Below are 55,435 nucleotides of genomic sequence, written 5' to 3'. Positions count from 1 at the left end.
TCGGCGCGGAGCACCCGGACACCTCGGTGGTCAACGCCTACGGGGACCGCTATCCCTGGGCCCCCTGCATCGCCCGCCCCGCCGTGCGCGCGTACCTCGTGGACCTCGCGGCGGAGGCCGCCGTCCGGCCCGGGGCGCGGGGGACGGAGCTGGAGTCCTGCGGCTGGTACGGCTTCGCCCACCTGCACGCCCACGACAAGGCCGCAGGTGTGGGCTTCGGCGACGCCGCGCAGTACCTGATGTCGCTGTGCTTCTGCGCGGACTGCCGCCAGGGGTACGGAGAGGCGGGCGCCGACCCCGGCGAACTGTCCGCCGCCGTCCGCCGCGCCCTGGAACCGGCGTGGTCGGGAGCCGGCTCCTCCGAGTCCGGCCGGGACGGCATCGAGGAACTGCTCGGGCCCGGAGCCACGGACGTCACGCTGCGCTGGCGCGGCCGGGTCGCCCGCGCCTTCCAGGAAGAGGCCGTCGCCGCCGTACGGGCCGCGGCCCCGCCCGGCTTCCAGGTGCTGCTGCACGCCGACCCCGTCCCGTACCGCACCGGGGCCAACGCCGGCGTCGAGGCGGACCACGTCCTGGCCGTGGCCGACGGTGTGGTGCTGCCCTGCTCCGGCCCGGACACCGCCCGGGAAGCGGTCCTCGGGCCGTTCGCGGGCCGGGGCCGAGTGCGCGCCGCCACCTTCGGGATCGTCACCGGCATGGGGGGCAGCCCCCGCACCCTGGAGCGCGACGCGGCCCACGCCGCCTCGCTCGGCGCGAACCAACTGCGCCTGTACCACGCCGGCCTCGCCTCGAACCCGGACCTGGAGGCGGTCGCCGCGGCGCTCTCACGGCTGGGCTGAGGCGGGCCCCGCCTCACCGCTCCAGCGCCGCCTTCATCATCTTCTGCGCGATCGGCGCGGCCAGGCCGTTGCCGCTGACCTCGGAGCGTGCCGAGCCGGAGTCCTCCACGATCACCGCGACCGCGACCTCCTCGCCGCTGTCGCGGTCCTTCGCGTACGAGGTGAACCAGGCGTACGGGGTGCCGCCGTTGTCCACGCCGTGCTGCGCGGTGCCCGTCTTCCCGCCCACCTCGGCCCCGGGAATCCGGGCGTTGGCGCCCGTGCCCTCCTCGACGACCGTCACCATCGCGCTCCGCAACTGCTCCGCGGTCGACTGCTTCACCACCCGCTCCGTGTCGCCGTCGCCGGTCTCCTCCAGCGCCGTGCCGTCCCCGTCGTTCACCCGGGAGACCATGTGCGGCGCGGCCAGCTCACCGCCGTTGGCGAGCGCCGAGGTGACCATCGCCATCTGGAGCGGGGTCGCGGTGACCTCGAACTGGCCGATCCCCGTCAGCGCCGTCTGCGCCTTGTCCATCCCGGTCGGGTAGACGCTCATCGCCGCCCGCACCGGGACGTCCAGCTTCTCCGTGTCGAACCCGAACGCGTCCGCCATCTCCTTGACCTCGTCCTGGCCGAGGTCGGCGGCGGCCTTCGCGAAGACGTTGTTGCAGGAGTACTGGAGGGCGGTGCGCAGGGTCGCGTTCTCGCAGGGGGCGGACGGGTTCTCGTTGGGGAGCACGGTGCTGGTCCCGGGCAGGGTGTACGGGTCGGGGCTGTCGGTGCGCTCGTCGACCGAGCCGTACAGCCCGCTCTCCAGCGCGGCCGCCGCGACCACCAGCTTGAACGTGGAACCGGGCGGCAGTGGCTGCCGCAGTGCCCGGTTGAGCAGCGGTTTGTCCGGGTCCTCCAGCAGGGCCTGCCAGGCGTCCCCGTCCGATGTCCCGCTGATCTCCGAGGGGTCGTACGAGGGGATGGAGACCATGCCGAGAATCCGACCGGTCCTCGGGTCGACGGCCACCGCGGCGCCCTTGTCGTCGCCCAGCGCCTCGTAGGCCGCCTTCTGGACGTCCGGGTCGATCGTCGTCAGCACGTCGCCCGGCGCGGCCTGTCCGCCGGTGATCAGGTCCTTCGGGTTCTTCAGCCGGTCATCCGTGCCGTCCAGGACGTCGCTGTAGATGCCTTCGAGCTGGGTCGCCCCGTACGCCTGCGAGCTGTAGCCGGTGACGGCCGCGTACAGCTCGCCCCGGGTATACGTCCGTTTGTACCGGAGGTCGCCGCCACTGGTCCCCTTCGATCCGGTGACCGGCGAACCGGCCACGATGATGTCCCCGAGCGGCCGCGCGTACTGCGCGATGGTGTTCCGCCGGTTGTGCTCGTCGTCTGCGAGCGCCTTGGCCTCGTAGCCCTGCACCCACGTCGCCCGCACCAGCAGGGCGAGCACCATGAGCAGACAGAAGACCGAAGCGCGCCTGATGGTCTTGTTCATCCCGCCGGAAGGACGAGCGGGCGCGTTCCCGACGTTCCCGCCCGTGCCCCTTCTCACGGATTTCTCAGGTTTCCGGGCCGGGCCCCGGAAACCGGCCCGGCGGCCTAGCCCGGGGTGATGAAACCGGACTCGTACGCCGCGATGACCGCCTGGGTGCGGTCCCGGGCGCCGGTCTTCGCGAGGACCGCCGCCACATGCGTCTTCGCCGTCGCCGGGCCCACCGCGAGCCGCCCCGCGATCTCCGCGTTGGTCAGCCCCGCCGCCATCAGCCGCAGCACGTCCGCCTCCCGCCCGGTCAGCCTCGCCACCCACGCCGGGGCCCCGGCCGCCCGCCGCCCGGCGTGCTCGGCGGCCAGCGTGCGTACCGCCGCCGGATACAGGAGGGAGTCGCCGCACGCCACCAGGCGTACCGCCTGCACCAGCTCCTCGGCCGCCGACCGCTTCAGCAGGAACCCGGCCGCCCCGGCGTGCAGGGCCTCGTACACGTACGCGTCGTTCTCGAAGGTCGTCACGACGACGATCCTCGGCGGACGGTCCAGCGTGGTGAGGATCTGCTCCGTGGCCCGGATGCCGTCGATCTCCGGCATCCGCACGTCCATCAGCACCACGTCGGGCCGCAGCTCCCGCACCACGGAGACGGCCTCCGCCCCGGTGGCGGCCTCCCCGACGACCTCGATGCCCTCCTCGGCCTCCAGGATCGCGTGCAGCGCCGTACGCACCATCCGCTCGTCGTCCGCCAGCACCACCCGCACCGGGGCCCCGCTCGTCGCCGCTCCGCTCATCGCCGCCCTGCCGCCCGCGGCACCGCGAGCGGCAGCCGGGCGGTCAGCCGCCAGACGCCGTCGTACGGTCCCGCTTCGGTGCGGCCGCCCAGCAGGACGGCCCGCTCGGCGATGCCGCGCAGTCCGTGCCCGCCTCCGGGGCGGGCCACGGCGGGCCGCTCGCCCAGCGGATTCTCCATCACGATCTCCAGCTCCCTCTCCCGTACCGCGATCAGCAACCGCACGGGGGACGCGCCCCCGCCGTGCCGCGACGCGTTGCTCAGCCCCTCCTGGACGATCCGGTACGCCTCCCGCGAGACCACCGCCTCCACGCTCTCCGGATCGCCCTCCCGCTCGTACGCCACCGGCGCCCCGCAGAGCGCCAGCAGCCCACCGAGCGCGTCCAGCCCGGGCCCGTACGCCGTGCCCTCCCCGTCCTGCCGCAGCAGCCCCAGCACCGAGTCCAGCTCCCCGACCGTCCGCCGCGTCGTCTCCTCGATGGCGGTCAGCGCCTCGCGGACGAACTCCGGATCGCGGTCCAGGACCCGGCGTGCCGCCCCCGCCTGAAGGGTCACGGCACTCAGCGCGTGGCCCACCGAGTCGTGCAGCTCCCGGGCGAGGCGGTTGCGTACCGCCAGATCCGCCGCGCGGCGCTCGACGGCGGCCAGCCGGTCCTCGGGCGTCGGCCCCAGCAGCACCGGGGCCCGCCGGGCCAACGACTCCCCGGCCACGGCCGCGACCAGCGCCAGCGCCGCCAGCATCATGAGCCCCGCCAACGGCGCGAGGGGCAGGACCCACGGCTTCTGGAGCACGGCGGGCCCGTTGAGCAGCCAGGTGTCGCGCATCCCCGCGAAGAACGGCATGACGGTCACCGCCACCGCGAACGGCGGCAGGGCCAGGGTGCTTCCACTGACGATCCCGCCGAGCGCCAGATGCAGGGTGTACCAGCCGGCGGTGCGCACCCGGGCCTGCCGGGTCCTGGCCGGCCCGTCGGCCAGCAGGGCGGGCGGGACCCCGCACAGGGCGCGCGCGGCGGCCACGGACAGCGGCCGGACGAGGGGGAAGAAGCCGGTCACCGCAGCCATCGGCAGGGCCAGGGCGAACGCGGCCAACTGGGCGGACAGGGAGGAGAAGAGCTGTTCCCCGCCGCTCGCCATGCCGACCAGGATCGTGCCTACCAGAAAGTACGGCATCAGCAGCGCACCGCCGATGATCAGGTGCAGCCAGCGCAGCCGAGCCCGCCGTCCGAACAGCGCGGCGAGAGCCCTCATGACACCCGGTCGCTGTCGGAGGCCGGTGCGGCGGCCTTGCCGGTCGCGGGCAGCGCGGAGGCCGCGGCGCGCTCCGCGAAGAAGTACGCGCCCAGCGTCACGACGAGCGCCCCGGCCAGCATCTGGACAGCGTAGGTCACCGCCGTCGCCGTCGTCGGCCGGTCGGAGGCATCGCCCGCGCCGATCAGCCCGGCGACGGTCAACCAGCCGCCCCAGCAAGCCGTCTGCGCCGAACCGGCCCACGTGAGGACGAGCGGCAGGCGCAGGGACAGGCGGCCGGTACGCCGGAAGGCGAGCAGCAGCACCCCGAGGGCAGCGTCGCCCCGTTGGTGACGAGCAGCGTGGTGCCGCCCTCCAGCAGCGGGCTGCCGTCCGGGATGCCGAGCCGACTGCCCGCCATCCAGGCTGCCTTGAGGCCGATGTAGGGCAGGCAGGAGGCCATGGCGACCGCCCGGAGCACCGCCGGCGCCCGGCCGGCCCGGGACGCGGACCGCCCGGAGCGGTGCGGGGGAGCCGGCGAGACGGGACGCGGTGCGGGGCAGTCCGGGCCGGTCCGGCGTGGTGCGGGGACGGGGAGGCCGTCCCCGGGCGGGGCGGGGCGGGGGCGGCGGGCCGGTGCGCTGTCATGGCACCCAGACTTCCGTGCCGGGCCCGCCCCGCACGTCCTGCCCGGCGACGATCCGTCTCGGCCGCGCGGGGGAGGTGCGCCGCCCGCGGGGCGCATCCGGCCCGGCCTCGGAGGGCTGTCGGCCGGCCGCATCCCGGTGCGCGCGATCGCGGCGTGGTCATCGGGCGACGACGCTCCGCGCGGCCCCCCGCCGTCGGGGAGGCACACGCCCCGGACCCCCGTCCGCTGCCCGGTCCGGAGCCACCGGTCAGCCTCTCAGGCGCGCAGGGTGGCCAGGACCTCGTCGATCTCCTCGCCCCGGGCCCGGGCGAAACCGCGGTCCGCGCCGGTCACCACGAAGCCGCACTTCTCCAGCACCCGGCGCGAGCCGTGATTGTCCCTCGCCGCGCGCGCGTGCAGCGGGCGCGTGGGGGTCTCGTCGAGGAACGCCCGCAGGGCGGCCGTCGCCAGTCCCCGGCCCCAGTGCTCGCGGCCGATCCAGTAGGTGACCTGGCGGTCGCCGAGGTCTCCGTACTCCCCGACATGGCCCACCGCCGTCCCGTCGGCCACCACCGTGCGCATCACCACGCGGGACCCGCCCCGGATCCGCGCCCAGCGGGCGTCGAACGTGACGCGGTCGGTGGGGTCGTCGGCGGTGAACGCGGCGACGCGCATCGCCTCGGGATCGCTCATCCAGGCGAAGAACAGCGGCAGGTCCCCGTCCCGGACCGCACGCAGGACGATCCGGGCCATCAGAGCCGCCGCGTCGCGAGGGCGAGCCGGTCCCGGGCGTCGAACAGGGCGTCCTTCACCGACTGCTCGTGCCCGGGGGTGAGCCGCGCCACCGGAACCGAGCAGCTGACCGCGTCGCGCGCGGGCGTCCGGTAGGGGATCGCGACGCCGAAGCAGCGCAGGCCGATGGTGTTCTCCTCGCGGTCCACCGCGTAGCCCTGCTCGCGGACCAGCCGCAGTTCCTCGATGAGCTTCTCGCGGTCCGTGATGGTGTGCTCGGTCAGGGCGGGCAGTGACTCGGGCAGCATCTTGCGGACCTGCTCGTCGCTGTGGGTGGCCAGCAGCGCCTTGCCGAGCGAGGTGGAGTGCGCGGGCAGCCGGCGGCCGACCCGGGTGAACGGGCGCAGATAGTGCTGGGACTGCCGGGTGGCGAGGTAGACGACGTTCGTCCCGTCGAGGCGGGCCAGGTGGATGGTCTCCGCGGTGTCGTCGGACAGCCGGTCCAGGGTGGGCCGGGCGGCGGCCACGACCTCGTCGCCGTCGATGTACGAGGTGCCGACCAGCAGGGCGCGGACGCCGATCCCGTACCGGGTGCCCGTCGCGTCCGTCTCCACCCAGCCCAGCTCCACCAGGGTGCGCAGCAGCATGTAGAGGCTGGACTTGGGGTAGCCGACAGCCTCCTGGACGGCGGCCAGCGAGTGCATGCCGGGCCGTCCCGCGAAGTATTCGAGGAGCTCCACGGTCCGCACCGCGGACTTGACCTGTGCCCCACCGGACTCGGCGACCGACATCGCCCACGCCCCCTTCTCCAGCTCTCTTCGGCTTCTCCGGGCCGTCCGCGCGACGCGCCCCCGGTCATGGCCCGAAAGTGCTCGCCGTCACGGATTGCCAACACGGAGCGCCCGGAAATAGAGTCCCATTCACTATCACGAACTCTGTTCAGAATACCGAACGCTGGCCCAGGTGCGGCCACAGGCGGTCGGAGGGCTGTCGGAAGACGGCCGGAGACGGCCGGACGACGGGAGGGAATCACGGTGAGCGCAACACCAGTCTGGAGTGTCGACCCCCGAACCGGGAACCCGCGCGAGCAGGTCGCCGCGGAGGCCACCCCCGAGGAGGTGGACCGCGCGGTCCGGGCGGCCCACGCCGTCCGCGACGCGCTCGCCGATCGGGTGGCGCGCGCCGCGTTCCTGCGTACGGCGGCGGAACTGCTGGAGGAGTCCGGCGGGCACATCGTCGAGGCGGCCGACGCCGAGACCGCCCTCGGGCCGGCCCGGCTCGCCGGTGAACTGGCACGCACCGCAGCTCAGTTGAGGGCCTTCGCCGAGGTCGTCGACGAGGGCGCCTACCTCGACGTCCACATCGACCACGAGGACGGCTCCCGGACCCCGCCCTGGCCCGATCTGCGCCGCTACAAGATCCCGCTCGGAGTCGTCGCCGTCTACGCGGCCAGCAACTTCCCGCTCGCCTTCTCCGTCCCCGGCGGCGACACCGCCAGCGCCCTCGCGGCCGGCTGCCCGGTGGTCGTCAAGGCCCACCCCGACCACCCGGCCACCTCCGAACTCTGCGCCTCGGTTCTGCGCCGCGCCGCCGTCCGAGCCGGGCTGCCCGAGGACGTCCTCACCCTGGTGCACGGCTTCGACGCGGGCGTCGAGCTGATCCGCCACCCGCTGGTGAGCGCCGCGGGCTTCACCGGATCGGTGCGCGGCGGCCGGGCCCTGTTCGACGCCGCCGCCGCCCGGCCCGCCCCCATCCCCTTCCACGGCGAACTCGGCTCCCTCAACCCGGTCGTCGTCACCGAGGCGGCCGCCGCCGAGCGCGCCGGGGAGATCGGCGCCGGGCTCGGGGGCTCGATGACCCTGGGCGTCGGCCAGTTCTGCACCAAGCCGGGCTTCGTCCTGGTACCCGAGGGCACGGCGGGCGACCAGCTCCTCAAGACGCTCACCGAGACGGTCAGCTCCACCGGCTCCGGCGTCCTGCTGGACCACCGCATGCGGGACGCCTTCGTCGCGGGTGTACGGGAGCGGGCCGCGCTGCCGGACGTCGAGGCGCCCGTCACCCCCGGCGCGGGCGGCGAGCACACGGTCTCCGCCGGGTTCCTCACCGTGCCGGCCGCCCGGCTGACCGCCGAGGGCCCGCACGACGCGCTGCTGGAGGAGTGCTTCGGCCCGGTCACCGTGATCGCCCGGTACGCCTCCGCCGACGAGGCCGCCGCCGTCCTCGCCCGCCTGCCCGGCAACCTCACCGCCACCCTCCAGGCCGCCGCCGGGGCCGCCGACCCCGAGGCGGAGCGCCTGCTGGCCGCCCTCGCACCGCTCGCCGGGCGCGTCCTCGTCAACGGCTGGCCGACCGGCGTCGCCGTCGCCCCCGCGCAGCAGCACGGCGGCCCCTACCCGGCCTCCACCTCCACCTCCACCTCGGTGGGAGCCACCGCGATCGAGCGCTGGCTGCGCCCGGTCACCTACCAGTCCACCCCCGAGGCGCTCCTCCCGCCGGAGCTGCGCGAGGACAACCCGCTGGGCCTGCCCCGCCGGGTGGACGGCCGCCCCGTGTGAGCCCGAGTCCGGCGCCCTGCCCCGCGCCCTGGAGGCGGAGGGCCCGCGACGGAGCCGGGACCCACGCCGGCCGTTCGCCGACCGGCCGGACCGGGCGGAACCGCACCGGCGACGGGCGGCGGGCGGCGGCGGGCGGCGGCGACGGTGCGCGCGGGGCCCGTGGGGGTCATGGGGGAGAGCCAGGCGGGGGACGTCCGGGAATCACCCGGTCCGGCTCCGTGTTCGACCCACTGACCTGCGTACGGAGGCCCCCCTGGCGGGGCTCCTCCGTACTCCTCGCGACCCCGGGAGAGAAGAAGAGTCATGCGCGTCGAGATCTGGAGCGACATCGCCTGTCCGTGGTGCTACATCGGCAAGGCCCGTTTCGAGAAGGGGCTCGCGGAGTTCGCCCACCGGGACGAGGTCGAGGTGGTGCACCGCTCCTTCGAGCTCGACCCCTCGCGGGCGAAGGGCGACACCGCGCTCGTCATCGACATGCTGGCCGAGAAGTACGGCCGCAGTCGCGAGGAAGCGGCTTCGATGGAGGCCGACGTCGCGGCCAACGCGCAGGCCGAAGGGCTCGGCTACCGCACCGAGGGCCGTGACCACGGCAGCACCTTCGACCTCCACCGGCTGCTGCACCTGGCCAAGGCCCGTGGCCGCCAGGACGAACTGCTCACCCTGGCCTACCGGGCGAACTTCGCGGAGGAGCGGTCCGTCTTCGACGACGAGGTGCTGGTCGCCCTGGGCGTGGAGGCCGGACTCGACGGCGACGAGGCCCGTGCGGTGCTCGCCGACCCCGAGGCGTACGCGGACGACGTCCGCGACGACGAGCGCGAGGCGGCCGGCCTGGGCGCCAACGCCGTACCGTTCTTCGTCTTCGACCGGCGGTACGGGATCTCCGGCGGCCAGCCCTCGGAGGTGTTCGTGCAGGCGCTGGAGCACGCGTGGAAGGACCGCCCCGCCACCGCCCTCACCCCGGTCGGCGGGGACGCGGCGGCCTGCGGGACGGACGGGGCCTGCGAGGTTCCGCAGAGCTGAGCCGCCCCGTCGCGCCCATAAGTGTTTCTTTGATTTGCCTCTTGAACCCCGGTGTTGACTATGGGCAGCGGGGGCTTCAAGGTGGGCGTATGACGAACCTCGCGCCCGTCCGAGCGGCAGCCGTCGAATTCGCGCCGGAGGTCACCTACCTCAACACCTCCAGCTGGGGCCTGCTGCCCCGCCGGACGATCGCCGCCGTCAAGGCCCTGGCCGACGAGAACGCCGCGGGGCGCCGGGTGGGGGCGGGCAGTTTCGACGCGGTGGAGGCCGCCCGGGCCGGCTTCGCCCGGATCGCCGGCGTCCACCCGGACCGGGTCGCCACCGGCGGTTCCGTCACCGTCCACGTCGGCCTGATCGCCGCTTCGCTGCCGCCGGGCGCCGAAGTCCTCTGCCCCGAGGGGGAGTTCTCCTCCGTGGTCAGCCCGTTCGCCCTCCGCGGCGATCTCCGTATGCGGTACGCGCCGCTCGCGGACCTCGCCGGGGCCGTGCGCCCCTCGACCGCCCTGGTCGCCTTCTCCGCCGTGCAGTCGGCCGACGGCCGGGTGGCCGATCTCGCCGCCGTCCGCGCGGCCGCCGCCGCGCACGGGGCCCGGACGCTGCTCGACGGCACCCAGGCGGCGGGCTGGTTCCCGCTGGACGCCGGGGCGTACGACTACACCGTCACCGGCGGCTTCAAGTTCCTGCTCTGTCCGCGCGGTACGTCGTTCCTCACCGTCACCGAGGAGGCGCAGGACACCCTGCCGCACCTGTTCGCGGGCTGGGTGTCCGCCGGCGCCCCCTGGGCCGGCAACTACGGTCCGCTGGAGCGCGTCGCCCCCACCGCCCGCGGCTTCGACGAGCCGCCGGCCTTCCTCTCGTACCACGGGGCCGAGCACTCGCTGGACCTGCTCGCGGAGGTGGGCGCCGAAGCCCTGTACGCGCACGCCACCGGGCTCGCGGCCCGGCTGCGGGCGGGGCTGGGGGAGCTGGGGCACGAGGCGGTCCCGGGGGAGTCGGCGATCGTCTCCGTGCCGGGCCTGGGGCATCGTCAGCCCGAGCTGGCGAAGGCCGAGATCGCCGTCTCGGCGCCGGTGGGGAAGCTGCGGATCTCCTGCCACCTCTACAACACCGAGGCCGACGTGGACCGGGTGCTGGAGTTCCTGGGCTGACGCCCCTCCCGCCCGGCCGGGGCGGCCCGGGGCGCCGGCCCCTGTCGTCCCCGGCCCGTGCTCCCGCTCTCCCCGGCCCCTGTGACCTGCTCCGCCCGCGGCCGGTCCCGCCCCCGCCCCGAGCCGCTCAGCGGCGGTCGGGGCAGTCCGCGGTCTCCCGGCAGAGGTTCTCCTCGACCTTCGCCAGCAGCCGGACCAGCTCCGCGCGCTCGGCCGGGTCCAGGCCGGCGAGCGTGTGCTCCTCCAGGCCGCCCCAGGCGGTCTCGACCGCGGTGTGCAGCGCGCAGCTCCCGTCCGTCGCCTCGACCAGCACGGCCCGCCGGTCGGCCGGGTCGGGGCGGCGGCGCACATGCCCGGTCTGCTCCAGCCGCTGGAGCATCTTCGTGACCGTGGACGGGTCCAGGTCCAGCGCCCTGATCAGCTCCGTCTGACGGACCGGCCCCCGGTCCCACAGGTGCATCATCAGCAACTCCTGCCCCGGGTAGAGGTCCACCCCCCTGAGCGCCTTGCCCGCCGCGATCCGGTGCAGCCGCGCCACCCGGGAGACGGCGTGGCTGACGGGGCCGCCGAGCGCCGCCGAGGGCGGCGCGTCGCTACAGGCGTCTTCCGCGGGGGAGGTGCGGCCGGTGGTCATGGCGGGGCTCCTGGATCCTCGGGCTGAGAGCAGGCTTCCGATGATGCCCGACGGTTTTCCACAACATTACCTTGGTCGACCAATGAATGGGTTACTGTTGCCGTCGACGCCAAAGCTTGGCCGACCACATACTTTCTCGGGAGCCCCCATGACCACCGTTTTCGACCCGATCGACCTGTCCGGCACCCCGCTGGCCAACCGCATCGCGCTGGCCCCGATGACCCGCAGCCGGGCCGGCGAGGGCGGCACCGCCACCGAACTCACCGCCACCTACTACGCCCAGCGCGCCTCGGCCGGCCTCGTGATCACCGAGGGCATCCAGCCGTCCGTCGTGGGCCAGGGCTACCCCTCCACGCCCGGTCTGCACAGCGCCGAGCAGGTCGCCTCCTGGCGCGTGGTCACCGATGCCGTGCACGCCGAGGGCGGTCGGATCTTCGCCCAGATCATGCACGCGGGGCGCATCGGCCACCCGGTCCTGCTGCCGGACGGCCTGGTTCCCGTCAGCCCCTCCCCGGTCAGGGCGGAGGGACAGGTCTACACCCACGTCGGACCGAAGGACTTCGTCGAGCCGCACGAGCTGACGGACGCCGAGATCCGCGCGACCATCGCCGACTTCGTCGCCGCCTCCCGCAACGCCGTGGACGCCGGATTCGACGGGGTCGAGCTGCACGGGGCCAACGGCTACCTCATCCACCAGTTCCTGGCCCCCAACACCAACCGGCGCACCGACGCGTGGGGCGGCTCCGACGCGGCCCGCATCCGTTTCGCCGTCGAGGTCGTCCAGGCCGTCGCCGCCGAGATCGGCCCGGAGCGCACCGGTCTGCGCATCTCGCCCGGCAACCCGTACAACGACATCGACGAGCCCGCGCCGGAGGCCGTCTACACCGCGCTGGTCCGGGAGATCGAGCCGCTCGGCCTCGCTTATCTGCACGTCCTGGAGGCCACCCCGATCCGTGAGCTGACCCACGCCCTGCGCAAGGCGTTCTCGGGGACCCTCGTCCTCAACGCGTACACCGAGGGCCCCACCGGACCCGACGACCACACGGTGATCGACGACGGTACCGCCGACCTGATCGCTTACGGGGCGCTCTTCCTCGCCAACCCGGACCTGCCGGCCCGGCTCCGGGCGGGCGGCCCCTTCAACACCCCCGACCCCTCGACCTTCTTCGGCGGCGACGCCAAGGGCTACACCGACTACCCGGCGCTCGACGCCGTCTGACCCTCCTGCGGGGTGACCTGCCGGGGCCTTCCGTCCCACCGCCACGACGTGCGGCGCGGGCGGCCCGGCAGCTCGGCGCGGCCGGTGGCCCACAGCAGGACGGCCCACCGGTCGCCGCCCGCCGGGGCGTCCGGGAAGAGCCGGGCCAGCACCCGGTCGCAGAGCGCCGGGGAAGGAGACCAGTCCAGCCCCAGGCTCTCGGCGAGGTCATGGGTGTGCACCAGGGTCTCCACCACACCCATCGCGGCGAAGCCCTCCGGGTCGGAGATCCCGAACCCGTGGTACGAGCGCACCTCGGACGGTGTCGTCCGCGCCATCGAGGCCAGCAGCGCCCCGCTCGCCTCCAGCGTGGCCAGCAGCCCGGCGGGACCGGCGCCCCGGTCGGCGAAGACCGCGTTGGACGGCCCGCCCTGCCGTTCGGGCGCCCACCTGTAGGGGACCTCGCCGTCCAGCGGAGGCGTACGGGGCCCCAACTGCACGGCGTACGCGAACAGGTCGTCGCTCAGGTGCTCCACCGTCTCCCAGCAGGTCCACGTGAGGCTTCCCGCGGGCGCGTCCCAGCGGCCGGCCGGGGCTCCGCCCAGCAGGTCCACCGCGCTCCGCACCGCCGAGGTCACGTCGTCGGCGGTCACCGGCAGCCGCGTCCCGGTGAGCGCCGCCCGCTCGGCGGCGGAGCACTCCACGCAGAACTCGTTGCCCTCGGGGTCGGCGAGCGTCACCCAGCCGCGCCCGTTCGGCCTGCGGTGGTCGCCCACCAGGGTCGCGCCGAGCGCGAGTAGCCGTTCGACCTCCTCGTCCCGGGAGCGGTCCTGCGGCTGTATGTCCGGATGGACGCGGTTCTTGGCCCGCCTGGGCTCGTCCACCCGCACGAACAGGATGGCCGCGCCGGGGGCCTCGACCAGCGCCTCCGGATCACCGGGGGCGTCCTCGTCGGAGATCGGCGCGCCGAGTACCCGGGACCAGAAACCGGCGAGCGCGTAGGCGTCGGCGCAGTCGATCGTGATGTGGCGTACGTGGGAAGTCATGGCGGTCACCCTCTCCGCCGGCTCCGGTCCCGGTCCAGCGAGTTACGCGCGAAAGGGCCGGGACGGCGTACCGTCCCGGCCCCATCTCGGCTGCGCGTCCCGCTACTTCACCGGGGTGAAGTCCCGCGCCCCGATGAACTCGGGGCGGCGGATCGGAGCCGCGAAGGGCTCCTGTGCCGCGTTCTCCACGCTGTTGAAGACGATGAAGACGTTGCTGCGCGCGTACGGGGTGATGTTGTCGCCCGAGCCGTGCATGGCGTTGCAGTCGAACCAGGTCGCCGAACCGGCCTTGCCCGTGAAGAGCTTGATGCCGTGGCGGTCGGCCATCTTCGTCAGCGCCTCGTCGGACGGGGTGCCGGCGTCCTGCATCTGGAGCGACTTCTTGTAGTTGTCCTTCGGCGTCTCGCCCGCACAGCCGAGGAACGACTTGTGCGAACCGGGCATGATCATCAGCCCGCCGTTGGTGTCGAAGTTCTCGGTCAGCGCGATCGACACGGACACCGTCCGCATGTTCGGCAGACCGTCCTCGGCGTGCCAGGTCTCGAAGTCCGAGTGCCAGTAGAAGCCCGAGGCGCCGAAGCCCGGCTTCACATTGATCCGGGACTGGTGGACGTACACGTCCGAGCCGAGGATCTGACGGGCGCGGCCCACGACCCGCTCATCACGGACCAGAGCGGCGAAGACCTCGCTGATCTTGTGGACCTCGAAGACGGACCGCACGTTCTGCGACTGCTTCTCGACGATCGAGCGCTCGTCGGCGCGGATCGCCGGGTCGGAGACCAGCCGGTCCAGCTCCGCCCGGTAGACGGCGACCTCGTCCGGGGTGATCAGCTGGTCGACGGTGAGAAAGCCGTCGTGCTCGTATCCCTGGAGTTCCTTGGCGGCGATCGGGCCCGGAGCGCCCGGCGCGGACCAGATGACCGGGTCCTGGCGGGGAGTGGTCATCTCGGCGGCGCCGCGCGAGGGGTACAGATCGGCGCGTACTTCGGTGGTCATGGTTCAGCCCTCCTCGGTCAGCAGTGGGTAGACACCGTTCTCGTCATGGTCCTCCCGTCCGGTGACGGGAGGATTGAAGACGCACACGCAGCGGAAGTCGGTCTTGGGCCGCATGGTGTGCCGCTCATGTCCGTCCAGCAGATACATCGTGCCGGGCGTGATCCAGTGCTTCTCGCCGGTCTCGTCGTTGGTGAGCTCGGCCTCGCCCTCGGTGCAGAGCACCGCCTCGATGTGGTTCGCGTACCACATGGAGGTCTCCGTGCCCGCGTACAGCACGGTCTCGTGGAGCGAGAAGCCCACCTTCTCCTTGGCGAGCACGATGCGCTTGCTCTCCCAGGTGCCGGACGCGGACTTCACATGCCGGTCGGTGTTCTCGATGTCACTGAACGATCGGACGATCACGGTGAGCGGTTGCCTTTCTCTTCTCTCCACAGTGTCCCGGGCCTCGCGGCCCGGGACCTCTTCTTCTCCACCTGCCCCGGCAGTACCGGGTCAGGCCGTCTCGCGGACGCAGCGGGCCAGCGTGCGCAGGCCCTCGTCCAGTTCTTCGGGGGTGATGGTCAGCGGCGGCAGCAGCTTGACGACCTCGCTCTGCGGACCGGAGGTCTCCAGCAGGAGCCCCAGTTCGAAGGCGCGGGCGCAGACCGCCGAGGCGCGCGCCGGGTCCTGGAACTCCATGCCCCACACCAGGCCCCGGCCGCGGAACTGCGCGGTCGGCTCCTCGGCGCAGATGGCCAGCAGCGTCTGCTCGACCTGCTCGCCGCGGGCGAGGGTCTGCTTCTCCATCTGGCCGTCGGCCCAGTAGGCGTCCAGCGCGGCGGCGGCCGTGACGAAGGCCGGGTTGTTGCCGCGGAAGGTGCCGTTGTGCTCGCCCGGCTCCCAGATGTCCAGCTCCGGCTTGAAGAGGCAGAGCGCCATCGGCATGCCGTAGCCGCTGATGGACTTCGACAGCGTGACGATGTCCGGGACGACGCCGGCCTCCTCGAAGGAGAAGAAGCCGCCGGTACGGCCGCAGCCCATCTGGATGTCGTCGACGATCAGCAGCATGTCCTGGCGGTCGCACAGCTCGCGCAGCGCGCGCAGCCATTCGGGCCGGGCGACGTTGATGCCGCCCTCGCCCTGGATCGTCTCCACGATCACGGCGGCGGGCTTGTTCAGGCCGGAGCCCTGGTCCTCCAGCAGACGCTCGAACCACAGGAAGTCGGGGACCGTGCCGTCGAAGTAGTTGTCGAACGGCATCGGGGTGCCGTGCACCAGCGGGATGCCGGCGCCGGCCCGCTTGAACGCGTTGCCGGTGACGGCGAGCGAGCCCAGCGACATGCCGTGGAAGGCGTTGGTGAACGAGACGACGGACTCGCGGCCCTTGACCTTGCGGGCCAGCTTCAGCGCCGACTCGACGGCGTTGGTGCCGGTCGGGCCGGGGAACATCACCTTGTACGGCAGGTCGCGCGGGCGCAGGACCACGTTCTGGAACGTCTCCAGGAACGCGCGCTTGGCGGTGGTGGCCATGTCCAGGCCGTGCGTGATGCCGTCGCGCTCGATGTAGTCGATCAGCGCGCGTTTCAGCACCGGGTTGTTGTGGCCGTAGTTGAGCGAGCCGGCCCCGGCGAAGAAGTCCAGGTAGGAGTGGCCGTCCTCGTCGGTCAGCCGGGCGCCCTGCGCGCGGTCGAACACGGCGGGCCAGCCGCGGCAGTAGCTCCGTACCTCCGACTCCAGGGTCTCGAAGACGCTCAGTGCGGGCGGGGTGATGGTCACAGCGGATCTCCTGCGTGAGGGGGTGTGACGGGCGGTGGTCGGATGTCCCCGCCGCACGGTGGCGGCCGGGACCGCGCCGATGGTCGGACGGCGCGGGAAGTCTGGGGGTCCTGGCGTACGGGTCGGGCACGCCGGGGGTGTCCGGGGGACGGCTCAGGGGGCGAACGGGCCTATCCGGTAGAGCACCTCGGGCAGGTGCGTCCCTTCGGGGAACAGCTCGCCGTCGAAGAGCACCTCCTGCTCCAGCGCCACGTCATGACGGCGGGCGTAGGAGGTGAACAGCCGGTCGGAGGCGGTGTTGTCCGGTGTGATCGTCGTCTCCACGGACGACAGTCCCTGGTCGGCGGCGACCCGGGCGGTCAGCGCGTCCAGCAGCTTGGCGGCCAGGCCCTTGCCGCGGTGGGCCTGGTCGACGGCCACCTGCCAGACGACGAGGGTTCGGGGGCGGTCGGGCCTGATGTAGCCCGTCACGAAGGCGATGGGCTCGCCGTTCTCGCCACGGGCGACGGCGGAGGTCGCGGCGAAGTCACGGCACCACAGCAGGTAGCTGTACGAGGAGTTGAGGTCCAGGACCTGGGAGTCGCGGGCTATGCGCCAGATCGCGGCTCCGTCCTCCACTCGTGGGGCGTCGATACTGAGGAATTCGCTTCGGGCACGGGCAAAATCTGCTGGTGCGGCGGTCATGCGAATTGAATTTACCCAGCAAATTTCAAAATTGCATCGAGGTGAAGGGTTGGGTGGAGCGCCCGTATGTGTTATCAGGCGTGCGCGAGGTCCACCATGATCCAGGCATGGTTTCCGACCCTTTGTCCTGAATTTTTCGGGCATAACGCCGCTCCTGTGGAGTCGGTCACAGGGTTGTAACTCTCGTGGAGGACGTGTCCGAATCACGAAGTTCGAGGCTCGCTAAAACTTCCGCGTTTAGGGTTGGGGAAAGCGGGCAGAAGAATGCGGGGAGCTGCTTTCCATAAAGCAGCTCCCCGCATTATGCATATCAGAGGCTCGGCCAGGTTTCCGCAACGGCCGCCCGGGCAGCCTCGACGTCGACCCGCCGGCCCGCATCGGTCAGCGCCGTCCCCAGAGCCGCGAGCGAGGACAGCACCGCGCCCCGCGTCGCGTCCGCCCCGTAATGGTTGATCCGGATCATCTCCTTGGACAGCGCCCCGCCGCCCGCGACGAGCGGCAGCGCGGGGTCCGCCGCGAGCGCCCCCGCGACCAGCGCCGCCGCGTCGGTCCCCGCCGGGGCGCGCAGCGTCGTGGCCACCGGGGCCGCGTCCCGCGCGTCGTGGACGTACGGTTCCAGGCCGCCGCCCAGAGCCACCGCGCCGGCCCGGGTCGCCGCGGCGGCCGAGGCGTGGCGGGCCGTCACCGTGTCCAGGCCCTCGTCCTCGATCCGCGCCACACACGCCTCCAGGCCCAGCATCTCCAACTGCGCGGGGGCGTGGGGCAGCGCCCTGCGGCCGCCGTCGATCCAGCGCTCCTTCCAGTCCAGGAGGGAGAGGTAGGAGCGGCGCGGGGCGGCCGGGTTGGCGGCGATCCGCTCCCAGGCCCGTCCGCTGACCGACACCGCAGACACCCCGGCGGGCCCGCCCATGGCCTTCTGCGCCCCGATCACGCACAGATCGACGCCCCAGGCGTCCGGCAGCAGCGGCTCGGCGCCCACCGAGGCGACCGCGTCCAGCATGAACAGCGCGCCGTGCGCCCGGACCACCTCGCCGATCTCCGCGACCGGGTTGGTGTTGCCGGTCGCCGCCTCGGCGTGCACCAGCGAGACGAAGTCGATCTCCGGACGCTCGGCGAGCGCGTCGGCGACCTGGCCGGCGGTCACCGCGGTGTGGAAGGGCACCACGAGGTCGACGACCTCCGCGCCGCAGTCCCGCAGCCAGTTGCCGAAGGTCTGCCCGTAGGGCCCCGTGACCACGTTCAGCGCGGTGGAGCCGGGCCGCGCGCCGCCGCGGATGCAGCCCTCCAGCGGCAGGAGCGCCTCGCCCTGGGTGATGACGACGTCCTGCTCCGTGGCGAGGAGCCGGGCCACCCGCCGCTCGATCGCCGCGAAGCGGTCGGCGGTGAGCGGGGGGAGGTCGAGGAAGGGGTGCGTCACGGCGGTGCTCTCTTCGGGTTCGGTCGGTCCGAGGGCGGCCCGGGGCCGGCTGTGGCCGGTCCGTGGCCGCTCGGTTGTCGGTCGTGGGGCGGCGGCTCCGGCTGCCGGTGGTGCGTTCCCGCGGCCGACGCCCCCGTGGCAGCCTACCGACGGCCTCGTACAGTGCCGCGTATGACTGATCAGGAGGAGCAGCGGGTGCTGCGGGTGAGGGGCCGGGTGCTGCTCGGCCCGGACGAGGTGCGCGACGAACTGTGGGCGGTGGACGGGCGGATCACCTATGAGCGGCCGCCGGGAGCCGACGCCGCGGTGACGGTCGCCGGCTGGGCGCTGCCCGGGCTGGTCGACGCCCATTGCCATGTGGGTTTGGACCGGCACGGCCCGGTCGACGCGGCGACCGCCGAGAAGCAGGCGCTGGCCGACCGGGAGACCGGAACGCTGCTGATCCGGGACGCCGGATCGCCCTCCGACACCCGCTGGATCGACGACCGGGAGGACCTGCCGAAGATCATCAGGGCCGGCCGGCACATCGCCAGGACCCGCCGCTACATCCGTAACTACGCCCATGAGATCGAGCCCGGCGACCTCGTCGCGTACGTGGCCCGGGAGGCCCGGCGCGGGGACGGGTGGGTCAAGCTGGTGGGGGACTGGATCGACCGCGACGCCGGGGACCTGACCGCCTGCTGGCCGCGCGGCGAGGTCGAGGCCGCCATCGCCGAGGCGCACCGGCTCGGCGCCCGCGTCACCGCGCACTGCTTCGCCGAGGAGTCGCTCACCGACCTGGTGGAGGCGGGCATCGACTGCGTCGAGCACGCCACCGGCCTCACCGAGGACACGCTCCCGCTCTTCGCCGAACGCGGGGTCGCGATCGTCCCGACGCTGGTCAACATCGCCACCTTCCCCGACCTCGCGGCGGGCGGCGAGGCCAAGTTCCCCCGCTGGTCGGCCCATATGCGGCGGTTGTACGACCGCCGCTACGACACCGTGCGCGCCGCGTACGACGCCGGGATCCCCGTCTACGTCGGCACCGACGCGGGCGGCTCCCTGGCGCACGGACTGGTCGCGGGAGAGGTCTCCGAGCTGGTCAAGGCGGGCATCCCGCCCCTGGAGGCGCTCTCCGCCACCGCGTGGGGGGCCAGGCGCTGGCTGGGCCGGCCCGTGCTGGAGGAGGGCGCCCCGGCGGACCTGGTCGTGTACGACGAGGACCCGCGCGCGGACGTCCGGGTGCTGGCGGCTCCCCGGCACGTCGTGCTGAACGGGCGGGTGATCGGGTGAGGCGCCGCCGTGTTGACGAGCGGTGACGGATCGGCGCCCGGCTCGTTGACGCACTCTTGCGCACGCTCCGACGCGATCGCGCACCCGTGCGGCTCGCGCCGGTTGCGACGAGTGAAACGAGTGACGCCTGCGAACGCACGTGCCGGAAGATTCGAATATGTGCGCGAAAACCCCCCTTTGGGGTGAACTCACGCCAGGTGTCCGCCAGTTCACCCTCAGTGCGTAAAGATTCACGGAGTCGATGCCGCCGGCACAGGCGATGTCCCCCATTGGACTGTGCCGGTGGCTCCATGTCTCTTGTGGGGGTTCCACCATCTTGAACAGCAACACCTTCCGTCTCGCCGCCCTGGCGGTCGCCGCCGCCCCCGTCGCCCTGCTGGCCGCAGTCCCCGCGCACGCAGCCCCGGCGACGCCCACCGGCGGCGAAGGCCGGGCGAGCGCGGTCGTGCTCCGTACCGGGCTCGACGTCTCGCTCCTCAACAAGTCCCTCCAGGTGCCCCTCAAGGTCACGCTCAACGAGGTGCAGGCCCCGGCCAGCGCCGAGAAGACCGCGCTGACGGTGGACCTGGACGGGGTGGAGGGCCGCCCGGTCAGCGTCCTGCGCGCCGATGTGGCCACCGCGAACGCCACCGTGGACGAGCACAGGGCCGAGGGGTACACCAACCTCGCGAAGGCCCGGATCCATGTCCCCGGACTCGCGGCGCTCTCACTGATCGAGGTCGAGAAGGTCACCTCCAAGGCCGTCTGCGAGACCGGCGAGAAGCCCGTCGCCGAATCGAACGTGCTCGGCCGGGTCGCGGTGCTCGGCGAGCAGGTGACGCTCAGCGCGGGCGGACCGACCCAGGTGTCGGTGCCCGGCGTCGGCGAGGTCACCCTCGACCTGTCCAAGACGGTCACCACCGAGCGCACGGCGGCCGCGACGGCGCTCCGGCTCAAGGTGTCGGTCAACCCGCTGAAGCTCAACGTCGCCGAGGTGGAGGGCGAGGTCACCCTCGCCGAGGCGACCTGCGAGACCCCGAAGGAGCCGAAGACACCCGAGAAGCCCGGCTCCACGGACGGCGGCTCCACGGGCGGCTCCACCGGAGGCGACAGCGGTGGCGACAGCGGTGGCGAGGGAGGCACCGGCGGTGACGGAGGCGACAGCGGTGGCGGTGTGAAGACGCAGACCGGCTCCGACGCCGGCGACGCCCCCGACACGGCGAACCTCGCCGAGACCGGCGGCAGCTCCACCACCCCGTACATCGCGGGCGGAGCGGCCCTGCTGCTGACCGCCGGCGCGGGCGCGACCGTGCTGGCGCGCCGGCGGGCCGGCAGCCGGAGCTGATACGCGCCGGGGGGCGGCGTCCGTCCTGCGAACGCCGCCCCCCGGTACGCCCGGTGGGAGGGGCTCCTCAGCGCCCCGGTCTCGCGGGCAGCGCCTGCACGGCCTGGTCCAGCGCCTGGAGGAAACGATTGGTCGTGGTCCGGTCGCGGACCGCGAGCCGCAGCCACTGCGGCCCCAGTCCCGGGAACGTGTCCCCGCGCCGGGCCGCGAAGCCGAGCAGCCGCAGCCGCTCCCGCACCTCCGCCGCCCGCTCCAGCCGCATCAGGACGAACGGCCCCCGGGCCGCCTCCACCACTTCCACCTCGCTGAACTCGGCCAGCCCGGCGAGCAGATGGGCCCGGTCCACCGCGACCCGGTCCGCCGCCTCGGCCGCCTCCACCAACGCCCGCGGCTCCATGCACGCCTCCGCCGCCGCCAACGCCGGCGACGACACCGGCCACAGCGGCTGCGCATCGGCGAGCAGCGCCACGGTCTCCGGACCGGCCAGGACATAGCCGATCCGCAGCCCGGCGAGGCCCCACGTCTTGGTCAGACTGCGCAGCACCACGAGCCCCGGGACATCCGTGCGCCCGCACAGCGCCTCGCGCTCGCCCGGCACGACGTCCATGAACGCCTCGTCGACCACCAGCGTCCGTCCCGGCCGTGCCAGCCGCTCCAGCAGCGCCGCCGGGTGCAGCACGGACGTCGGGTTCGTCGGGTTGCCGATCACCACGAGGTCCGCCTCCTCGGGCACCGCCGCCGGATCGAGGCGGAAGCCGTCCTCGGCACGCAGCAGCACCCGCCGCACCTCGTGCCCGGCCGCCCGCAGCGCCGCCTCCGGTTCGGTGAACTGCGGATGCACCACGACCGGACAACGGGCCGGCAGCGCCCTGGCGATCAGGACGAACGCCTCGGCCGCACCCGCCGTCAGCAGCACCCGCTCCGCGGGCAGTCCGTGCCGGCCGGCGACCGCGGCGCGGGCCGAGGAGCCGTCCGGATAGGCGGCGAGGGAGGTGAGTGACGCGGCTATCCGCTCGCGCAGCCATTCCGGAGGAGTGTGGGTTCGGACGTTCACGGCGAGATCCGTCAGATTCTCGCCGCGCACCTCCGCGTCGCCGTGATGGCGCAGGTCGGGCCCGGCGCTCTCGATGTTCCGCGTGGGGGGATTCATGGCAGCCATGGTGAACGGGCGGGAGCCCGCCGTCACCGGTGAGGTGGAAGTTTTCCTCCCCGAAACACCGGAAGTCCCGGTGGCGGCCGGAAGCCGACGGGCCACCGCACAGGTCGCCATCCCCCCGGACGCGGCCCTCGCCCCCGGCGCGCGGGTCTTCGGCACGACCAGTTCGTCCGCCTCGATCAGCGCCGCCGCCTCCGCGACCGACGGAGTCCCCACCGCCGCGCCGACCGCTCCCGAGGGGTGCGGCACACGGACCGCGGCCAGCGCCGGGGCCGGATGGGTCCGCACCGGCACCCCGAGCCGGGCCGCCGCCCCCACGATGCCCGGCTCGCCACCCCTGGCGTCGACCGTCGCCACCTCCACCACGTCCGCCGCGTCCAGGCCCGCCCCGCTCAGCACCGCCTCGATCAGGGCGGACACCACCTCGCCGGGGACACCCCGGCGCGCGCCGACCCCCACCACCAGACTGCGGGCGCCGGACTCCGGTCCGGGGCCGACGGATGCTCCGGTCATCGGCGGAGTCCTGCCTTTCAGGTCAGACGTCTCGGTGGTACGGGAGAGCGGGCGCGGCCCTTCCGTATACGGAGAGGGCCCGGGCGGCCCGGGAGGACACGAGCGGGGAGAGGCGCGGCGAATGCCGCCGGTAAGGACACCCTGAGATGCGGAGAGAGGGCCCGATCGGCTAGCAAGGCCCCATGGCGGTGTTCGTCGCGCTCGGCGCGTTCCTGATGACTCTGGCCGGCGGCTGGGTCGCACAACGCGTCACCGACCGCCGCCACCTGGTGCTCGGCTTCGCGGGCGGGCTGATGCTCGGCGTGGTCGGACTCGACCTCCTGCCGGAGGCGATCGAGGCCGCCGGCACCCCGGTGTTCGGCGTGCCGGCCGCCCTGCTGCTGTTCGTGGGCGGCTTCCTGGCGGCCCATCTGGTCGAGCGGCTGCTCGCCGTACGCCAGGTGGCGCACGGGGCGAGCCGTCCCACGGGCGATCGCGTACCGCAGGTGGGGCTCGCGGCGGCCGCCGCGATGGTCAGCCACAGCCTGATGGACGGCGTCGCCCTGGGCGCCGCCTTCCAGGTCAGCGGTTCCATGGGCGTGGCCGTGGCGCTGGCGGTGATCAGTCATGACTTCGCCGACGGATTCAACACGTACACCCTCACCAGTCTTTACGGGAACGCCCGCCGCAAGGCGCTCCTGATGCTGTTCGCGGCCGCCGTGGCACCGGTCGTGGGCGCCGGGACGACACTGCTGTTCACCCTTCCGGAGCAACTGCTCGGCGGATATCTCGGCTTCTTCGGCGGAGCGTTGCTCTACCTGGCCGCTGCCGAGATCCTTCCCGAGGCGCACCACACCCATCCCGCCCGCTCCACCCTTCTCTGCACCGTCGGGGGCGTGGGCTTCATCTGGCTGGTCGTCGGCATCGCGGAGTGAGCCACGCGCACGCCCCCGTACGCCGTGTACGCCTCGGCACGACGGCCGTGCCCCGCGTCAGTGGCTCACCGCGCCCGGCAGTGCTCGACGAACCGCCGGGCCACCCCGGGCGACGCCGCCCAGTGGGTGTGCAGATAGCTCGCGTGGACGCCCCGCTGGACGTACCCCTCGACCCGCCGCTCCGGCTGATGCATCCCCCAGGCCGGCGTGGTGCCCGCCCCCGGCTCCAGCACCGTGCGGTGGAACTCATGACCGCGCATCCGGGTCCCCGCCACCGCCAGGGCGCTGTCCGACACGGCCACCGCCTGCCGGTAGCCGAGCGTGAGGCGTTCGGACATCCGGGCCTCGGCGTCCAGCACCCCGCACATGGGCCGCCCGTCCAGCTCCCGCGCCAGATACAGCAGGCCCGCGCACTCGGCCGCCACCGGGGCGCCGCTCAGGGCCAGTTCCGTGACCGCCCGCCGCAGCGGCTCGTTGGCCGACAGTTCGGGGGCGTACACCTCCGGGAACCCGCCGCCGATCACGAGCCCCGCCGTACCCACCGGCAGTTTCTCGTCCCGCAGCGGGTCGAAGGTCACGACCTCCGCACCGGCCGCCGTCAGCAGCTCGGCGTGCTCCGCGTACGCGAAGGTGAACGCCGCCCCGCCGGCCACGGCCACGACGGGCCGCGCGGCACCGGTGACCGAAGCGGGCGCCGGCTCCCACGCCGCGTCCGCCAACGGCGGCGCGGTCCTGGCCAGCGCCATCAGCGCGTCCAGGTCGCACCCGGCGCGCACCCGATCGCCCATCGCCGCCACGGCGTCCACCGCTTCGGAGCCCCGCTCGGCCACCGGGACCAGCCCCAGATGGCGCGAGGGCGTCGCCACCTGCGGGGCCCGGCGCAGCACGCCCAGCACCGGGAGGCCGGACTCCTCCAACGCGTCCCGCAGCAGTGCCTCGTGCCGGTCGGACGCCACCTTGTTCAGGATCACCCCGCCGATCCGCACCTCGGGGTCCCAGGAGGCGAACCCGTGCACCAGGGCCGCCACCGAACGCGACTGCGAGGAGGCGTCCACCACCAGCACCACGGGGGCGCGCAGCAGCTTCGCCACCTGCGCGGTGGACGCCAGCTCCCCCTGCCCCGAGGCACCGTCGTACAGCCCCATCACGCCCTCGACCACGGCGAGGTCGCACCCCGCCGACCCGTGCGCGAACAGCGGGGCGATCAGATCCGTCCCGCACATGTACGCGTCGAGATTGCGGCCGGGGCGTCCCGTCGCCAGCGAGTGGTACCCCGGATCGATGTAGTCCGGCCCCACCTTGTGCGGCGAGACGGCCTGCCCGCGCGCGGCGAAGGCGGCCATCAGGCCGGTGGCGACGGTGGTCTTGCCGCTGCCGGAGGCCGGAGCGGCGATGACCAGACGGGGCACGTTCACCACTCGATGCCCCTCTGGCCCTTCTGGCCCGCGTCCATCGGATGCTTGACCTTCGACATGTCGGTCACCAGGTCGGCGGCCTCCACCAGCGCGTCCGGCGCGTTGCGGCCGGTGATCACCACATGCTGCGTGCCGGGCCGGTTCCGCATGACCTCGACGACCTCGTCGGTGTCGATCCAGCCCCAGTGCATCGGGTAGGCGAACTCGTCGAGCACGTACAGCTTGTACGTCTCGGCCGCCAGGTCGCGCTTGACCTGCTCCCAGCCCTCGCGGGCCTTCTCCTCGTTGTCGAGCTGGCCGTCGCGCTGGACCCAGGACCAGCCCTCGCCCATCTTGTGCCAGTCGACGGTGCCGCCCTCGCCGCTCGCGCCCAGCACCTTCAGCGCGTTCTCCTCGCCGACCTTCCACTTCGCGGACTTCACGAACTGGAACACCCCGATAGGCCAGCCCTGGTTCCAGGCCCGCAGCGCGAGGCCGAAGGCGGCTGTCGACTTGCCCTTCCCGATGCCCGTGTGGACGAACAGGAGCGGGCGGTTGCGCCGCTGGCGGGTGGTGAGCCCGTCGTCCGGCACTGAAATCGGCTGTCCCTGCGGCATTAAGCGGCCCTCCCGGCTGCGGTGACGTCCTTGACGAGCCCGGCGATCGAGTCGGCCCGCAGCTCGTCGAGCGTGACGGCGGTGCCTCCCAGTTCCCGGGCGAGTTCCCCGGCGAGACCGAGGCGTACGTACCCCGACTCGCAGTCCACGACGACCGAGGCCGTCCCCTCCGAGCGGTGCAACCGCCCGGCCCGCCCCGCGAGCGCCACCGGCTCCGGGCCGCCGGTCGCCCGGCCGTCCGTGACCACGACGAGCAGCGGCCGCCGCGACGGATCGCGCAGCCGCTCGATCCGCAGCACGTCATGGGCCTTGAGCAGCCCGGCGGCCAGCGGGGTGCGGCCCCCGGTCGGCAACGACTCCAGACGGGCGGCGGCCGCGTCCACGGACGAGGTCGGCGGCAGCACCACCTCGGCGTCCTTGCCCCGGAAGGTGACCAGACCGACCTTGTCCCGCCGCTGGTAGGCGTCCAGCAGCAGCGACAGCACGGCCCCCTTGACCGCGCTCATCCGCTGCCGGGCCGCCATCGACCCGGAGGCGTCCACGACGAACAGCACGAGGTTGCCCTCACGCCCCTCGCGGTTCGCCTGCCGCAGATCGTCCCGGCGCACCACGAGCCCCCGCCCGGAACGCCCGCGCGCCCGCTGGTGCGGGGCGGCGGCCTGCACGGTCGCGGCCAGGTGCAGCTTGGTCAGCGACCCCTGCGGGCGGCGAGCGCCCGTCGTACGCCCGTGCTCGGTACGCGCCCGGGAGCGCCGCCCCGCAGCGCCCTCGCCGAGCCCCGGCACGCTGAGCATCTTCGTACGGAACGGCTCGGCGGACGCCACCGGCTGCTGCTCGGCCCCGGCGGACCGGCCGGGCGCGTCGGGGGCGCCTTCCGGCGTCTGCGACGGCGTGTCGCTCGCACCACCCTGCGGCGGCACACCGCCACCGCCGTCGTCGCCGCCACCGTCCGGCCCGGGGCCGCCGGGATCGGGGTCGGAGTCGGGGTCAGGATCGGAGTCGGGGTCGGGGAGGTCACCGCCGCCGTTGCCGCCCTGCTCCTCCTCCTGCTCCTGCCGTCCGGCCTCGTCCAGCGTCTGGTCGAGCTTGTCCTCGTCCAGGCCGGGCGCGTCGAAGGGATTGCGGCGACGCCGGTGGGGGAGCGCGAGGAGCGCGGCCTGCCGCACATCGTCGGCGGTGACCTCCTCGCGCCCCGCCCAGGCGGCCAGCGCGGTCGCGGTACGGGCCATCACGATGTCGGCCCGCATTCCGTCGACCTCGAACGCGGCGCAGGTCGCGGCGATCTGCCGCAACACGCCGTCGCCCAGCACGACCCGGGGCAGCAGGGCGCGCGCGGCGGCGATCCGCTCCCGCAGCGCGGCCTCCTCGTCGGCCCAGCGGGCGGCGAAGCCCTCGGGGTCGTCGTCGTACGCGAGCCTGCGCCGCACGACCTCGACCCGCTCGTCGGTGTCCCGGGACGCGGCCACCTCGACGGTCAGTCCGAACCGGTCCAGCAACTGCGGACGCAGCTCGCCCTCTTCCGGGTTCATCGTCCCTACCAGCAGGAACCGCGCCGCATGCCGGACGGAGACGCCCTCGCGCTCGACGTACGAAGCGCCCATGGCCGCCGCGTCCAGCAGCAGGTCCACCAGGTGGTCGTGGAGCAGGTTGACCTCGTCGACGTACAGGATCCCGCGGTGCGCGTCGGCCAGCAGCCCCGGCTCGAACGCCTTCACGCCCTCCGACAGCGCCCGCTCGATGTCCAGTGCCCCCACGAGCCGGTCCTCGGACGCGCCGACCGGCAGTTCCACGGTGCGCGCGGCCCGCGACACACCGGCCGCCTCCGCGTGCGGCCCGTCGGGACACGCCGGATCGGGGGAGGCGGGGTCACAGGAGAACCTGCACCCGGGCACGACCGCGACCTCGGGCATGAGCGCGGCCAGCGCGCGGACGGCGGTGGACTTGGCGGTGCCCTTCTCGCCCCGCACGAGCACTCCGCCGACGGCCGGACTGACCGCGTTCAGCAACAGCCCGAGCCGCAGGTCGTCCTGTCCGACGATCGCGGTGAAGGGATACGGCGTACTCACTTGGCCTCCTGGTCGACACGAACATCAGCACAATCAAGCCCGTCCGGCTCCCGGGCTTCTCCAAGCGCCTCCGGGTGAGCCCTTCCAAGCCCCTCCGGCGATCGAGGAGCGGGTGCCGGGGCAGCGCCCCGGCTCTCCGGAGAGCCCGCACCCGGCTCCGAACCCCGCGCCGAAGGCGCCCCCGGCGGCACGAACGGCAAACCCGCGGGCGCGCCCCCCTCGATCAAACGCCACAACGCTTCCGTGTCCGCGTGCTCCTCCACCAGGTCCCCGAGCCGGTCCAGCTGCTCTTCCCGCAGCACCCCGAAACTCGTGTCCGGCGCCGGCACGAACCGCCGCCCGGCGGCCCGGGCCACCTCCACCAGGAACCGCCGCCGGAACGCGTCGCTCTCCAGCGACCCGTGCCAGTGCGTCCCCCACACCGCCCCCACCCGGCACCCGTCCAGGAACGGCTCCCCGCCCCGCACGTCGGCCACCCCGTGGTGGATCTCGTACCCCTCCACCGGCTCGCCCAGCGCCGAGCCGACCGGCCGCGCCAGCGTCTTGGCCCGGTCGAAGCGCACCCGCACCGGCAGCAGCCCGAGCCCGTCCACCACTCCCGCCCGCGACTCCACCTCGTCCTCGATCCGCTCGCCGAGCACCTGGAACCCGCCGCAGATGCCCAGCACGGGCCGGCCCTCAGCCGCGCGTCGCGCCAGCGCGTCCGCGAGGCCCCGCTCACGCAGCCAGGCCAGTGCCTTCACCGTGCCGCGCGTTCCGGGCACGATCACCAGGTCCGCGTCGGCCAGCTCCTCCGCCCGGTCCACGAACCGCACCACGACGCCCGGTTCGGCCGCCAGCGCGTCCACGTCGGTGAAGTTCGACATCAGCGGCACCGCGCAGACCGCCACCCGCAGCACGTCCTCGCCGTGCGGGGGAGCCACGAAGGACTCCCGCACCGCACCCCGCAGGGACACCCGCAGGCCGTCCTCCTCGTCGATGCCGAGCCCATGGGCGAAGGGCAGCACCCCGTACGTCCGCCGCCCGGTCAGCTCGTACAGCATGTCCAGCCCGGGCTCCAGCAGCGAGACGTCGCCCCGGAACTTGTTCACCAGGTAGCCGGCGACCAGCTCCTGGTCCTCGGGGCTCAGCAGCGCCGTCGTCCCGAAGAACGACGCGAAGACCCCGCCCCGGTCGATGTCCCCGACCACCAGGACGGGGAACTGCGCGGCCCGCGCGATTCCCATGTTCACGATGTCCGTGCGCCGCAGATTGATCTCGGCCGGGGACCCGGCCCCTTCGCAGATGACCGCGTCGTACGTGGCCCGCAGCTGCTCCAGGCAGTCCGTCACCGTCCCGAGCAGCGCCTCTTGGCGGCCTCCGTGGTAGCCCCGGGCGCTCATCTCGCCGACCGGCTTCCCCATCAGGACCACCTGGCTGGACCGGTCGCCGCCGGGCTTCAGCAGCACCGGATTCATCAGGGCCGTCGGCTCCACCCGGGCGGCCTGCGCCTGCATCGCCTGGGCCCGCCCGATCTCCGCGCCCTGCCGGGTCACGAAGGAGTTCAGCGACATGTTCTGCGCCTTGAACGGCGCGACCTTCACACCCCGGCGCACCAGCCAGCGGCAGATGCCCGCGGTGACGACGCTCTTGCCCGCGTCCGATGTGGTGCCCGCCACCAGCAGTCCGCCGCTCATGCCCGCTCCCGTTCCCCTGCCGCGTTCCGTGCCGGACCGTTCATGACCGTCCCCGCTTCCGCCCGGCGGCGAGCCGCCCCGTGACCGCCCGGCCCGCCACGCACACGCCGAGGGCCAGGGCGCTCACCCGGCGCGACAGCCGTACCGCGCGTTCGATGTCCGGGCCCCGCACGTCCCGCCCGGCCGCCCCGTTGAGCACCGGCCGGTGCTCGACGCGCCCCGCGTACGCCAGCGTCCCGCCCAGCCGTACGCCGAGCGCCCCCGCGAACGCGGCCTCCACCGGCCCGGCGTTCGGGCTCGGATGGCGCCCCGCGTCCGCCTTCCAGGCGCTCACGGCGTCCCGGGGCCGCCCGCCCGCCGCCACGGCCAGCGCGGCCGTCAGACGGGCGCCGGGCCACCCCGCGAGGTCGTCCAGGCGGGCCGAGGCCCAGCCGTAACGGCGGTAGCGGGGCGACCGGTGGCCGACCATCGCGTCGAGCGTGTTCACCGCCCGGAATCCGACGAGCCCCGGCACCCCGCCGACCGCTCCCCACACCAGTGCGCCGACGACGGCGTCCGAGGTGTTCTCGGCGACCGACTCCACGACCGCGCGGGCGATCCCCGGGCCGTCCAGGGCGTGCGGATCGCGCCCGCAGAGGTGGGGCAGGCGCTCCCGGGCCGCGTCCAGGTCCCCGGCGGCCAGTGCGCCGCCGATGGCGCGGGCCTCCCGGCCCAGCGAGGTACCGCCGACGACGGACCAGGCGGTGGCGGCGGTCAGCGCGACGGCGAGCGCGGGCCGCCCCCGGACCGCGCGGGCGGCCAGCGCGGCGGCCCCCGCGGCGCCCCCGGCGCACACGAGGGTGTGCAGGGCGCCGGCGCCCCGGTGGTCACGCCACAGCAGGGACTCGGCCCGGGCGGCGGCACGGCCGAATCCGGCGACGGGGTGGCCCCGCCGGGGGTCGCCCAGCAGGGCGTCGGCGATCAGCCCGCCCGTCGCGCCGTACGCGAAGACGCGGTCGGCACGCATGCTTCAGCCCGTCGCGGGGAGAGGCGTACCGGCACGGGGAGGCACATGTTGGGGCGCACGGCGGCCAGGCATGGCGTATGTCCTCACTCAGGGTCCGCGCCCTGGTTCGACGTGACCGGCGACGAGAGTCTCCTGGCTTCCGGATCCGCAGTTCCCCCGGCCTTCCAGCCCGCTTGCCGCGGGCCGTGACATCCGGTGTGGGGGAGTGCTCCCCGGTGACAGTGGCGGGACCGCGCCGGATTCGCACCGGCTTCCTCTGCTGTCGCCGTAAATGGCTCCGGCAGTCCACCACGCCCCGCGAACAACCGTCAACTCGCTGTTGACCTGCGGGGCTCCACTGTGCGCAGAAGCACATCGGGCCGGACACACGAGGTGTGTCCGGCCCGAAGGAGTGCGAGGTACGGGGTCAGGCGACGATCAGATAGATCCCGTACGAGACCGCTGCCACGCACAGTCCGAAGCAGGCGTACGCGCCGGTGCGCGCCAGCGCGACCGATCCGCCGGAGGCACTGCTTCCGGCCGTCGCGGACTGCTTGGACAGGGCGACGATGCCCAGCGTGAAGAGGCCGACCAGCGCGACGGTGACCACGAGACTGACACCGAAGACGGAGGCGAGAGCTGCCCAGTCGATTTTCATGCGGATCTGTCCTTACACCGTGGCCGGCGGCCGGGCCGGGTCGTCGGGCGCCGGGGCCGGGGCCGGGATGGTGGTCATGAGGTCGGAGGCCGGGCCGCCGGCGGGCGGCGGCTGGACCGCGGCGATGGCGGTGGTGACGACGCCCTGGGGCTCGTCGTCGTTGACGTTGGTGTGGTCGACCGGCTGGCGGCGCGAGGCCAGCCAGATGGCGAAGGAGCCGCCCACGAGCAGGATCGCCGTGACGGTGACGCCCCAGGGGCCCTGCTTGGTCAGGAACTCGGCGCCCGCGCCGACCAGGCCGGCGGCGGGCAGCGTCAGGCCCCAGGCGACGAACATCCGGGTGGCGGTGGACCAGCGGACCACGCCCCCCTTGCGGCCGAGGCCCGCGCCCATGACGGCGCCGGAGCAGGACTGGGTGGTGGAGAGCGAGAAGCCGAGGTGCGAGGAGGCCAGGATGACGGTCGCCGCGCTGGTCTGGGCGGCGAAGCCCTGCGGCGGCTGGAGGTCGGTCAGACCCTTGCCCATGGTGCGGATGATGCGCCAGCCGCCGAGGTAGGTGCCGAGCGCGATGGCGACACCGGCGGAGACGATGACCCACATCGGCGGGTTGGAGCCGGGGGCCAGGACGCCGCCGGTGACCAGGGCCAGCGTGATGATGCCCATCGTCTTCTGGGCGTCGTTGGTGCCGTGGGCGAGGGAGACGAGACCGGCGGAGGCGATCTGTCCGGCCCGGTAGCCCTTGGCCGTCGACTTCAGCTGGTTCTCGTCGGTGACCTTCCGGTTGATCCGGTACGTCAGCCGCGTGGCCAGCATCGCGGCGAGGCCGGCCACCAGCGGGGCGGCGATCGCCGGGAGCAGCACCTTGGTGACGACGGTGCCGCCGTTGATCGAGGACCAGCCGGCCGACATGACCGCGGCGCCGATCAGACCGCCGAACAGGGCGTGGGAGGAGCTGGAGGGCAGGCCGACCAGCCAGGTGAGGAGGTTCCACAGGATGGCGCCTACGAGCGCCGCGAAGATGACCTCGGTTCTGAGGCCGTCCTCGTTGACGATCCCGCCGGAGATCGTCTTGGCGACCTCCACCGACAGGAACGCGCCGACCAGGTTGAGAACGGCGGACATCGCCACCGCTGTCTTGGGTTTCAGGGCGCCGGTCGAGATGGTGGTCGCCATCGCGTTGGCGGTGTCGTGGAAACCGTTCGTGAAATCGAACACGAGAGCTGTCACGACCACAATCGCAAGCAGCAGCGTGATGTGTTCCATTTACCCAGGCAATCGTTCGACGTCAGTGGCACGTGGACCGTAGGCAACCTGAATGAACGGAAGGTGAACTGGACAGGGCGTCACGGTGACCCCAAGCGGAGTGGGTTGCCTCCGCTTGTGTGCGGGAGGGGCTGCGCGAGGTCTGTGAGGTGCGGCGTGGGCTGCCCTTTGCCGCTTACTGGCGAATATTTTGAACGGCCGTTCGGCACCCGGACGAGATCCCCGTCACTCCCGGGGTGACGTTCCGGTTACGGGCCTTCACGCCTACGCTCGCCCCATGAGCGAGCAGCAGCCGGAATCCGTCGGCCGGACCTGGCGGGACGTCGTCGCGACCGCCCGCCGCAGCGCGGCGGACGGCCTGGTCGTCGGCACCTCGGGCAACGTGTCCGCCCGCGTCGGCGACGTCGTCCTCGTGACGCCCAGCGGAGTGCCGTACGACCGGCTCGGCCCCCACGACGCGGTCGGCGTCGACCTGGAAGGCCAGCAGGTCGTCGGGGACCTGGCGCCGACCAGTGAACTCCCCCTCCACCTGGCGGTCTACCGCTCCACCGACGCCGCCGCCGTGGTCCACACCCACGCCGTGCACGCCACCGCCGTCTCCACCCTCGTCACCGAGGTGCCGCTCGTCCACTACGCGGCCGCCGTCCTCGGCGGACCCGTCCGCACCGCCGCCTACGCCCGCTACGGCACCCCGGAACTGGCCGACGCCATGCTCGGCGCCCTCCGGGGCCGCACCGGCTGCCTGCTCGCCAACCACGGCACCGTCACCTACGGCGACACGCTCGACCAGGCGTACGAGCGCACCGCCCAGCTGGAGTGGCTGTGCCGCCTCTGGCTCACCGCGAGCTCCGTGCCCGGCCGCACCCCGGCCCTGCTCGACGCGGCCCAGCTGGACGAGGTGACGGAAGCGCTCAAGGGGTACGGCCAGTCCGGCTGACCCGGCGGGCGCACCCGCCCGGTCCCCGCCCCGCGACCGTCCGGAGGCGCGGATCCGACCCGGACGGCCCCCGCCCACTGGCAGCCGGCCGCCCGGCCCACGACACTGAAGCGGTGCGCCCGGTAACCGCGACGGCAACGGCCGTCACCACGATCCTCGGCGTCGGTGCGGCAGCGGTCGCGGCCGGCCGCTACGCCAGCGACGCCGCCCTCAAGGCGGCCCCCGGGCGCCCCCTCCCCGCCGACCGCAGACTCGTCGTACACGCCACGGAGGCCGGGCAGGTCACCCTGACCCGTTCCTTCTCCGCGCTGCGGCCCGGCTTCTACGGCCTGGCCGGGCCCGGGGTCCACGCGGTGGTCGGGCCCGTCGTCGACGGGGCCTCCCCGGCCGCCGACACCGTCGTCCGGAGGCTGGAGAGCGTCGGGCAGGGGCTCCTCGAACCGGGTGCGAAGGTCCGGCTCACCCCCGAGCTGTACGGCGGTGACCCGGGCGGCGACCTCGGCCTGGAGCACCAGGAGGTCGAGATCCCCGGCGAACTGGGCCCCCTGCCCGCCTGGTACGTCCCCGGCGCCCGCGACACGTGGGTCATCACCCTGCACGGCCTCGGCGCCACCCGGGCCCACCCCATGAACCTCATGGGGTTCCTGCAGGGACAGAGTCTCCCCGTGCTCGACCTCGCCTACCGGGGCGACCCGGGAGCCCCCCGCCCCGCCGACGGCCTCGGCCGCTTCGGCGCCTCCGAGTGGCGCGATCTCGACGCCGCCATCCGCTACGCCCTGCGCTACGGCGCCCGGAACGTGATCGTCCACGGTTGGTCCACCGGCGCCACGATGGCCCTGTACGCCGCCGTCGAGTCCCCGCTCCGCGACCGCATCAGCGGCCTGGTCCTCGACTCCCCGGTGCTGGACTGGCCGGTCACCCTGCGCGCCCTGGCCGCCGCCCGCGGCGTCCCCGCCGCACTGCTGCCGCTCGCCGTCCGCGCCGCCCAGGGCCGGACGGGGATGAGCCGCGCCCCGGTACTGGAGACCTCGGCGCCGGCCTCGCTGCGCGCGCCGACCCTGATCCTGCACGGCCCGGACGACACGATCGCCCCGTGGGAGTCCTCCCGGGAGCTCGCCGGCCGCCGCCCGGATCTGGTCAGCCTGCACGCCGTCCCACGGGCTCCGCATGCGTCGATGTGGAACGCCGACCCGGCCCGCTACGAGGAGACCCTGCGGCGGTTCCTCACGCCCCTGATGTGAGCCGATGGGGTGAACTCTCCCCCTTGTCGTCGCGCCGGGGGAACCTTTCGCGTACCGGTGAAACGCCTTCCGTTTGGGCTTTCGGGCCGTCAGGGGCAAGACTGCTCCCGTGACGTCCCGTACTCCGCGCGACTCCAGGCTGCGACTTGTCCGCCCGCGACCCCTTGCCACCGCCCGCAAGGCCGTGACCACCCGGCGCACCAGGCCGGCTCCCCGGCCCCCCGAGGGCACCCCGCCCCGTACGGAACTGGCCCGCCAGGCCAGGACGGTGCTCGCCGACGCCGTACGCATCGCCCACTGGGCGGCCGGCACGCCCGGGCCGGGCACCGCCGCCCCGCTCGCCGCCCACGCCCTCGAACGGGCGGCCACCGCCCTGGAGCTCTCCCCGGCGCAGGTCCGCGCGGGCTGGGACCGGGCCCGGCTGGCCGGACTGATCGAACTGCACGGCGACACCGCCCGCCCCGGCTGGCGGCTGCGCGCCTGGGACCGGGACGACTCCGCCGTCCTCCGCGGCTGGGTGGCGCTCTTCGACGCCTGGTCGCTCGTCCACGCCGCGCCCGCGGACATCGAGGCGGGCGCGGTCGCCGAAGCCGTCGAGGCCGTGCCCCAGGTGCTCTCCCTCCTCCAGCTCTCCGCGGGCCCCGTCACCGTCCCCGCCCTGCTGGACCTCCTCGGCCAGCGCGTCGCCGAACTCCAGGAGGAGCGCTGCGAAGTGCCCCTCGGACCCGGCGGAACCGCGTCCGACACCCCGGGCGGGGCCGCCGCCGGCCCCGCCCGGAACGCCGGCCTCAACGCCCTGCTGCTCGACTGGGCCCTGGAGGGCCTCGCCGCCGTCGGGGCGCTGACCCTCGGCCGGGGGCACGCCACCCTCACCCCGCTGGGCAACTGGGCGGTCTGGGTCAAGCTGGAACAGATCTGCGTCGCCGCGCAGAGCCCCGCCGGGAACATCGAGCAGTCCGCCGCCGACATGCTCCTCGGCTGCGCCCGGCTCACCCCGGGTCCGGCCCGCGACGAATACCGCGCCTGGCTCGCCGCCCGCACGGTCGGCAGCGCCGTCGCCGAACTGCTGGCCGTCGCCCGGGGCGAGGACGCCCTGCTGCGCGGACTGGCCTTCGAGGCGCTGAGGGTCGTCGGAGCCCCCGCCGAACCCGAGGTCCGCGCCGTGCTCACCGAACCCTCGCTGCGGCCCTACGCGCTGCTCTGGCTCGCCGAGTACGAGGGCAAGGACCCGGACGACGCCCAGGACGTGCTCAGCCGGGAGGAGTCCACCTGGCTCTGGGTCGACACCGCGGCCGCCGTCGCCGACCACGGCGAGACCGGGCTGCTGGTGCGCCACCTCGACTCGGCCGTCCAGGGCACCGTCCCGGCGCTGCTCGACGAGGTCAGGGCCGTCGGGCACCCGCGCACCGTCCAGGTCCTGGTCGCCCTGGCCGCGGCCCACCCGGACCCGGCCCTGGCCAAGGCGGTCCGCCGGGCCGCCTTCCAGGTGCACACCGGGGGAGCCTGAGCCGCCCGCCCCCGGGGTCCGTCAGCCGGACCCCGGGGCGTACGTCCCGAAACTCCACACGTTGCCCTCGGGGTCCCGTGCCATGTAGTCCCGGGAGCCGTAGTCCTGGTCGGTCGGCTCCATGAGGATCTCCACGCCGAACTCCCGGGCGCGGGCGTAGTGCTCGTCCACCTCGTCCACCACCACGTACACCCCGGCCGGGCCCGCCCCCGCCATCGCCTGCGCGAACACTCCCGCGCGCCCCTTGGAGCCGAGCATCACCCTGCCGTTGCCGCAGGACAGCTCGGCGTGCAGGACGCTGCCGTTCTCCCCCTCGTACACCGCCTCCTCGGCGAAGCCCAGGCCCTGTGTCAGCGTCCTGATCGCGGTCTTCGCGTCGTCGTACAGGATCGTCGGGTAGATCGTGGGAACGCCGCTCGCCGCGCCTGCCATCGCACTCACCTCTCCTGGTGCCGCGTCTGCTGTCCGGACCACCTTGCTGTGATCTGTGTCTCAGTCTTCCACCGGGCACTGACAATGCCCTCCCGGGAAGCGTTCCCACAGGTCAGACGTGCCCGGTCCGGGCGAAGGGCGCCCGCCGGGCCGGAGCGCCCGCGCGGGACCCGGTGGCGGCCGAACGGTGCCGCCGCGGACCGGGCCGCGCGTCCGCGGCTCCCGGGGGGTCGCGCCGGGTATGGGGCGGTCCGTCCCGTACAGCACGCGGAAAAGGAGTTGCGTACCGCCAGTAGAATGGGCCGTATGGCCTTTCTCCTTGTGCATTAGCGGCGTCGAGAGACCTCCGCCCTCGTCCCTCCGCCGTCCATACTGCCCTGGAGTTTTTCCGTGATCACCGCCTCCGGCATCGAGCTGCGTGCCGGCGCCCGCATTCTCATCGAATCCGCCTCGTTCCGTATCGCCAAGGGCGACCGCATCGGCCTCGTCGGCCGCAACGGAGCGGGCAAGACCACCCTCACCAAGTGCCTCGCCGGCGAGGGCACCCCCGCCGGGGGCACCATCACCAAGTCCGGGGAGGTGGGCTACCTCCCACAGGACCCGCGCACCGGCGACCTCGACATCCTCGCCCGCGACCGCATCCTCTCCGCCCGCGGTCTCGACACGATCCTGCGCAAGATGCGCGAGAACGAGGACCGGATGGCGAACGGGCAGGGCGCCACCCGCGAGAAGGCGATGAAGAAGTACGAGCGCCTGGAGACGGAGTTCCTCACCAAGGGCGGGTACGCCGCCGAGGCCGAGGCCGCCACCATCGCCGCCGCGCTCAGCCTGCCCGACCGGGTCCTCGGCCAGCCGCTGCACACCCTCTCCGGCGGTCAGCGCCGCCGCGTGGAGCTGGCCCGGATCCTCTTCTCGGACGCCGACACCCTGCTCCTGGACGAGCCGACCAACCACCTCGACGCCGACTCCATCGTCTGGCTGCGCGACTACCTCAAGTCCTACCGCGGCGGCTTCATCGTGATCTCCCACGATGTGGACCTGGTCGAGACGGTCGTCAACAAGGTGTTCTACCTCGACGCCAACCGCGCCCAGATCGACGTCTACAACATGGGCTGGAAGCTCTACCAGCAGCAGCGCGAGGCCGACGAGAAGCGCCGCAAGCGCGAGCGCCAGAACGCCGAGAAGAAGGCCGCGACCCTCAACGCCCAGGCCGACAAGATGCGCGCCAAGGCCACCAAGACCGTGGCCGCCCAGAACATGGCCAAGCGCGCCGACCGGCTGCTCTCGGGCCTGGAGGCCGTGCGGGTCTCCGACAAGGTCGCCAAACTGCGCTTCCCCGACCCCTCGCCCTGCGGCAAGACCCCGCTGATGGCGGAGGGCCTGTCCAAGTCGTACGGCTCGCTGGAGATCTTCACCGACGTCGACCTCGCCATCGACAAGGGCTCCCGCGTCGTCATCCTCGGCCTCAACGGCGCCGGCAAGACGACGCTGCTGCGCCTGCTCGGCGGTGCCGAGAAGCCCGACACCGGCGAGATCATCGAGGGCCACGGCCTCAAGCTCGGGTACTACGCCCAGGAGCACGAGACGCTCGACCCGGAGCGCACGGTCCTGGAGAACATGCGCTCCGCCGCCCCCGACCTCGACCTCGTCGCGGTCCGCAAGACGCTCGGCTCCTTCCTCTTCTCCGGCGACGACGTCGACAAGCCCGCGGGTGTGCTCTCCGGCGGCGAGAAGACCCGGCTCGCGCTCGCGACCCTGGTCGTCTCCTCCGCCAACGTGCTCCTGCTCGACGAGCCCACGAACAACCTCGACCCCGCCAGCCGCGAGGAGATCCTCGGCGCGCTGCGCACCTACAAGGGCGCCGTCGTCCTCGTGACCCACGACGAGGGCGCCGTCGAGGCGCTCCAGCCGGAGCGGATCATCCTGCTCCCGGACGGTGTCGAGGACCTCTGGGGAGCGGACTACCGCGACCTCGTCGCCCTCGCCTGATCCACCGGGGATGGATCATTCGGCCTACGCGTGATCCCTCATCTGCGTGAGAACCTCTCGTACTCCGGTGGTGCGCCCGGCGCTCACCCGCGGCGCGCCCCTTTTCCGGCCGCGCCTCCCCGTACGGCCCTGACCTGCCGGTTCTCCGGCCGGCCGGGGCCATGCGGCGTCCTGAGCGCTCTGGAATCAGGGATTCCGTTCGTGTCGACGCGCTTCTCGTACGGGAAACCGCCCGCACCGACCTTGCCGAATGGGTGGCCAGGAAGCGCGGGAGGGGTGATCATGAGAGTCCAGAGCGCACTTCCCATGAGGAGGCACGGGTGGCCGAGACTCTGAAGAAGGGCAGCCGGGTAACCGGCGCCGCGCGTGACAAGCTCGCGGCAGACCTGAAGAAGAAGTACGACTCCGGTGCGAGTATCCGGGCGCTGGCCGAGGAAACCGGCCGCTCCTACGGGTTCGTCCACCGGATGCTCAGTGAGTCCGGAGTGACGCTGCGGGGACGCGGCGGCGCGACACGGGGCAAGAAGGCCGCATCGGCCTGAGAGACCCGGGTCTCCGGCATATTAGGGCCCAACGGAATTCGGGGTGGCCACCCGGCTGACCGAGAGGTCGTCCGGGTGGTTACTGTTCAGTCACTTAATTTCGAGTGCTGACAGCACCCCTTCCGGAGGAGCCCCATGACCTCGCTCGACACTGTGCTCGACAAGGACGGCGTACGGCTCACCGTCGACGACGCCGTCGCCACGGTGACGCTCACCCTTCCGGCCAAGCGCAACGCTCAGTCTCCCGCTCTGTGGCGGGCGTTGACCGAGGCCGGACGGGCGCTGCCCGGCACCGTCCGGGTCGTGGTGCTCCGCGGCGAGGGCGCGTCCTTCTCCGCGGGCCTCGACCGGCAGGCTTTCACTCCCGAGGGCTTCGACGGCGAGCCGTCGTTCCTCGACATGGCGCGCGGCCCGGAGGCCGAGCTCGACGCGATCATCGCCGAGTACCAGGAGGCGTTCACCTGGTGGCGGCGCAACGACCTCGTGTCCATCGCGACGGTCCAGGGCCATGCCATCGGCGCCGGCTTCCAGCTCGCCCTCGCCTGCGATCTGCGGATCGTCGCCGAGGACGTGCAGTTCGCCATGCGCGAGACCAGCCTCGGTCTCGTCCCCGACCTCACGGGCACCCACCCCCTGGTGCACCTCGTGGGGTATGCCCGCGCGCTCGAAATCTGCGCCACCGGCCGGTTCGTGCACGCCGAGGAGGCCGAGCGCACAGGACTCGCCAACCTCGTGGTGCCCGTCGGCGACCTCGACGCGGCGGCCCGCGACCTCGCCGCAGCCCTGGTGGGAGCCCCCCGCGACGCCGTCATCGAGACGAAGGCCCTCCTCGCCGGCGCGCTCTCGCGTGACGTCGAGGAGCAGCGCGCCGCCGAGCGGGCCGCCCAGGGCCGCCGGCTCCGCGACCTGGCGGGCATCACCGACTGACACCCCCGCGGCCACGGGCGTGACGAGGACGGCGGACTCACCGTCACCATCGCCGCCCCGTGACAGACGACCGGAGCGTCACCCCAGTCCGGCCGGGCTCGGGAAGCGGGGGGGGGGGGGGGCGGGGCCCCCCCCCCCCCCCCCCCCCCCCCCCCCGCTTCCGGCCGCACCACGTCCGTGACCAGCACCGACACCGGCAGCCGCGCGTCGGTGGCCGCCGCCACCGCCGTGCGCACGGACCGGGCGACATCCAGCGCCCGATGGTCCCCGGCCGTCGCCACCTCCACCCGTACGTGCTCCGGGCCGGTATGCACCGGACCGCCCAGCACCCGGGTCAGCGCGACGACCCCCGGCACCCCGGCGGCGGCCGCCGCCACCGGGCCCTGCGGTTCCGCGACCGGGGCCGCCGGAGCCGACGCCGGCGCGGACGGCGTCACCTGATCGGACGCACCGTCCTCCAGCAATGCCGTCACCGTCAGGTCCACCTCGGCGATCTCCAGACCCAGCCGGGCGGCGGCGGCCGTGAGCAGCGCCGCCCGCAGGGTTGCCGCGGCGTCCGGCAGGGGCCGGTCCGGGGCGGCCGAGAACTCCGCGTCGATCCTCAGCGGCCCCGGCGGCAGTGCGCTCGGCGGAGCCTGGGGCGGCCGTTCAGCCGGGTCCCGCGAAGCGCCGCGGCCCTCTCCGGCCACCGCTTCCTCTGCCGCTTCCGCCACCGCTTCCTCCACCGGGCCGATCCTCAGCTTCCCCAGCACCGTCCCGGGGCGGGCCGCCGCTCCGCGCAGCACAGCGGCGGCGGCGGTCTCCGCGATCCACACGCCGTCCTCCGGGCCGCCCAGCGGCAGCAGCCTGCCCAGGCCGAGGCGCTGCCGTACCGCCGCGGTCCATCCGTCGGCCCTCCGCGGGCCCTGCGCCGTTGTCATCGCCCCAGCCTGCCGCATCCACGGCGCGGGATGGCGCAAGCGCACTTAACGTGGGCAAAAGGAAGTCCAACCCTGCCCCGAAGGGAAGAGCAGCGATGACTGAGACCTCCCAGCGCAACAACCCCGACAGCGGGTCCGGTGACAGGACGCCGCTGAGCAAGCGCGGCGGCGGTGACCCGGGCGCCCGGGGCCGCACGACCATCGCCGACGGCGTCGTCGAGAAGATCGCCGGGATGGCGGCGCGCGATGTGGCCGGCGTCCACGCGATGGGCAGCGGCCTCTCTCGGACGTTCGGCGCCGTCCGAGACCGGGTCCCCGGCGGCGGCAAATCCGTCACTCGCGGGGTCAAGGCCGAGGTCGGCGAGTCGCAGACGGCCCTCGACCTGGAGATCGTCGTCGAATACGGCGAGGCGATCTCCGACGTGGCGCGCGACGTACGCGAGAACGTCATCGCGGCCGTCGAGCGCATGACGGGTCTTGAAGTCGTCGAGGTCAACATCGCGGTCAGCGACGTCAAGCTGCCCGACGAGGACGACGATGACGACGACAACGACGATCAGCGTCTCCAGTAACCCTCCCGCACCCCCACCGCACGGCACTTGAGGAGACACCACGATGAGCATGGCTGTCGTCGGCCTGTTGGCCGGCATGGCGCTCGGGTTCGCCGGATATTTCGGCGGGTTCGGAGCCTTCGTACTGGTGGCCGCGCTGGGCGCGATCGGCTTCATCGCCGGCCGCTTCCTCGACGGCGACCTGGAGCCCGGCGACTTCTTCAGGAGTCGCGAGCGCGGCGACCGGCGACGGTGACGGCGGTGACCGGCCGGGTCGCCGCCGCCGAACGGGGCGAGACCCGGATCTCCGACCGCGTCGTCGCCAAGATCGCCGCCCAGGCGGCGAAGGAGGCGGTCGACGAACCGCCCGAGGCCGGGGCGTCGCCGCGTGCCACGGTCACCGTGCACCGCGACGCCGCCCGGGTCCGGGTCAGCCTGGAGCTCGGCTACCCCGGCGACATCGGCCGCCAGTGCGGGGCCGTACGCCGCCGGGTCGTCCAGCGGGTCAAGGCGCTCGCAGGCATGGAAGTGCCCGAGGTGGCCGTGCAGGTCGAACGCCTGCACCCTGCCGGAGCGGGCGCCGCCGCACAGGGGAGGATCCGATGACCGAACCCGGTGAACCGACCGGCTCCACCCGGCGGATGCCCACCGTGGAACAGAGCGGCACCGACGCGGCCACGCCGGTCGCCCACGGGCCGGCCGGCGCCCGCGAACCGGTGCCCACCCTGGCACAGGGCGACGGCAGGGCCGGCCGTTTCTGGTCCGCGCGCCGGGTCCCGGCCGCCCTGCTGGCCCTTGTGCTGCTGGGCGCGGCCGGGCTGCTGCTCTACGACATCGCCGCCGTACGGGCCGGCCATCCGGCCATGCAGTGGCGTCGCTCCCTCGCCGACGGCCTGGCCGAGCGGCGCCTGGACGACGTCGCCGTGCTCATCGGGGCGGGTGTCGCGGCACTGATCGGCCTGTGGCTGATCCTGCTGGCCCTCACCCCCGGGCTGCGCGACCTGCTGCCGATGCGCCGCGACCGCACCGACGTCCGGGCCTCACTCGACCGCACCGCCGCCGCGCTGGTCCTGCGGGACCGGGCCGTGGAAGTGCCCGGTGTGCAGTCCGTGCGGATCAGGATGGGACGAAGGAAGGCGAAGGTGCGCGCACTCTCGCACTTCCGGGAACTCGACGACGTGCGGACCGACCTGGACGCCGTGCTGGAGACGGCCGTCCGGGAACTGGGCCTGGCGAATCCGCCGGCCCTCTCCGTCCAGGTGCACCGACCGGCGAAGAAGGGATGAGCCGCATGCGCTCCACCGTCAACCGGGTCCTGCTGGCGTTGGCCGGCCTGGTACTGGTCGTCGTCGGCGGCGCGGTGCTCGCCGCCGGACTCGGCGCGTCCGTACCGTCCTGGTGGCCCTGGGACGGCGAGAACGATGTGCTGCTCAGCGCGACGGACCGGCACCGCTGGCGCGACGAGGGCTGGTGGTGGCCGACCGTGATCGCGGTCCTCGCCGTCCTCGTCGTCCTCGCCCTGTGGTGGTTCCTCGCTCAGCTCCGCCGCGGCCGGCTCGCCGAGGTGCTGGTGGACAGCGGCGACGGCGAAGGGGCTCAGCTTCGGGGCCGCGCCCTGGAGGGCGTGCTCGCCGGGGAAGCGGGCGAACTGGACGGAGTGGCCCACGCCCGGGCGATGCTGACCGGCCGCCGCACGGCGCCCCGGGCCCGGCTCCGGCTGCGGATGGAGCCGCACGCCGCCCCGCTGGAGACGCTGAACGCGGTCGCCGACGGGGCACTGGCGCACGCACGCGACTCGGCCGGTCTGGACCGACTTCCCGCCGAGGTGCGCCTGGAGGCCGTCAAGCACCGCGCGGAGCGGGTGTCCTGACGGCCCGTGGGCGTACGGAGGGCGGATCCGCCGGCGCACGGTCGAGGACGTCGGCCGCGTTCCCCGTGCCACGGGGAACGCGGCGGTCGGTCCGTGTCGGGCGAAGAGACCTCAGCCGTGACCGGAGGAGCGCCGCCGCGCACGGCGAAAGAGGGCGGCCGGTCAGAACCCGTGCCGTGACCCGCCGTCGACGGGGACCATGATCCCTGTCAGATACGAGGCGGCGGGGGAGAGCAGGAAGGCCGCGGTCTTCCCGAACTCCTCGGGCGTCCCGTAGCGCCGCAGCGGGATGCGCGCCTCGTTCGCGGTGCGGGCGGCCTCCGCGTCGCCGGACAGGGCGTCCAGTTCGCGGACCCGGTCCGTGTCGATCCGGGCGGGCAGCACGCCCACCACCCGGATGCCGCGCGGGCCCAGCTCGTCGGCCAGCGACTTGGCGAAACCGGCCAGACCGGGGCGCAGCCCGTTGGAGATGGTCAGCCCCGCGATCGGCTCATGCACCGATCCGGAGAGCACGAAGCCGATCACACCGCCCTCGCCGAGCGCGGCCGCCGCCGTACGGGCGAGCCGCACCGCCCCCAGGAACACCGTCTCGAACGCCGTCTGCCACTGGTCGTCCGAGTTGTCCGCGAGGAAGCCGGGGGCAGGCCCGCCGACGCTGACGAGGATGCCGTCGAGCCGCCCGAAGCGCTCCCGCGCCGTGTCCACCAGGCGCTGGGCGGCGCTCGGGTCGGCGTTGTCGGCGGCGAGTCCGACCGCGTCGGGGCCCAGCTCGGAGGCGGCCTCCGCGACGGACCTCTCGTCCCGGCCGGTGATGATCACTTTCGCGCCGTCGGCGGCCAGCGAACGGGCGGTGGCGTTGCCGAGGCCCCGGGTCGCTCCGGTGACGATGTAGACGCGGTCCTTCAGTCCCAGATCCATGGCCCTATCCTGCCGGGTCCCCGCCGGCGAGGTCGACCGCGGCGTTCACCAGCCCGATATGGCTGAACGCCTGGGGGAAGTTGCCCAGCTGCCGCCCGGCCGTCAGGTCGTACTCCTCGGCCAGCAGCCCGAGGTCGTTGCGCAGCTCCAGCAGCCGGTCGAAGAGGGCCCGGGCCTCGTCCGGTCTGCCGGTCCGCTGCAACGCGTCGACCAGCCAGAACGAACAGACGATGAAGGCCCCCTCGTCGCCCGGCAGCCCGTCGACGGACGCGCCCTCGGTGCTGTAGCGCCGGACCAGGCCGTCGGCGCCCAGCTCGTCGCGGACCGCGTCGACCGTGCCGATCACCCGGGGATCGTCCGGCGGCAGGAACCCGGTCCGCGCGATGAGCAGCGTCGAGGCGTCCAGTTCACGAGACCCGTAGGACTGGGTGAAGGTGTTCCGCTCGGGGTCGTACCCCTTCCGGCACACCTCGGCGTGCACGGCGTCCCGCATCGCGCGCCAGCGGTCGGCGTCGCCCGGCAGCTCGGGATTCTCCTCCAGCGAGCGCACCGCCCGGTCGGCCGCGACCCAGGCCATCACCTTGGAGTGCACGAAGTGCCGCCGGGCGCCGCGGATCTCCCACAGCCCCTCGTCCGGCTCGCGCCAGGTCGACTCCAGGAAGCCGAGCAGGCTGAGCTGGAGGTTCCAGGCGTGCGGCTTGTCGTCGAGACCGGCGACGCGGGCCAGCCGGAGCGCGTCGATGACCTCGCCGTACACATCGAGCTGACGCTGGCGGACGGCCGCGTTGCCGGTGCGTACCGGCCGGGAGTGCTCGTACCCGGCGAGCCAGGGCAGCTCGGTCTCGGGCAGCCGGCGTTCGCCCGCCAGCCCGTACATGATCTGGAGGTCCGCCGGGTCCCCGGCGACGGCCCGCAGCAGCCAGTCCCGCCACGCCTCCGCCTCCTTGAGATAGCCGGCCGAGACCAGCGCCCCGAGGGTCAGCGTGGCATCCCGCAGCCAGCAGAAGCGGTAGTCCCAGTTCCGTACGCCGCCGATCTCCTCCGGCAGGGAGGTGGTCGGGGCCGCCACGATGCCGCCCGTCGGTGCGTACGTCAGCGCCTTGAGGGTGATCAGGGACCGCAGCACGGCGTCGCGGTAGGGACCTTCGTAGGTGCAACGGTCGGTCCACTTCGCCCAGTCGTGCAGCGTGTGCTTCAGCGCCTCGCGCGGGTCGATCAGCTTCGGGCGCCGCGCGTGCGAGGGGTGCCAGGTCAGCACGAAGGCCACGCTCTCGCCCTCGGTGACGGTGAAGGAGGAGCAGGTGCTGAACTGCTGGCCCCATGTCTTGACGGGGGGTTCGCTGCGCAGCCAGACGGAGTCGGGGCCCGCGACCGCCACCCGGTGGCCGTGCGAACGCCGCACCCAGGGCACCACCGAACCGAAGTCGAAGCGCAGCCGCAGCACCGAACTCATGTCGACGGTGCCGCTGACGCCCTCGACGATCCGCATCAGGTCGGGCGACGTGTCGCGCTGCGGCATGAAGTCGATGACCTTCACCGTGCCGGTCCGCGTCTCCCAGTACGTCTCCAGGACCAGGGAGTCACCCGCGTAGCCGCGCCGGGTACAGGTGTCCGAAGGGTTGGCGCCCTTGGGCGCGATGCGCCAGTGGCCGTTCTCCTCGGTGCCGAGCAGGGCGGCGAAACAGGCGCCGGAATCGAAGCGGGGCAGGCAGAGCCAGTCGACGGAACCGTTCCTGCCGACGAGCGCGGCGGTCTGGAGATCGCCGATCAGGGCGTAGTCCTCGATGCGTGGGGTCACGCCTGGCGTTTTCCCGGACCGAGCCGTTGTCAACCAGCCGGCCGTCCATCAGCCGTGTGCCGTAGAGACCTCAGGCGCTCGCCGGTTCGGGCTGCTCGGGGGCGACGGCCGCCACGTTCCCGGCCGCGGCCTGCTCGCGGTCGCGCTTCTCGCGGCGTACGAGAATCACCCAGCCGACCGGGACCGCGGCGACGAACAGCCACCACTGGACGGCGTAGGCCATGTGCGGGCCGATGGAGCTGTCGTCGGGAGAGGCGATCCGCTCGGGCAGCTCCCCCGTCGGCCGGGGAGCGGTCTGCTCGATGTAGCCGCCGAGGACCGTCCGGGACAGCAGCTGGGACTGCTGGTCGCTGTTGATCAGCATCACCTGCCGGTCGGGCAGTCCCGCCAGGTCCTTGATGCCGCTGCTGCCGGTCGTCTCGTCCGCCTTGAGGCGGCCGGTGACGGTCACTTCGCCGCGGGGCGCGGGCGGCACCTCGGGGAAGGCGGTCTGGTTCGGTGCGGCCGGTACCCAGCCCCGGTTGACCAGGACGGTGCCGCCGCCCTTGAGGTCCAGCGGGGTCAGGACATGGACGCCGATGCGGTCGTCGTCCGAGGTCCGGCGGCGGACGACCACCTCGTGCTCGGTGTCGAACGTTCCCGTCGCGGTGACCGCCCGCCAGTAGTCCGATCGTGGGACGGTGTGCCCGGGCGAGGTGAGGTCGGTGACCGGGACGGGGCGTGCGTCGAGGTTCCGCGAGATGAGCGCGTTCTGCGCGACCCGGTGCTCGTGCCGGTGGAACTGCCAGAAACCCAGCTCGATCATCGTCGGGATCAGCACGAGGCCGAGCAGGGTGAGGATCACCCACTGCCGGGTCAACAGGAAGCGGTACACCCCATGACCGTACAACCGGGGCCATGGGGTGCGGCACTCAGGGGTGTCGCCGGAGCGGTCCGTGCGACGGGGCATTCGGTCACGCTTTGTCCACGATGCCCGCCTTTCCCTCGGCGCGGGCGCAGTGGGCGCCGCAGTACCAGTGCCCGTCCGCCTCGACGCCCTGCCCGATCACCTGGACCCGGCAGTGCTCGCAGATCGGCGCCATGCGGTGGATGGCGCAGGAGAAGCAGTCGAAGACGTGCACCGCGCCCTGCGCGTGCACCTCGAAGGACATGCCGTAGTCGTTTCCGCAAACCTCACAACGTGCCATGCGCCACAGGGTGGGACGCCCGGCGGCCACGGGGCGAGGGGCTGCCGGGCGAGTCGTGTCCGGTTCACTCCGATGACGGTGCGGGGGCCTGGTGCGGCAGTGTCGCCCCCGGCGCCGGTTCGGCCGGGGCCACATCGCGCAGCAGATGGGTGAAGGCGCTCTCCTCCAGGATCGGTGTCCCGAACGTCCTCGCCTTCTGTGTCTTGGAGGTGGCCGCGTCCGGGTCGTTGGTCACCAGCAGACTGGTCAGCCGGGACACGCTGGTCGCCACGTGCAGACCGGCCTCCACCGCCCGGTCCTCCAGCAGTTCCCGGTCGATCGAGGTGTCCCCGGAGAAGGCCACCCGCATCCCCTGCCGGAGCGGCTTCTCCTTCTCGTACCGTCCCGGATTGGGATACGGGCAGGCCGGCCGCTTGCGCGAGGGCCGCCAGCTGTTCTGCTGCCGGGAGGGCTGGTATCCGACGCGCGGGGCGACGGGGGAGTCGGACCACTCGGTCAGCGGGCGGCACTCCAGCAACGGCAGCCGCACCCCGTCCCGGGCCGCCGCGTGCAGGCTCGGCCGGAACGCCTCGGCCAGCACCCGGGCGTCGTCCAGGGCGTGGTGGGCCTGCTGCTGCACGACCCCGAAGTGCGCGGCGAGGGACGCCAGCTTGTGGTTGGGCAGTGGCAGCCGCAGCTCCTTGGCCAGCGCGATCGTGCACAGCCGGTGCTCGACCGGCGCGACCACCGAGGCCCGTGCGTACTCCCGGGCGAGCATCGACCAGTCGAACGCCGCGTTGTGCGCGACGAGCACCCGGTCCGCGAGCCGCTCCGAGAGCGCGGCCGCGATCTCCGGGAAGAGCGGCGCGCCGTCCAGGACGTCGCTCGTCAGCCCGTGGATCCAGACGGGGCCGGGGTCGCGCTCCGGGTTGACCAGCGTGTACCAGTGGTCCTCGACATCGCCCACGGCGTCCAGCCGGTAGACGGCGGCGGACACGATCCGGTCGTCGCGGGCGAGTCCGGTGGTCTCCACGTCGACGACCGCGTACCCCTGGGGGTAGGCGGTCGGCCATGGTGCGGCTGTCTGGCGGTCGTCGAGCATGGTCACAGAGAATACGGGCCATGACTGACAGTCCCCTATTCGGCCGCCCGCGGTGACGTGGCCACGCGGTAGGGGAGTGCGCCGGGGCGGGCAGTGCGTCGAGGTTCGTGAAGGCGCGCGGGCGCCGGACGAAGGGGCGCGCCGGTCGCGGTCCGCCGGCTCGCCGCCGAACGTCTGCCGCGCGGCGTTCGGCGCCGGCCACTGCGCCGGCGTGCTCCTGCCCGGAACCGGCAGCCGACGCGAACGAGGGGCGGGCGGTGAGCTGTTCCACCGGATGCGCGCAGCGGCCGAGGAGGTCCTCGTACAGCCCGGGGGCCCGCTCCGAGAGTCCGGCGGCGGGGGCCGGCAGCTCCGCGCGCAGCCGCTCGGGGCCCAGCTCCCGGGCGGACGGCCGTCCGGCATCCGGTTCCTCCGCCGCCGCGAAGGTGTCCTGTTCGGAGGTGAGCGCGGGCGGCCGCTCGTGCTCGGGGAGTTCGGCGAAGGCGGCGGTCACGCGGCCCGCGAGCCTCCCCGGCCGGCCGGTCCGGCTTCGCGGCGCGCGCGATTGGCGGAAGGTGCCAAAGGCAGCTGACACCAGGTCTCACATACTTGTGGGTAACAACGTCTAGCCCTCACCGACCGGCGGCCCTACGGTGCTCGCATGGAGCCGAACCTGCCCGATGTCGTGCTGTGGTCAATACCGGCCTTCGTGCTGCTCACCGTGATCGAGATGGTCAGCTACCGCCTCCACCCGGACGAGGACGCCGCCGGGTACGAGACCAAGGACGCCGCCACCAGCCTCACCATGGGCATCGGCAGCCTGGGCTTCGACCTGCTCTGGAAGATCCCCGTCCTGGCCGTCTACATGGGGGTCTACGAGCTGACGCCGCTGCGGGTGCCCGTGCTGTGGTGGACCGTCCTGCTGATGCTCCTGGCCCAGGACTTCTTCTACTACTGGTCCCACCGCGGCCACCACGTGATCCGGATCCTGTGGGCCTGCCACGTGGTCCACCACTCCAGCCAGAAGTTCAACCTCACCACCGCGCTGCGCCAGCCCTGGACTTCGGCGACCGTCTGGCCCTTCTACCTGCCGCTGATCGCCTGCGGGGTGCACCCGGCGGCGCTCGCGTTCTGTCAGTCGGCCAACCTGGTCTACCAGTTCTGGGTGCACACCGAGCGCGTCGGCAAGCTCCCGCGCCCCTTCGAGTACGTCCTCAACACGCCCTCCCACCACCGGGTCCACCACGCCTCGCAGGGCAGCTACCTGGACCGCAACTTCGGCGGCATCCTGATCGTCTGGGACCGGATGTTCGGGTCCTTCGCCGCCGAGACCGAGCGGCCCGTCTACGGGCTCACCAAGAACATCTCCACCCACAACCCGCTGCGCGTCGCGACCCACGAGTACGCCGCCATCGCCCGGGACGTCCGGGCCGCCGGCACCTGGGGCGAGCGCGCCGGACGGGTCTTCCGGGGGCCGGGCTGGCAGCCGGCGCCGAAGGCCGCGGCCCCCCTGGCCGCGCCGGCGCCCGTGCCCGCGCCCGCCTCCGCGGCCCCCGTGCCCGCCTCCGCGGCCCCCGTGCCCGCCTCCGCGGCCCCCGTGCCCGCCTCCGCCCCGGAACCCACCCCGTGACCGCCACCGCGTCCCGCCCCGGCGGCACCGGACAGCGCGGACCCGCCGAGCGCTTCGCCCGCCCCGTGCTCCTCGCCTTCCTCCTCACCGCGGCCGTCGACCTGGCCGGACTCCTCGCCGGGGCCGAGACCGTCCACCTCCTCGCCAAGCCGCTGCTGATGCCGCTGCTCGCCGGGTACGCGGCCCTGCGCGGCGGACCCCGGCTGCTCGTCGCGGCCCTGCTGGCCGGGTGGGGCGGCGATGTCCTCCTGCTCGCCGACAACGACCTCGCCTTCCTCGTCGGCATGGGCTCCTTCGCCGTCGGCCATGTCTGCTACCTGACGCTGTTCGGCCGCGACCGGGCCCGCGCGCCGCTGGCCACGGGGGCCGGATACGTCCTCGTGCTCCTCGTCTTCCTCGTGCTGATCTGGCCGGACCTCCCGGCGGACCTGCGTATCCCGCTGACCGGCTACAGCCTGCTGCTCACCGCCATGGCCTGGCGGGCGGGCGCGCTCGGGCCGTACGCGGCGGCCGGCGGGGCGCTCTTCCTGATCTCCGACGCCCTGATCGCCACCGGTATCGCCCAGTGGCCGCAGGCGCCCGCCCCGGACTTCTGGGTGATGCTCACCTACATCGCCGCGCAGGCTCTGCTGACCCTCGGGGTGCTCGCACCGGGGGCGGCCCGGGGAATGGGGCGAACCGGGGCGTACCGTGAGCGGGGTACCAGCAGCTGAGACCGGCAAGGACCCCGAACGTATGCGCGCCACCGTCATCCACGCCCCCCACGACATCCGGGTGGAGGAGGTGCCGGACCCGAGGATCCAGCGGCCCACCGACGTGGTGCTGAGGGTTCTGCGGGCCTGCGTCTGCGGCAGCGACCTGTGGGCCTACCGCGGCGCGTCCGCCCGGCGGCCCGGTCAGCGCATCGGCCACGAGTTCCTCGGCGTCGTCGAGGAGGCGGGGCCCGGGGTCAACGGCTTCGCCGTCGGCGATCTGGCCGTCGCCCCGTTCGTCTGGTCCGACGGCACCTGCACCTACTGCGCCGAGGGTCTCACCACTTCCTGCCCCGAGGGCGGCTTCTGGGGCTCGGCCGGCCCGGACGGCGCACTGTCGGACGGCGGCCAGGGCGAGGCCGTCCGCGTCCCCCACGCCGACGGCACCCTGGTCAAGCTCCCGGCCGCCGCCGCCTCCGACGACCGCCTGCTCACCGCCCTGCTGACGCTCTCCGACGTCCTCGGCACCGGCCACCACGCCGCCGTCGGAGCGGGCGTCGGGCCGGGCAGCACCGTCGCGGTCGTCGGTGACGGCGCCGTCGGCCTGTGCGGGGTGCTCGCCGCCAAGCGCCTCGGCGCCGAGCGCGTCATCGCCCTCGGCCGCCACCCCGCGCGCACCGACATCGCCCGCCGCTTCGGCGCCACCGACGTGGTCGCCGAACGCGGCGAGGCCGCCCTCGCCGCGGTCCGCGAGCTGACCCGGGGCGAGGGCGCGCACAGCGTCATCGAGGCCGTCGGCACCGAGCAGTCGATGCGCACCGCCCTCGGGATCGTCCGCGACGGCGGCTCCATCGGCTACGTCGGCGTCCCGCACGGCAGCGCCACCGGCGTGGACCTCGGTGAGATGTTCGGCCGGAACATCGCCCTGCGCGGCGGCGTCGCCCCCGTACGCGCGTACATACCGGAGCTGCTCCCCGACGTGCTGGACGGCACGATCGACCCCTCGCCCGTCTTCGACCGGTCCATCGGGCTGGACGAAGTGCCCGTCGGCTACAAGGAGATGGACGAGCGGACCGCGCTGAAGGTGCTCATCACGCCGTGACCGTGCGGGGAACGGGCCGCGAGGCCGGAGAGAAGCGATCCCCCGGCCCCGCGGCCTCCGCTGCGCCGTGCTGTCCGGCGCCGTGCTGCCGGTCGTCGCGCTACCAGCGCACCGCGTCGAGCGCGTCCACCACTCCGGCCCCGTAGAAGCCGTTGTAGCTCCTGCCGCCCTCGCAGACCGCGTCGATGACCCCGTCACCGTTGATGTCGTACGGCTCACCGCACGCCTTCGCGTCCGCCTGGAGCGTCAGCAGCGCCTTCACCGCGGCCGGTGAGGCGTAGGGGTGCTTGGACTTGATCAGCGCCACGACGCCCGCGACATGCGGGGACGCCATCGACGTACCGGCCTTGTAGCCGAACTTGCCGCCCGGCAGCGTCGACAGGATCAGTCCGTTGACCGCCGGCGGCTCGGGGGTCTGGTAGACCGTCGAGTCGCCGCCCGGGGCCGCTACGTCGATGACGCCCTTGCCGTAGTTCGAGTACGAGGACTTCAGGCCCTTCGCACCCGTCGCGGAGACCGTCACGACACCCGGCAGCATGGTGGGGATGTCCGGACAGGCGCTCGGGTCGACCGTCCGCGTGACCGCCTCGGTGTCGTTCGGGCTGGTCTTGTCCTCGATCGCGTCGAGCGCCAGGTCGTGGCGGGAGTTCCCGGCCGCCGCGACGTTGACCGTGCCCCTGCGCTCCGCGTACTTCACGGCGCGTGTGAGGGCGTCGACCAGGGCGCCCTGGTCCGCGTCGTTCTTGCAGTTGAACAGCCACGGGTCGGTGTAATAGCTGTTGTTGGTCACCTCGACGCCGCGTTCGGCGGCCCAGATGAACCCGCAGACCACGGCCTCGGTGTAGAAGAACCCGTCCGGGTTCGACACCTTGATGCCCGACACCTTCACGCCCGGGGCGACGCCGGTGACCCCGGCCCCGTTCTTGGCGGCGGCGATGGTGCCCGCCACATGCGTGCCGTGGTCGCTCTCGCCCGCCGCCGGGCGCCACGAGCCGGCGGTGGTGTCCGGGGCGCCCGATACGCAGTCGGCCGATGCGCGGCTGTCGAAGTTCGGCGCCAGGTCGGGGTGGGTGTCGTCGACGCCCGTGTCGATGACGGCGACGGTCACCCGCTTCGAGCCCAGCGACTTCTCGTGCGCCCGGTCCGCCTTGATCGCGGGCAGCGACCACTGGAGGGGCTCCAGCGGGTCCTCGCCGGCCTTCGCCTCCGCGGCGGCGGCCGCCGCCTGCTCGGGGGTGAGCGGCTGCGCTATCGCGCCGACGTCCTTGGTGGCCTGGGGCACGATCGGGTTGGTGCGGGTGGCGCCCGCCGATTCCACGCCGCGCACCCGACGGATCGTTTCGCCGAAGGCGGGGTTCTGCGAGTGGACGACGATGACGCCGATCTGCTCATAGGCGATGACGACGGTGCCGCCGGCCCGGGAGATCGCCTTCTTGACCTGCTTGACGGTGCCGTGGCCGCCCCGTGTGTTGACCACGTAGGAGAGCTTAGGCCCGTCGGTCCGCACGCTCGCGGTGGCCTGCTCGCCGGTGGGCGCCGCTGTGGCCGTCGCCGCCGGCAGGAAGCCGAGCGAGGCGGTCAGCGCGAGTCCGACGGGCACCGCGAGTGCGCGGGTCCGTCTCGATGCCAGATAAGCCATGGGTTCTCCACATCATCCGTGCCGAACGACCGGACACAAGATGTGTTCGGTCGCGTACATGACGAGTGAAGCTATCGCTGATCATCCCGGCGTATCAACGCTTGCGCGCGAGTGAGTTCGAAGAGTGATCGACGCTGCCGCGGGTGAACAGGGGGCGCGTCCCGGCAACCGGACGCACCGCGACACCTCCGAGAAGGCGAAAGACGCGGTGAACCGCTTCGTCGCGCCCTCCGTGCCGTTGTCCAGGAGACACATGACCGTCCCCACCGGTAACGAGGTCCTCCCTTGACACCCGCCGTTCCCCAGACCACCGCACCCGCGTCGCGAGGAGATTCCGTGGCTACCGATGCACCGCCGCCCGAAGGCGGTTCGCCCGCCGGACCCGTCCAGCCCACCACCGAGGCGTTCGTCGCGATGCAGGCGAGCCCGGACTTCGCCGACCTGCGCCGCTCGCACCGCTCCTTCGCCTTCCCCCTGACCATCGCCTTCGTCACCTGGTACCTGCTCTACGTGCTGCTCTGCAACTACGCGGGCGGATTCATGGCCACCCAGGTCATCGGCAACATCAACATGGCGCTCGTCCTCGGGCTCGCCCAGTTCGTCACCACCTTCCTCATCGCCTGGCTCTACTCCCGGCACGCCGCCACCAAGCTCGACCCCAAGGCCGACGCGATCAAGTCCCGTATGGAGGCCGACGTATGAGCGCCGCCCACACCCTCTACCCCACCGTCCAGCTCGCCGCCGAGGGGGCGAGCGAGCACCGGCCGCTGATCATCACGCTGTTCGGCGCGTTCGTCGTGGCCACTCTCTTCATCACCGTGTGGGCGGGCCGCCAGACCAAGAGCGCCGCCGACTTCTACGCTGGCGGACGCCAGTTCACCGGATTCCAGAACGGACTCGCCGTCTCCGGCGACTACATGTCCGCCGCGTCCTTCCTGGGCATCGCCGGAGCCATCGCGCTCTTCGGGTACGACGGCTTCCTGTACTCCATCGGCTTCCTCGTCGCCTGGCTCGTCGCCCTGCTCCTGGTCGCCGAACCGCTGCGCAACTCCGGCCGCTACACGATGGGCGACGTCCTCGCCTACCGGATGCGCCAGCGCCCCGTCCGCACCGCCGCCGGCACGTCCACGATCGTCGTCTCGATCTTCTACCTGCTGGCCCAGATGGCCGGAGCCGGTGTCCTCGTCTCGCTGCTGCTCGGCATCACCAGCGACGCCGGGAAGGTCCTCATCGTCGCCCTGGTCGGCGTGCTCATGATCCTCTACGTCACCATCGGCGGCATGAAGGGCACCACCTGGGTGCAGATGGTCAAGGCCGTCCTGCTCATCGCGGGAACCCTGCTCATCACCTTCCTGATCCTGCTGAAGTTCAACTTCAACATCTCCGACCTGCTCGGCACCGCCGCCAGCAACAGCGGCAAGGGAGCGGCCTTCCTGGAGCCCGGCCTCAAGTACGGCGCCGACAGCATCTCGAAGCTGGACTTCATCTCCCTGGGCATCGCCCTGGTCCTCGGCACCGCGGGTCTGCCGCACATCCTGATCCGCTTCTACACCGTGCCCACGGCCAAGGCCGCCCGTAAGTCCGTGAACTGGGCGATCGGCATCATCGGCGCCTTCTACCTGATGACGATCGTGCTCGGCTTCGGCGCCGCCGCGATCCTCAAGCCCGGCGACATCATCGCCTCCAACAAGGCGGGCAACACCGCCGCGCCACTGGCCGCACTGGAGATCGGCGGCGGCTCCGGGTCCACCGGCGGCGCCATCCTCCTCGCGGTGATCTCCGCCGTCGCCTTCGCCACCATCCTGGCCGTGGTCGCCGGACTCACCCTCGCCTCCTCCTCGTCCTTCGCGCACGACATCTACGCCAACGTGATCCGCAAGGGCCGGGCCACGGAGAAGGAGGAGGTCCGCGCCGCACGGTGGGCCACCGTCGCCATCGGGGTCGTCTCCATCGGCCTCGGCGCACTGGCCCGCGACCTGAACGTCGCCGGGCTCGTCGCCCTGGCCTTCGCGGTCGCGGCCTCCGCCAATCTGCCGACCATCCTCTACAGCCTCTTCTGGAAGCGCTTCACCACCCAGGGCGCCCTCTGGTCCATCTACGGAGGTCTCGCCTCCTCCGTCCTGCTGGTGCTGTTCTCGCCGGTCGTCTCCTCCAAGCCGAGCTCGATGTTCCCGGGCGTCGACTTCGCCTGGTTCCCGCTGGAGAACCCCGGCCTGATCTCGATCCCGCTGGGCTTCCTGCTCGGCTGGGTCGGCTCGCTGATCTCCAAGGAGAAGCCCGACACGGACAAGTACGCCGAGCTGGAGGTCAAGTCCCTCACCGGCGTCGGAGCCCACTGAGCACGCCGGGGCAGGCCCTTCGCCCCGCACCGACGGGCCGCTTCGGCTCATCGCCCACCACCCGCGGCCGGGGGGCGGCGGGGGGGGGGCCCCCCCCGCGCCCCCCCCCCCCCCCCGCCCCCCGCCCCCCCCCCCCCCCCCCCGGCCCCCCGCGCCCCCCCCCCCACCGGGCGCCCCCCCGGCGCGGG

The 55,435-nt window shown here is 73.3% G+C and carries 52 protein-coding genes, 2 pseudogenes and 1 riboswitch (1 of these 55 only partly in view); of the genes and pseudogenes, 24 read left to right on the top strand and 30 right to left on the bottom strand.

Annotation, left to right across the window (positions count from 1 at the left end; genetic code table 11):
* On the top strand, positions 1-839 hold the 3' portion of the coding sequence (locus ACIQMU_RS28855) for a hypothetical protein (protein ID WP_402690019.1). The gene continues 337 nt to the left of window position 1, outside the view; only the last 839 of its 1,176 coding nucleotides appear in the window; the start codon falls outside the window, past its left edge; its stop codon occupies positions 837-839.
* A gap of 13 nt (positions 840-852) precedes the next feature.
* Here ACIQMU_RS28855 and ACIQMU_RS28850 read toward each other — a convergent pair whose 3' ends face one another.
* From ACIQMU_RS28850 to ACIQMU_RS28825, 6 genes are all read right to left on the bottom strand, one after another.
* The gene (locus tag ACIQMU_RS28850) at positions 853-2,304 is read right to left on the bottom strand and encodes a peptidoglycan D,D-transpeptidase FtsI family protein (protein ID WP_402690018.1); all 1,452 of its coding nucleotides are present in this window, start codon (positions 2,302-2,304) and stop codon (positions 853-855) included.
* 104 nt (positions 2,305-2,408) lie between these two features.
* Positions 2,409-3,086: a response regulator gene (locus tag ACIQMU_RS28845; RefSeq protein WP_402690017.1), complete on the bottom strand. Its 678-nt coding sequence runs from the start codon at positions 3,084-3,086 to the stop codon at positions 2,409-2,411.
* Positions 3,083-4,336 (bottom strand): histidine kinase, encoded by a 1,254-nt coding sequence (locus ACIQMU_RS28840; protein WP_352243125.1) that lies wholly within the window; start codon positions 4,334-4,336, stop codon positions 3,083-3,085. The genes ACIQMU_RS28845 and ACIQMU_RS28840 overlap by 4 nt, the downstream gene beginning before the upstream one ends.
* The gene (locus ACIQMU_RS28835) at positions 4,333-4,641 is read right to left on the bottom strand and encodes a hypothetical protein (protein WP_402690016.1); all 309 of its coding nucleotides are present in this window, start codon (positions 4,639-4,641) and stop codon (positions 4,333-4,335) included. The genes ACIQMU_RS28840 and ACIQMU_RS28835 overlap by 4 nt, the downstream gene beginning before the upstream one ends.
* 578 nt (positions 4,642-5,219) lie before the next feature.
* Entirely contained in the window at positions 5,220-5,696 is a 477-nt protein-coding gene (locus ACIQMU_RS28830) for a GNAT family N-acetyltransferase (protein WP_402690015.1), read from the bottom strand.
* Positions 5,696-6,466: an IclR family transcriptional regulator gene (locus tag ACIQMU_RS28825; RefSeq protein ID WP_356729596.1), complete on the bottom strand. Its 771-nt coding sequence runs from the start codon at positions 6,464-6,466 to the stop codon at positions 5,696-5,698. Before ACIQMU_RS28825 ends, ACIQMU_RS28830 begins: the two co-directional genes overlap by 1 nt.
* Positions 6,467-6,709: 243 nt before the next feature.
* On the opposite strand from ACIQMU_RS28825, the gene ACIQMU_RS28820 reads away from it, so the two are divergent.
* From ACIQMU_RS28820 to ACIQMU_RS28810, 3 genes are all read left to right on the top strand, one after another.
* Complete coding sequence (locus tag ACIQMU_RS28820) at positions 6,710-8,230, top strand: aldehyde dehydrogenase (NADP(+)) (protein WP_402690014.1); 1,521 nt, start codon at positions 6,710-6,712, stop codon at positions 8,228-8,230.
* 303 nt (positions 8,231-8,533) lie between these two features.
* Complete coding sequence (locus ACIQMU_RS28815) at positions 8,534-9,250, top strand: DsbA family oxidoreductase (protein ID WP_352243120.1); 717 nt, start codon at positions 8,534-8,536, stop codon at positions 9,248-9,250.
* Positions 9,251-9,339: 89 nt separating this feature from the next.
* The gene (locus ACIQMU_RS28810) at positions 9,340-10,398 is read left to right on the top strand and encodes an aminotransferase class V-fold PLP-dependent enzyme (protein ID WP_352243119.1); all 1,059 of its coding nucleotides are present in this window, start codon (positions 9,340-9,342) and stop codon (positions 10,396-10,398) included.
* 127 nt (positions 10,399-10,525) lie between these two features.
* Here the strand turns inward: ACIQMU_RS28810 and ACIQMU_RS28805 are convergent, their stop codons facing one another.
* Positions 10,526-11,032 carry a MarR family winged helix-turn-helix transcriptional regulator gene (locus ACIQMU_RS28805; protein WP_402690013.1) on the bottom strand — a complete coding sequence of 169 codons (507 nt, stop codon included), beginning with the start codon at positions 11,030-11,032 and terminating at the stop codon, positions 10,526-10,528.
* A gap of 148 nt (positions 11,033-11,180) precedes the next feature.
* Between ACIQMU_RS28805 and ACIQMU_RS28800 the strand changes: the two genes are divergently transcribed.
* On the top strand, positions 11,181-12,251 hold the full coding sequence (locus ACIQMU_RS28800) for an alkene reductase (protein WP_352243117.1): 1,071 nt from the start codon (positions 11,181-11,183) through the stop codon (positions 12,249-12,251).
* Here the strand turns inward: ACIQMU_RS28800 and ACIQMU_RS28795 are convergent.
* The 6 genes from ACIQMU_RS28795 to ACIQMU_RS28770 form a co-directional block, all read right to left on the bottom strand.
* Positions 12,227-13,276 carry a VOC family protein gene (locus tag ACIQMU_RS28795; protein WP_352243115.1) on the bottom strand — a complete coding sequence of 350 codons (1,050 nt, stop codon included), beginning with the start codon at positions 13,274-13,276 and terminating at the stop codon, positions 12,227-12,229. The two genes, ACIQMU_RS28800 and ACIQMU_RS28795, sit on opposite strands and share 25 nt — an antisense overlap.
* 102 nt (positions 13,277-13,378) lie before the next feature.
* Entirely contained in the window at positions 13,379-14,272 is an 894-nt protein-coding gene (gene thpD / locus ACIQMU_RS28790) for an ectoine hydroxylase (RefSeq protein WP_352243114.1), read from the bottom strand.
* Between the two features lie 3 nt (positions 14,273-14,275).
* Complete coding sequence (locus ACIQMU_RS28785) at positions 14,276-14,674, bottom strand: ectoine synthase (protein WP_030590141.1); 399 nt, start codon at positions 14,672-14,674, stop codon at positions 14,276-14,278.
* 90 nt (positions 14,675-14,764) lie between these two features.
* Positions 14,765-16,027 (bottom strand): diaminobutyrate--2-oxoglutarate transaminase, encoded by a 1,263-nt coding sequence (gene ectB, locus ACIQMU_RS28780; protein WP_352243113.1) that lies wholly within the window; start codon positions 16,025-16,027, stop codon positions 14,765-14,767.
* Positions 16,028-16,180: 153 nt separating this feature from the next.
* Complete coding sequence (gene ectA / locus ACIQMU_RS28775) at positions 16,181-16,711, bottom strand: diaminobutyrate acetyltransferase (RefSeq protein WP_352243112.1); 531 nt, start codon at positions 16,709-16,711, stop codon at positions 16,181-16,183.
* A gap of 310 nt (positions 16,712-17,021) precedes the next feature.
* Entirely contained in the window at positions 17,022-18,128 is a 1,107-nt protein-coding gene (locus ACIQMU_RS28770; protein ID WP_402690012.1) for a pyridoxal-phosphate-dependent aminotransferase family protein, read from the bottom strand.
* 171 nt (positions 18,129-18,299) lie between these two features.
* Between ACIQMU_RS28770 and ACIQMU_RS28765 the strand changes: the two genes are divergently transcribed.
* Together ACIQMU_RS28765 and ACIQMU_RS28760 are read left to right on the top strand one after the other, a co-directional pair.
* The gene (locus tag ACIQMU_RS28765) at positions 18,300-19,400 is read left to right on the top strand and encodes an amidohydrolase family protein (protein WP_402690011.1); all 1,101 of its coding nucleotides are present in this window, start codon (positions 18,300-18,302) and stop codon (positions 19,398-19,400) included.
* A 316-nt stretch (positions 19,401-19,716) separates the two neighbouring features.
* Positions 19,717-20,724, top strand: a complete 1,008-nt coding sequence (locus tag ACIQMU_RS28760; protein WP_402690010.1) for an SCO1860 family LAETG-anchored protein — start codon at positions 19,717-19,719, stop codon at positions 20,722-20,724.
* Between the two features lie 67 nt (positions 20,725-20,791).
* On the opposite strand, the gene cobC is transcribed toward ACIQMU_RS28760, so the two are convergent.
* Positions 20,792-22,393, bottom strand: coding sequence for an Rv2231c family pyridoxal phosphate-dependent protein CobC (cobC, locus tag ACIQMU_RS28755; RefSeq protein ID WP_352243108.1), 1,602 nt, complete (start codon positions 22,391-22,393; stop codon positions 20,792-20,794).
* A 182-nt stretch (positions 22,394-22,575) separates the two neighbouring features.
* Here cobC and ACIQMU_RS28750 point away from each other — a divergent pair, with 182 nt between their 5' ends.
* Entirely contained in the window at positions 22,576-23,307 is a 732-nt protein-coding gene (locus ACIQMU_RS28750; protein ID WP_402690009.1) for a ZIP family metal transporter, read from the top strand.
* A gap of 65 nt (positions 23,308-23,372) precedes the next feature.
* Here ACIQMU_RS28750 and ACIQMU_RS28745 read toward each other — a convergent pair whose 3' ends face one another.
* From ACIQMU_RS28745 to ACIQMU_RS28715, 7 genes are all read right to left on the bottom strand, one after another.
* A complete protein-coding gene (locus tag ACIQMU_RS28745; RefSeq protein ID WP_402690008.1) occupies positions 23,373-24,725 on the bottom strand; it encodes a cobyrinate a,c-diamide synthase in 1,353 nt (450 codons plus the stop codon).
* Positions 24,719-25,318 (bottom strand): cob(I)yrinic acid a,c-diamide adenosyltransferase, encoded by a 600-nt coding sequence (gene cobO / locus ACIQMU_RS28740; RefSeq protein WP_352243105.1) that lies wholly within the window; start codon positions 25,316-25,318, stop codon positions 24,719-24,721. Before cobO ends, ACIQMU_RS28745 begins: the two co-directional genes overlap by 7 nt.
* Entirely contained in the window at positions 25,318-27,384 is a 2,067-nt protein-coding gene (locus ACIQMU_RS28735; protein WP_402690007.1) for a putative cobaltochelatase, read from the bottom strand. Before ACIQMU_RS28735 ends, cobO begins: the two co-directional genes overlap by 1 nt.
* Complete coding sequence (locus ACIQMU_RS28730; RefSeq protein ID WP_352243103.1) at positions 27,381-29,060, bottom strand: cobyric acid synthase; 1,680 nt, start codon at positions 29,058-29,060, stop codon at positions 27,381-27,383. The genes ACIQMU_RS28735 and ACIQMU_RS28730 overlap by 4 nt, the downstream gene beginning before the upstream one ends.
* Positions 29,061-29,100: 40 nt before the next feature.
* Positions 29,101-30,066, bottom strand: a complete 966-nt coding sequence (locus ACIQMU_RS28725) for a cobalamin biosynthesis protein (protein WP_352243102.1) — start codon at positions 30,064-30,066, stop codon at positions 29,101-29,103.
* 125 nt (positions 30,067-30,191) lie between these two features.
* A riboswitch (cobalamin riboswitch) is annotated at positions 30,192-30,324 on the bottom strand.
* A gap of 148 nt (positions 30,325-30,472) precedes the next feature.
* Positions 30,473-30,703 (bottom strand): hypothetical protein, encoded by a 231-nt coding sequence (locus tag ACIQMU_RS28720; protein WP_242740653.1) that lies wholly within the window; start codon positions 30,701-30,703, stop codon positions 30,473-30,475.
* A gap of 12 nt (positions 30,704-30,715) precedes the next feature.
* Complete coding sequence (locus ACIQMU_RS28715) at positions 30,716-31,966, bottom strand: inorganic phosphate transporter (protein ID WP_352243101.1); 1,251 nt, start codon at positions 31,964-31,966, stop codon at positions 30,716-30,718.
* A 277-nt stretch (positions 31,967-32,243) separates the two neighbouring features.
* Between ACIQMU_RS28715 and ACIQMU_RS28710 the strand changes: the two genes are divergently transcribed.
* The 3 genes from ACIQMU_RS28710 to ACIQMU_RS28700 all read left to right on the top strand — a co-directional run bounded on the left by ACIQMU_RS28710 (position 32,244) and on the right by ACIQMU_RS28700 (position 35,651).
* Positions 32,244-32,903, top strand: a complete 660-nt coding sequence (locus ACIQMU_RS28710; RefSeq protein WP_352243099.1) for a class II aldolase/adducin family protein — start codon at positions 32,244-32,246, stop codon at positions 32,901-32,903.
* A 113-nt stretch (positions 32,904-33,016) separates the two neighbouring features.
* A complete protein-coding gene (locus ACIQMU_RS28705) occupies positions 33,017-34,144 on the top strand; it encodes a hypothetical protein (protein ID WP_352243098.1) in 1,128 nt (375 codons plus the stop codon).
* Positions 34,145-34,328: 184 nt separating this feature from the next.
* Positions 34,329-35,651 (top strand): hypothetical protein, encoded by a 1,323-nt coding sequence (locus ACIQMU_RS28700; RefSeq protein WP_352243153.1) that lies wholly within the window; start codon positions 34,329-34,331, stop codon positions 35,649-35,651.
* 21 nt (positions 35,652-35,672) lie between these two features.
* Here ACIQMU_RS28700 and ACIQMU_RS28695 read toward each other — a convergent pair whose 3' ends face one another.
* Complete coding sequence (locus tag ACIQMU_RS28695) at positions 35,673-36,083, bottom strand: VOC family protein (RefSeq protein WP_352243097.1); 411 nt, start codon at positions 36,081-36,083, stop codon at positions 35,673-35,675.
* A 390-nt stretch (positions 36,084-36,473) separates the two neighbouring features.
* Here ACIQMU_RS28695 and ACIQMU_RS28690 point away from each other — a divergent pair, with 390 nt between their 5' ends.
* The 3 genes from ACIQMU_RS28690 (at position 36,474) to ACIQMU_RS28680 (ending at position 39,541) form a co-directional block, all read left to right on the top strand.
* Complete coding sequence (locus ACIQMU_RS28690) at positions 36,474-38,072, top strand: ABC-F family ATP-binding cassette domain-containing protein (RefSeq protein WP_228926714.1); 1,599 nt, start codon at positions 36,474-36,476, stop codon at positions 38,070-38,072.
* Between the two features lie 320 nt (positions 38,073-38,392).
* Positions 38,393-38,614, top strand: coding sequence for a helix-turn-helix domain-containing protein (locus ACIQMU_RS28685; RefSeq protein ID WP_006123601.1), 222 nt, complete (start codon positions 38,393-38,395; stop codon positions 38,612-38,614).
* 135 nt (positions 38,615-38,749) lie between these two features.
* Positions 38,750-39,541, top strand: coding sequence for an enoyl-CoA hydratase/isomerase family protein (locus ACIQMU_RS28680; protein WP_352243096.1), 792 nt, complete (start codon positions 38,750-38,752; stop codon positions 39,539-39,541).
* A 152-nt stretch (positions 39,542-39,693) separates the two neighbouring features.
* Here ACIQMU_RS28680 and ACIQMU_RS28675 read toward each other — a convergent pair.
* Positions 39,694-40,461, bottom strand: a pseudogene (locus ACIQMU_RS28675) (hypothetical protein); the annotation flags it as partial.
* Positions 40,462-40,556: 95 nt separating this feature from the next.
* Here ACIQMU_RS28675 and ACIQMU_RS28670 point away from each other — a divergent pair.
* Genes ACIQMU_RS28670 through amaP form a run of 5 tightly spaced genes read left to right on the top strand, consistent with a single transcriptional unit; the run spans position 40,557 to position 42,882 of the window.
* Entirely contained in the window at positions 40,557-41,033 is a 477-nt protein-coding gene (locus tag ACIQMU_RS28670) for an Asp23/Gls24 family envelope stress response protein (protein WP_352243094.1), read from the top strand.
* Between the two features lie 43 nt (positions 41,034-41,076).
* Positions 41,077-41,268 carry a hypothetical protein gene (locus ACIQMU_RS28665; protein ID WP_336673044.1) on the top strand — a complete coding sequence of 64 codons (192 nt, stop codon included), beginning with the start codon at positions 41,077-41,079 and terminating at the stop codon, positions 41,266-41,268.
* Entirely contained in the window at positions 41,265-41,618 is a 354-nt protein-coding gene (locus ACIQMU_RS28660; RefSeq protein WP_352243093.1) for a hypothetical protein, read from the top strand. Before ACIQMU_RS28665 ends, ACIQMU_RS28660 begins: the two co-directional genes overlap by 4 nt.
* A complete protein-coding gene (locus ACIQMU_RS28655; protein ID WP_352243092.1) occupies positions 41,615-42,298 on the top strand; it encodes a DUF6286 domain-containing protein in 684 nt (227 codons plus the stop codon). The genes ACIQMU_RS28660 and ACIQMU_RS28655 overlap by 4 nt, the downstream gene beginning before the upstream one ends.
* Before the next feature lie 5 nt (positions 42,299-42,303).
* Positions 42,304-42,882, top strand: a complete 579-nt coding sequence (amaP, locus tag ACIQMU_RS28650; protein ID WP_402690026.1) for an alkaline shock response membrane anchor protein AmaP — start codon at positions 42,304-42,306, stop codon at positions 42,880-42,882.
* Between the two features lie 162 nt (positions 42,883-43,044).
* On the opposite strand, the gene ACIQMU_RS28645 is transcribed toward amaP, so the two are convergent.
* The 6 genes and pseudogenes from ACIQMU_RS28645 to ACIQMU_RS28620 form a co-directional block, all read right to left on the bottom strand.
* On the bottom strand, positions 43,045-43,800 hold the full coding sequence (locus tag ACIQMU_RS28645) for an SDR family oxidoreductase (protein ID WP_352243090.1): 756 nt from the start codon (positions 43,798-43,800) through the stop codon (positions 43,045-43,047).
* A 4-nt stretch (positions 43,801-43,804) separates the two neighbouring features.
* Positions 43,805-45,598, bottom strand: a complete 1,794-nt coding sequence (locus ACIQMU_RS28640; protein WP_352243089.1) for a glycoside hydrolase family 15 protein — start codon at positions 45,596-45,598, stop codon at positions 43,805-43,807.
* Positions 45,599-45,668: 70 nt separating this feature from the next.
* Positions 45,669-46,472, bottom strand: a complete 804-nt coding sequence (locus tag ACIQMU_RS28635; protein WP_352243088.1) for an SURF1 family protein — start codon at positions 46,470-46,472, stop codon at positions 45,669-45,671.
* A 79-nt stretch (positions 46,473-46,551) separates the two neighbouring features.
* The gene (locus ACIQMU_RS28630; RefSeq protein WP_097892750.1) at positions 46,552-46,785 is read right to left on the bottom strand and encodes a hypothetical protein; all 234 of its coding nucleotides are present in this window, start codon (positions 46,783-46,785) and stop codon (positions 46,552-46,554) included.
* 64 nt (positions 46,786-46,849) lie between these two features.
* Positions 46,850-47,872, bottom strand: a complete 1,023-nt coding sequence (locus ACIQMU_RS28625) for a DEDDh family exonuclease (RefSeq protein ID WP_352243087.1) — start codon at positions 47,870-47,872, stop codon at positions 46,850-46,852.
* Between the two features lie 283 nt (positions 47,873-48,155).
* Positions 48,156-48,359, bottom strand: a pseudogene (locus ACIQMU_RS28620) (hypothetical protein); the annotation flags it as partial.
* A gap of 147 nt (positions 48,360-48,506) precedes the next feature.
* Here ACIQMU_RS28620 and ACIQMU_RS28615 point away from each other — a divergent pair.
* The 3 genes from ACIQMU_RS28615 to ACIQMU_RS28605 are packed head-to-tail and all read left to right on the top strand — an operon-like array spanning position 48,507 to position 51,269.
* Complete coding sequence (locus ACIQMU_RS28615) at positions 48,507-49,475, top strand: sterol desaturase family protein (protein ID WP_402690006.1); 969 nt, start codon at positions 48,507-48,509, stop codon at positions 49,473-49,475.
* A complete protein-coding gene (locus ACIQMU_RS28610; protein WP_402690005.1) occupies positions 49,472-50,188 on the top strand; it encodes a lysoplasmalogenase in 717 nt (238 codons plus the stop codon). The genes ACIQMU_RS28615 and ACIQMU_RS28610 overlap by 4 nt, the downstream gene beginning before the upstream one ends.
* A 22-nt stretch (positions 50,189-50,210) precedes the next feature.
* Entirely contained in the window at positions 50,211-51,269 is a 1,059-nt protein-coding gene (locus ACIQMU_RS28605) for a zinc-dependent alcohol dehydrogenase family protein (protein WP_352243084.1), read from the top strand.
* A 100-nt stretch (positions 51,270-51,369) separates the two neighbouring features.
* On the opposite strand, the gene ACIQMU_RS28600 is transcribed toward ACIQMU_RS28605, so the two are convergent.
* On the bottom strand, positions 51,370-52,908 hold the full coding sequence (locus ACIQMU_RS28600; RefSeq protein ID WP_402690004.1) for a S8 family peptidase: 1,539 nt from the start codon (positions 52,906-52,908) through the stop codon (positions 51,370-51,372).
* A 336-nt stretch (positions 52,909-53,244) separates the two neighbouring features.
* Between ACIQMU_RS28600 and ACIQMU_RS28595 the strand changes: the two genes are divergently transcribed.
* Both ACIQMU_RS28595 and ACIQMU_RS28590 read left to right on the top strand, forming a co-directional pair.
* On the top strand, positions 53,245-53,610 hold the full coding sequence (locus tag ACIQMU_RS28595) for a DUF485 domain-containing protein (protein WP_352243082.1): 366 nt from the start codon (positions 53,245-53,247) through the stop codon (positions 53,608-53,610).
* Positions 53,607-55,247 (top strand): cation acetate symporter, encoded by a 1,641-nt coding sequence (locus ACIQMU_RS28590; protein WP_352243081.1) that lies wholly within the window; start codon positions 53,607-53,609, stop codon positions 55,245-55,247. Before ACIQMU_RS28595 ends, ACIQMU_RS28590 begins: the two co-directional genes overlap by 4 nt.
* The last annotated feature ends 188 nt before the right edge of the window (positions 55,248-55,435 follow it).

The organism is Streptomyces sp. NPDC091649 (assembly GCF_044756785.1).
GTDB lineage: Bacteria > Actinomycetota > Actinomycetes > Streptomycetales > Streptomycetaceae > Streptomyces.
Note: the sequence above shows the minus strand (reverse complement) of the source record. Positions and strands in the feature narration are given on the sequence as shown.

Bases quoted from the DNA above. Each gene is read 5' to 3' on its own strand.
- ACIQMU_RS28850 (WP_402690018.1), bottom strand. From the start codon at position 2,304: ATGAACAAGACCATCAGGCGCGCTTCGGTCTTCTGTCTGCTCATGGTG.
- ACIQMU_RS28845 (WP_402690017.1), bottom strand. From the start codon at position 3,086: ATGAGCGGAGCGGCGACGAGCGGGGCCCCGGTGCGGGTGGTGCTGGCG.
- ACIQMU_RS28840 (WP_352243125.1), bottom strand. From the start codon at position 4,336: ATGAGGGCTCTCGCCGCGCTGTTCGGACGGCGGGCTCGGCTGCGCTGG.
- ACIQMU_RS28830 (WP_402690015.1), bottom strand. From the start codon at position 5,696: ATGGCCCGGATCGTCCTGCGTGCGGTCCGGGACGGGGACCTGCCGCTG.
- ACIQMU_RS28825 (WP_356729596.1), bottom strand. From the start codon at position 6,466: ATGTCGGTCGCCGAGTCCGGTGGGGCACAGGTCAAGTCCGCGGTGCGG.
- ACIQMU_RS28815 (WP_352243120.1), top strand. From the start codon at position 8,534: ATGCGCGTCGAGATCTGGAGCGACATCGCCTGTCCGTGGTGCTACATC.
- ACIQMU_RS28810 (WP_352243119.1), top strand. From the start codon at position 9,340: ATGACGAACCTCGCGCCCGTCCGAGCGGCAGCCGTCGAATTCGCGCCG.
- ACIQMU_RS28805 (WP_402690013.1), bottom strand. From the start codon at position 11,032: ATGACCACCGGCCGCACCTCCCCCGCGGAAGACGCCTGTAGCGACGCG.
- ACIQMU_RS28800 (WP_352243117.1), top strand. From the start codon at position 11,181: ATGACCACCGTTTTCGACCCGATCGACCTGTCCGGCACCCCGCTGGCC.
- ACIQMU_RS28795 (WP_352243115.1), bottom strand. From the start codon at position 13,276: ATGACTTCCCACGTACGCCACATCACGATCGACTGCGCCGACGCCTAC.
- thpD (WP_352243114.1), bottom strand. From the start codon at position 14,272: ATGACCACCGAAGTACGCGCCGATCTGTACCCCTCGCGCGGCGCCGCC.
- ectA (WP_352243112.1), bottom strand. From the start codon at position 16,711: ATGACCGCCGCACCAGCAGATTTTGCCCGTGCCCGAAGCGAATTCCTC.
- ACIQMU_RS28765 (WP_402690011.1), top strand. From the start codon at position 18,300: ATGACTGATCAGGAGGAGCAGCGGGTGCTGCGGGTGAGGGGCCGGGTG.
- cobC (WP_352243108.1), bottom strand. From the start codon at position 22,393: ATGACCGGAGCATCCGTCGGCCCCGGACCGGAGTCCGGCGCCCGCAGT.
- ACIQMU_RS28750 (WP_402690009.1), top strand. From the start codon at position 22,576: ATGGCGGTGTTCGTCGCGCTCGGCGCGTTCCTGATGACTCTGGCCGGC.
- cobO (WP_352243105.1), bottom strand. From the start codon at position 25,318: ATGCCGCAGGGACAGCCGATTTCAGTGCCGGACGACGGGCTCACCACC.
- ACIQMU_RS28730 (WP_352243103.1), bottom strand. From the start codon at position 29,060: ATGAGCGGCGGACTGCTGGTGGCGGGCACCACATCGGACGCGGGCAAG.
- ACIQMU_RS28725 (WP_352243102.1), bottom strand. From the start codon at position 30,066: ATGCGTGCCGACCGCGTCTTCGCGTACGGCGCGACGGGCGGGCTGATC.
- ACIQMU_RS28720 (WP_242740653.1), bottom strand. From the start codon at position 30,703: ATGAAAATCGACTGGGCAGCTCTCGCCTCCGTCTTCGGTGTCAGTCTC.
- ACIQMU_RS28715 (WP_352243101.1), bottom strand. From the start codon at position 31,966: ATGGAACACATCACGCTGCTGCTTGCGATTGTGGTCGTGACAGCTCTC.
- ACIQMU_RS28710 (WP_352243099.1), top strand. From the start codon at position 32,244: ATGAGCGAGCAGCAGCCGGAATCCGTCGGCCGGACCTGGCGGGACGTC.
- ACIQMU_RS28695 (WP_352243097.1), bottom strand. From the start codon at position 36,083: ATGGCAGGCGCGGCGAGCGGCGTTCCCACGATCTACCCGACGATCCTG.
- ACIQMU_RS28680 (WP_352243096.1), top strand. From the start codon at position 38,750: ATGACCTCGCTCGACACTGTGCTCGACAAGGACGGCGTACGGCTCACC.
- ACIQMU_RS28670 (WP_352243094.1), top strand. From the start codon at position 40,557: ATGACTGAGACCTCCCAGCGCAACAACCCCGACAGCGGGTCCGGTGAC.
- ACIQMU_RS28665 (WP_336673044.1), top strand. From the start codon at position 41,077: ATGAGCATGGCTGTCGTCGGCCTGTTGGCCGGCATGGCGCTCGGGTTC.
- ACIQMU_RS28655 (WP_352243092.1), top strand. From the start codon at position 41,615: ATGACCGAACCCGGTGAACCGACCGGCTCCACCCGGCGGATGCCCACC.
- amaP (WP_402690026.1), top strand. From the start codon at position 42,304: ATGCGCTCCACCGTCAACCGGGTCCTGCTGGCGTTGGCCGGCCTGGTA.
- ACIQMU_RS28645 (WP_352243090.1), bottom strand. From the start codon at position 43,800: ATGGATCTGGGACTGAAGGACCGCGTCTACATCGTCACCGGAGCGACC.
- ACIQMU_RS28630 (WP_097892750.1), bottom strand. From the start codon at position 46,785: ATGGCACGTTGTGAGGTTTGCGGAAACGACTACGGCATGTCCTTCGAG.
- ACIQMU_RS28615 (WP_402690006.1), top strand. From the start codon at position 48,507: ATGGAGCCGAACCTGCCCGATGTCGTGCTGTGGTCAATACCGGCCTTC.
- ACIQMU_RS28605 (WP_352243084.1), top strand. From the start codon at position 50,211: ATGCGCGCCACCGTCATCCACGCCCCCCACGACATCCGGGTGGAGGAG.
- ACIQMU_RS28600 (WP_402690004.1), bottom strand. From the start codon at position 52,908: ATGGCTTATCTGGCATCGAGACGGACCCGCGCACTCGCGGTGCCCGTC.
- ACIQMU_RS28590 (WP_352243081.1), top strand. From the start codon at position 53,607: ATGAGCGCCGCCCACACCCTCTACCCCACCGTCCAGCTCGCCGCCGAG.